The sequence below is a fragment of the Sphingomonas sanguinis genome, assembly GCF_019297835.1.
In the GTDB taxonomy this organism is placed as follows: Bacteria; Pseudomonadota; Alphaproteobacteria; order Sphingomonadales; family Sphingomonadaceae; genus Sphingomonas; species Sphingomonas sanguinis_D.
This window is the reverse complement of record NZ_CP079203.1, coordinates 57,672-115,342: the sequence shown is the minus strand read 5'-3', so window position 1 is coordinate 115,342 and position 57,671 is coordinate 57,672. Positions and strand designations below refer to the sequence as shown.

The following is a 57,671-nucleotide window of genomic DNA, read 5'->3' as shown; positions in this document are numbered from 1 at the left end:
GCAGCTTTGCTCAACCACTCGATGCCGCATCCTTGGCGACCGCCGCATGGCCACATGACGGGGCAGGCAAGCTCGTGCCCGGCGGACCCCATACCTACCCCGAGTTGGCCGCCGCTGGTCTGTGGACCACGCCAAGCGATTTACTTCGCTACGCAATCGCCGTGCGCGACAGTGCGCGCGGTGAGAAAGGCAGCATTCTTGAACCGACGCTAGCGGCCGGAATGCTGACACCTGGCAAAGGGGAATGGGGCCTCGGTCTAGAGGTCCACCCGACACCCACCGATCGCGCCTTTGCGCATGGCGGCAGCAACGAGGGATATGAGAACTTCCTGGTAGCTTATACCGGCTCGGGCGACGGGGTGGCCGTCATGACGAACGGCGCCCAAGGTGCCGAGCTTGCATCCGAGATCACCCGCAGCGTGGCCGCAACCTATGGTTGGCCTAGCTACCACAGTATCGAGCGCGCGAGCATACCGATCCCGACCGATATTCGCGCTCGCCTGATCGGGACCTACGCTGTTTCCGATCTCGGCACCTTCTCGATCACCGCGGATGGACCGGGCTTGGCTATCTCGCTCAAAGAGGGCGTCAGCGAACCGCTCTTTGCGTCGGCGCCGGACACCTACTTCGTGCTTTCAACCGACTTGGTCCTACGGGTGAATAATCGCGAACCAAAGGTAACAGGGCGGCTCGTCATGGGATCGTTCGACTGGCCGTTCGCGAGGGAGACAGATGCTAAGCCTTAGCTTCTGACACTCCGTATTGAGAGCGTGACGTGGGAAAGGGTACGCGCCGATCGTACCCCTAGACCTCCAGGGCCCCGCTTCTGAAAATCTGTTTCCGAATGCCTTTTCCCAAACGGCGCAGTGGAGACGGAAAGATCGCAAGCCGCGAGCCTCCCAAAGAGGCGGATATTGGGAAAGCGACGGGCGCCGGGAATGGCCGAGTTGGGTCATGCGGCCGTCGGCCGCTTCACGGCTGAGGAGACCCACAAGTGGACGTTGAGCTGACATTTCGCACTCCCCAACCTCAGACATCCATTCATGTTTGTCGGCCACCTCAACCATCGATGGCGGAAATAGTGAGGGCCATGATAAAACGGCCGATCGCTTTGGTGCCGGACGGCAAGTCCTGTAAAAAGCCGACATTTACTGTTTTCCCGACCGGCATCGTTGGACGATGAAACCTCTGCCGGTCACAGACGACTCTCTCGTCACGTCACTCATGCGCAGGCGTCCGATTTCGGCCTCGCCACATATTCCCGGTGGCCTCCGATGAATTGACAACCGACGGACCATCTGTACTATTTGTAGTAGTACGGAGATTCGAATATGAGCCGCATCACCCCTTTGGCTGTGTCCATCGCTCCCGGCGACGGTCGCCCGCTCGTGCGGCAGATCGTCGATGCGGTGCGGATGCAGATCACCACCGGAGAACTGGCCACCGCCGCGCGACTGCCCAGCGTACGCGGCCTCGCCGAGCAGTTAGGCATTAATCCTAACACCGTGGCCAAGGCCTATGGCCAGCTCACGACCGAGGGCTGGCTGTTGTCCCAGCCAGGACAGGGGCTGTTCGTCGCGCCCCAGCGTCAGCGGCTCGATCCGACCGAGCGGCAGCGCCGGTTCGACGACGCGCTGGAGGTGTTCGTCAGCGAGATCGTCGGTCTGCAATATCCGCCCAGAGAGGCGATCCGGCGTCTCGACGATGCACTGACCGCCCTCGACGCACGCAAGCGGGCCTAAGCGGTGCCCTCGCGTCCCTACGCCATCGAAACCCGCGCTTTGACCTATCGCCATGGGCAGAAGCTGGCGCTCGACACGCTCGACCTGATCCTGCCGGTCGGCGGTGTCCACGCCATTGTCGGTGCGAACGGAGCGGGCAAGTCGACACTCTTTCGCATCTTGTTGGGTGTTACGGCGCCTACCTCCGGCGACGCCTTCGCACTCGGTCGGGATTGCGCGAACCTGACCGCCGCAGATCGTGGTCGGATCGGTTTCGTCAACGAAGAGCATAGCCTGCCGCCCTGGATGACGGTGGCGGCGGTGATCGCGATGCAGCGCGCCCATTATGCCGCGCGGTGGGACGAACACCCGTTCGATGCCGTGCTGGCGAGCTTCGACCTGCTGCCCGGACAGCGGATTGCACAGCTGTCGCGCGGCGAGCGGGCCGGGCTGAACCTGGCGCTGGCCCTAGGACAAAACCCCGAGTTGCTGATCCTCGACGAACCGACATTGGGTTTGGACGTGGTTGCCAAGCGCCGCCTGCTCGACGCGCTGATCGACGGCGTCGCATCGGACGGGCGCACCATCATCTATTGCTCGCACCAGATCGAGGAGGTAGAGCGGCTGGCCGACAGCCTCATCATCATGGAACGCGGACGGTTGCGAAGCCAATCGGCACCGGACGAATTCTGCGCCCGGATCGATCACTGGATCGCCGACATGCCATCGGAGGGACCGGGACTGGCGGAAGTACCCGGCCTGCTGCGCCATCGCCGGATCGACACGCTGCATCACTACACCGTGATCGACCAGGGCGAGGCCTTTGCGGGCTTCCTGCACGCGCATGGCGCACGCCGCGTCCAGCGGCAGGACGTGCCCCTGGATCACGCCGTCGATGCCTTTCTGACCCGCCATCACGCCGGCCCGCAGGGCTGAAGCGAAAGGACCACCGATGTTCGCTTTGTGGATCGCGGAAATCCGCCGCTGTCGCTGGCTTGCACTCGCCGCAGCCCTGCTGCTGACCGGCACCCTGTTGTTCGTCGACCGACTGGCCGACGCCCTGCTGCAGCCGCTCTCGACCTATCGCCTGGCGGCGGCGGTCTGCGCGCTCATCGGGTTGGCGCTGGGGCTGTATCAGGCGTCGAGCTATCGACGGACCAGCCAGTGGATCACACTGATCCATCGTCCGATCGCGCCAGTCCGCATCCTGTCGGCACTGGGTCTGGCGGGCGGAGCCGCGCTGATGGTTGTCACCATCCTTCCCGTTTTGCTCATGCTGAGCGCGCATCAGGCGGGGAGCGGATCGGCTCCCGACAGCCGCCATTGGTTGCTGCCCGCTGCCGCCTGGCTGATCGGCATGATCGGTTATCTGGCGGGGCTATATCTGACGCTGGCGCCGCGCCGTTATGGCTGGCTGGCGATGGTCCCGGTCTTCCTGCCCGCCGTCAGCGGAGCGGCCGGGTGGCAGGCGCTCGCTGTCCAGGCGGCGGTCATGCTGGGGCTGGCCGCGATGGTCGCGACGGTCTTCAAGCCCGATCTGGACGGCCCACCTCGAACCGGCGTCGCCTTGGCGGCAACGGCCCTGGCCGTGGCGACAGGCGCCTGGGCGGTCGGCACGATCGTCGGCGACCTGGCGTTTCAGACCATCTGGATCGCGACCGGCACCGACCCACTGAACGGCGAGGCGCCGCGCGGTGGTATCGTCGAGGCCAGCCGGGCGGACGGACAGGCGCTGATCGCCGCCGCGGTCATGCCCAGCAAGGCGCCCGAGGCGCGATTGTGGCACGAGCAGGCGGCACTGTCCGAGGTCTATCGGATCGATCCGCTGGCGACGGACTGGCCGCAGCGTGGAGCCCTGACCAACATGGGCGCGATTCGTTTCACCGACCCAGATCGGCATGTCGAATGGACCTTCCGCCATGACGATATGCGCTTTCACGGCCGGGCAACGGCGACGAAGCGTCGGGGTGGCGTGTTAGGTCTCGGGGACGACAATAAGCCGCTCGGTCAGCCGCCGCTCGTCATCGACGATGGCCGGTTGCTGATGGCGTCGGGCATGGCTGCGTTCGACGAGGCAAGCGGTCGGATCGATCCGTTGCTGACCCTGCCACCTACCCATGTGATCGCGTCGCCGCCGGTGACGATCGGCGATGCGGTGGCGCTGCTGACCAATCGCGATCTCCGCCTCTATGACGCGCGGATGCTGGAGGATGGCGACCGGCTCTATCCGGTGCAGACCGTGCTGCCGATGCCCGGCCCGGTCGGCAGCCTGATGCGGATCGACGTGATCGAACTGCTCGACGGCTATCTGGCGGTGTTCACCTTTGGTCGTGACATCAACTCGCCCGATGCGACGTGGCAGGCGGTCTTGCGCATCGATGACCAACACCGCGTGACGCAGATCGCGGAGCGACGGCTGACACCGGATTATCCCGCGCTGTCGCGCTTTGCGAGCTGGTGGCTATCGCCCGCGCTGGCGACCGTGCGGGATGCGATCGTGGCGGCATCCGGCGATCGCCATCCTCTCACCGTTCGGCGAAACGATCCGCCACCTCGCATCATCTGGATACTGGCATTGGGCCTGGCGCTGGCATCCGCCGCTGCGGCCTGGTGGCGCATGCGGTCATGGCAGATGGCGCGCAGCCGGGTCGCCCTCTGGTCGATCGCGACGCTCCTGATCGGCCTGCCGATGCTGGTCGCACTGGTCCTGATCCGTCCGGCCCCGCGCCGCTAGGGAGAGCCTGTCCATGACGAACCCCTATTGGTGGCTGCGCGGGGTCGCAGCCGCGCTGATCACCTGCGCCTTCACGCCTTGCGCCAGCATGTCGCTCGACACGTATGTCGCCATGGAGCGCGGTCGCCCCGTGCCGCCTCCCATCACGCGCGATCGGTTCCTGGCCGAGCCTGCCGTAACCTCGGTCGAACTCTCGCCGAACGGGCGGCATGTCGCCTGGCTGCGCCGTCAGGGAAGTGACACGGGTCTGTGGCTGACCGCGACCGATCGCATCGCACCCCGGCGATGGCTGCGGCGGGTCGATGCCGAGCGGCTATACTGGTCGCATGACGGACGGTGGCTGTTCCTCGTCACGCCGAAATCGCTGCGTGCTATCCCCACCGACGGTGCATCCGGGGCGGGGATATTGGCGTCGTTCGATCGACCGCAGGACTGGCGGGTTATCGGTCCAGACCCGTGGCAACCCGCGGCGATGTTGCTGCTGGAGACCCGGCATCGCTTCGGTGTGCGGGAACCGATCGGTACGCGTCTGTGGCGCGTCAGGCCGGGCGGTCGCCGAACACTGGTGGCCTTTGCCCGCCGCCGCATCGTCGATGTCGCGGTTCATCCCGATGGCCATGTCGCCTTTGCCAAGCTGGTCGATGGCGACCGGCATCTCCTCACGGCACGTTCGGACGGCGGGCGTTACCATGTCATCGCCCGCTGCGAGCAATTGCGCCGCTGCGACCTACTCGGCACCGACCTGACGGGGCTCAAGCTCTTCCTACGCGGCGATCTCGTGGGCGATCTGCAAGCCGTCATGGAGATACGAGGCGATGGCCGGATCAAGCGGCTTCATGAGGACCCAGCGCATATCGCGGACCTCGATATGGTGGCTCTCGACCCGAAAAACGGGCGTCCGATCATCGCCGCCTATCGCGGCCCTGTCACTTCACTCGCCGGACTGACGCCAGAGGCAAGCGCAGCCTTGCAACAATTGCGCCGCGTCCTTCCCGGCAGCGAACATCGGGTCCAGCCGTCGAGCGGGCGTCTATGGCTGATCGAGGAACGTGACGCGCGGCTGCAAGGCGGCCGCTGGCATCTGTTCGACAGCGCGACCGGCCGTTTGCGATCGCTGATCGACGATCCCGGCATGAGCCCACGCATCGCGCCAGGCAATCTCGCGCGGGTGATACCGGTCGCTTTCCGTGCCAGCGACGGCATGACGATCCACGCCCTGCTGACCCTGCCGCCTGGCCGCGACGTGGCCCAGGCGCCGCTGGTGGTTTTCGTCCATGGCGGGCCCTGGTCCAGCGACACCACCGATTATAGCGCGCAGACCCAGTTGCTGGCTAACCGGGGCTATATCGTCTTCCGCCCGCAATATCGCGGATCTACCGGCTTTGGGCGTCGCTATCTGTTCGCGGCCCATAGCGACTTCGGCGATGGTCGCGTCCAGCGCGACATCGAGGATGGCACCCGCTGGCTGTTGGCCAACCGGATCGGCGATCCCAAGCGGGTTGCGATCGTCGGCGCCTCCTATGGCGGTTACGCGGTGTTGCAGGCGCTGTCGGACGGTTCGCGCCTTTATCGCGTCGGCGTAGCGGCGGTGCCTCCGGCCGATTTCGGACGAACGATCGCACGCATGGTCGCCCGAGGTGTGGGCGGCGACTATCAGGGCATCGATTTCGCGTCCCGCCTGCGGGCGCTTGACCTGGATCCCGCCAATCCGACGATCATGGGTCAGCTGTCGCACGAGGCGCCAGTCAAGCGGATCGCGCGACTGTCCGCGCCGCTGACGATCATTGCCGCCGAGCGGGACGACCGCATAGCGTTGCGCGACGTGCTCGATTACGCCGCCCGGGGCCGGCTATGGGGCAAGCCCATCGACATGATCGTCGCCAAGGGCCAGCCTCACGCACCCGACGAAATTCTGCCCCGCCGGGCCATGCTGTTCCTGACCGAGGATGCCTTGGCCCGCCACCTTGGATTGCATGGTGCAGAGCCGCCTATCCAGCCCGTGCGCAAGTGGATGACTGCTAATCTCAGACGTGCCGACAAGGGGTTTCCTTGAGTCCATCTATCCACTGCGCGAAGCCTTTGCCCGTTAACGATCTGAATTACGAATGGCTGGTTTTGACACGAGCCGACGTCACTCCTTCGCGTGGGAACGACCTCCATCGGTCGAAGCCCACCCCTAAGTGCCAGGCGCGCTGACCCAGAAACGGTCATTCGCGCGACTATCTGCGTGTCCAACTTCCGCCATTCGTTCATGTCGGCAAATGCCCAGTTTCGGGCATGCAAATTCGGCGGTTGAAAGGTGCGAACTCATGGAAACGCGGCGCGGCCGTCTCTCTGTTGACATGTTTCGGCAGACAAAGCTGCAAAACGGCTTGAAAAACGCTCCATAACCGGCACGCGCACATCGCCGCCCCTGCCCGACGCTGGAGGTCTTCCGGCCCTCTCGACCAAACGGTGCTGCCGTGCTGATCGCCGCTCGACGCGGCTATAAGCGGATCGAGATGGCGATCGAGGCGATGCCGGCCGCACGCTGGCTCATTGCCCATGGCATCACCGCCTAGTCGAACGTCCAGCGCTCCGTCGCGAGGTAGTTGACATGGGTGTCGAGGCGGATGTCGACGACGCGTTCATCTCGTCCATATAGACCCGGATTTCCTCCGGCTCGGCGGAGGCCGGCGCAACGACACACGTGACCAGCGCCGCGGCCGGGGACCGAAACATGCTAGGCGGTACGATCGACGGGTGGGACAGCGTTCAGAGGGCATAGAGGATTATCGGCGCGACCACGCCGGCGACCAGCACGATGACCGCCTCGCGCCGCGTTGTGCGCAGGTGAAGCGCGATCGCGCATCCCGAGAGCGCCGACACCGCCAGGGCGATCGCCATCAGGACGACGAACAGGCGCAACGCGGTGTGATCTCGCAGTGCCGGGGATGCCGGTCCGACTGATGCCGAAGCCGCAACCGCGGCGGGTGGCTTGGGCTTCGACAGCCGCTGGTGTTTATGCAGGCTCGCCGCAGCGGCCAGCCAGGCCGGAACCGGCCCATGCCTGACTTCGTGCAGCTCCAGCGTCTGGAGCGCGCCCGTCACCGCAAAGAACAGGATCGCGGGAGTAAAAAACAGGCCGATCAGCCGGTGACAGCGACGCAAGGCACGCGCCCACTGGCCGCGCGACCGGGGGGAAGAGGATGGAAAGGCCATGAGGTTCCTTGGAAAAATGGCCGGGACGGTCCGCACCGTCCCGGCCCGGTATCAGAAGCCCGCACCGAGCGTCAGGCGAAAGGTGCGCGGCGTGCCGGCGTACAGATGCGTCTCGCCACCCGTCGCCCAATAGGTCTTGTCGAGCAGATTGTCGGCCGTCACCCGGACGGTGATTGCATCGGCGTCGGCGCGGGTCACGCGATACGCGGCACCCAGGCTGACCGTCGCATAGCCGGGCAGGAAGACCCGGTCCTGCAAATCGTCGGAGCGACGCCCGGTATAATAGACCCCGCCGTTCAGTTCGGCCCCCTCCAGCCAATGCGGGCGATAGGCCAGGAAGGCCGATCCGGCGTAGCGCGGCGCGTTGATGACATGGCGTCCGTTCTGGGCCGCAACGCTGGTCTTCACCTGCACCGCGTCGAGAAACTGCCAGGAGGCCGCACCGGTCAGTTCGGGCAGTATCCGCCCCTGGAACGACGCCTCGACACCCCGGAACCGGGCGCGGCCGTCGCTGACGAAGATGTTGTTCGCGTCGATATAGGTGGAGGGCCGGTCGATGTCGAAATAGGCCAGGCTGGCGGTCGCCCCGCCCGCGTCCGCCTTGACCCCGACCTCCTTCTGGCGGCTGACCAGCGGCGGCAGGATCGCACCCGCATTGGCGGCGGTCAGCGGTGCGGTGCCTGCGCTCTCCAGACCTTCGACATAGGAGGCGTACAGGCTGGCCTGGGCGACCGGATGGACGATCACGGCGGCCATCGGCGACACCATGTCGAGCTGGAACGGCGTCGTGCCAACCTTCTCGACCCGGAAGCTCGACTGACGCGCCCCGCCGATTACGGTCAGCGCATCGCCGACATGCGCGGTGTCCATCAGGTAGAAGCCCTTGTCGTCGGTATACTGCTTGAAAGCCGCCGACTTCGGCTTGAACGTCAGGGCCGAGGTCGGGACGGCGGGCGGCGCGTAATAGTTGCTCGACCCCGTAAAGCTGCTGGTCGCGGCCGCCCCTTCCCACAGATGGTTGGCGGCATATCCCGCCAGGATCTCCTGACGCAGGATGCCGGTCGTGATGACGCCGTTGATCTCGGCGCGCATGCTGTTGTTGCCGAAATCCTCGCTCGGGCTGACATAGCCGATCAGGGTCGCCGCGCCGGTCGTATAGTCGGTCGGATTGATGTCGACGATCCAGCGGCTGCGATGCAGGCGCGCGATGCCGCCATCGACATGGACCGACCAATTTTCGTCGATCTTGTAGTTCAGCCGCGCCAGCCCGTTCGTCACCCGCCCGAAATAGGCCGCATCGGTCGGGGCGAAACGCAGATGCGGATTCGGATAGGGTGGCAAGGTGACGGTGCCGCCGATGCCCTTCACCGCGCCCACCGGATTGGGCAGCATGACGGCGCCCGGCTCGGCCATCTTGCGCTCATAATGTTCGATGTCGAACTGCAGCGACAGCCGGTCGGTCGGCCGCACGTCGAAGGCGCCGCTGGTCAGCCAGCGATAGCCATCCACGCCGTCGAACGGCGTCTCCAGATGTGCGGCATAGCCGTTCAGCCGCATGCCGAACTGCCCGTTGCTGCCGAACAGCCGCCCGACATCGGCGCCGATGCCGTACGTCCCCTCGACATCGGTATCCAGGCGGAAGTCGGTAACGGGATCGCGCCCTGCCCGCTTGGTCACCATGTTGACGATGACCGATGGGCTCGTGAAGCCGTAATAGAGCGCGGACACGCCCTTCAGCGCCTCGACCCGTTCCTTGTTCTCGATCGGGATCGGCAGATAGTTGATGATCGGCAGCGTGCCGTTCAGGCGGAAATTGGTACGAGGATTGGCGACGACCCCTCGCGCGGCATAGCTGTTCGCGGTCAGCGGGCTGTTGCCCTGCTGGGTGATGCCGCGACGTTGCGCAGCGCATCGTCCAGCCCGCGCGCGTCCTGCGCGTGGAGCAGGTTGCGGTCGATCACCGTCACGGTCAGCGGCGTGTCGAGCAGCGACTGGTTGCGGAATGCCCCGACCTGCGTCTCGGTCGGCGCGCCCTCCTTATCCCGGCGGCCGGTGACGGTGATGTCGCCGTCCTTCGCAAAGCCGGTCTGCGGGTCCGCATCGCCCGGCCCCGCCCAGGCCGCAGATGGTGCCGCGACCGTCAGGATCGAGGTCAAAAGAATAGCGTTGCGATACCGGCGGATTCGCCGGCCGCTCTGGCCGTTCGTCATGATGATTGCCCCTCAAGCTGTGTTGTCGGGGCCGCTAAGCCTACGTCATGTCAGTTGTGTTGCAGTGCGGAGAGGTTGGGAAATTGTATAGGAACCGTCGCTTACGTCAGGCGTGCGGCACGCCCTCGCCCCTGGGTTGAAGGACGACGCGCAGCCCCGGCCCGGCGTCCTCGAGCGTCAGGGACATACCATGGATTCCCGCAACCGCCGCGACCAGGCTGAGCCCCAGCCCATGCCCCGGCGTCGCCCGGCTGGCGTCGAGCCGGGTAAAGCGCTGGAGCACACGCGCCCGGTCGGCAGGGGCGATGCCGGGCCCATCGTCCTGCACCGACAGCATGATCCGATCCGCCACGCGGTCCAGCGTCACGGCGACGTCGGTTCCGAGAGGGGTGTGGGTTGCGGCATTCTCGATCAGATTGACGAGTCCCTGTGCCAGCAACTGCCGATCACCGACGATGGCGACGCCCCGCGCCACCACCCAATGCAACCGCCGCCCGCCATCGCGCAACGCCGGTTCGTAGCTTTCGCAGATCTCCTCGACCAGCGCCGACAGGTCGATCGGACCGAAGCCGCGCCGCCCAGCCCCCGCCTCGATCTCCGAGATGCGCAGCAGCGCAGCGAATATCTCCAGAACCTCGTCCGCCTGCGCGACGACCGACTCCAGCCGTGCGCGGCCTCCCTCCGCCCCATCCCACGCCCCCATCGCCCGCTCGGCCTCGGCGCGCAGCCGGGTCAGCGGGGTGCGAAGGTCGTGCGCGATGTCGCTCGATACCTGGCGTAAATTCCCGATCAATGCGCCGATCCGGTCGAGCATCGTGTTGAGGACGGTGCCCAGCCGGTCGAACTCGTCATCCCCCGTGATCGGCATCCGCTGTTCCAGCCGCCCTACCATGATCGCGCGCGCGGTGTCGGCCATCGCCTCCAAGCGTCGGCGCAGATAGGCGCTGAGCAGCAGTGCGCTGACGATGCCCAGCATGGCGATGGCCAGCCCCTGGAACACGAACAGCCGGGTGATCGGCGCGGCAGCCGCCCCGACCACATCGCTGGCGGAGGCGATGACGACGGTCGACCCGTCGCCCAACCGCGCGGAAAAGACCCGTGCCGGTATGGCGGCGACATGGCGGGGATGAAGCACGATCTCTCCCCAGCCCGGCGGCTGGACCGCAAGCACTGCCGCGCCCGCGATCCGACGGCCATCGCTTGCGAACACGCCGCGCAGCAGGTCGGGCATCATGTCCGCCCGCTGCGCCATCGCCTGCATCAACCCCCTGCGGCCGCCTTTGCGATAATGATGGACCAGACTGCGCGCGTCGTCGGTGATCCGCTGGTCGAGCTGTCGCTGGACCGTGACGTGAAAGGCATGGACTACCAGCCCGCCGAGCAACGCGGTGGCGAGCAGGATCGCAGCGGAATGGACCAGCGCGATCCGCAGCGTCGCGGAATGCCGCCATCGTAACAACAACCGGTCAGACGCCATCGCGCATTCGATAGCCGGCGCCGCGCACCGTTTCGATTGCCTCGCCGCATCCCGCATCCGCCAGGCGCGTGCGCAACCGGCTGAGATGCGTCTCGACGATATTGGTGCGGGGGTCAAAATGAAGTTTCCATACGCTTTCCAGCAGCATGGTGCGGGTCACCAGCTTCCCTTGCGCGCGCAGCAGTTCCTCCAGCAAACGGAACTCGCGCGGCTGCACAGGAATCGCCGCCCCCTGCCAGCGAACCTGGCGGTCGAGCAGATCGAGCGTCAACCCGCCCCAGCGCAACGAAACCTCGGGACCGTCCTCGTCCTTCTTCGCCGCCCATCTCCGCCTCAGCGCGTTGATCCGCGCGGTCAGCTCCGGCAGTGCGAAGGGCTTGACCAGATAATCGTCCGCCCCGGCCTCCAGCCCCTCGACCCGGTCCGCGATTGCACCGAGCGCGGTCAGCATCAGTACCGGCAGATGCCGGTCCCGTCGCCGGATAGCGGCCAACACGCTCATCCCGTCACCGCCCGGCATCAGCCGGTCCAGCACCGCCAGATCGAACGGCTCTGCCTCCAGCAGTGCCAGCGCATCACGGCCGGTCGACGCGATCCGGACATGGTGCCCCGCCGCGCCGAGTCCGGCGCCGATATTCTCCGCCGTGGTCGCATCATCCTCCGCCAGCAGAATCTTCATCAGCCGCGATGCTTCGTTGTCAGGATCGCGCGGAAGAGTGTGGCGAAAAACGGATGTGCTGGCGGCATGGTCGTGATGTCTACGAAACTGGGAGCCAAAATCCCGAAGCCTATTCGACGATCAGGGCAAGGACGTACGGTGCCCCTAGGAACCATTGATGACCGCGCCATTACGATGCCCGCAACCATCGTCGCCTGTTCGAGCCCATTGGCAACATCCTGCCTGCCACAGCCGAAAGCAATTTCATGCTGCGGTAGATACCATCGAAAAGGCGGCAGGGCTTACATTCTAAGCCTTCTACAAACCCGGCGCCAGCAGGCCGCTGCTGGCGCCGGTTCGATAGGATCATCCGATGTGCTCCCAACTGCCGTAAGGCCTTGAGTCCCCGGCACCGGGTCGAGCGCGACGGGCGTCGATGCCTATCGCGCGCCGAGGGCCGTCCGTGCCATAGGCGGCACCGGGCGGCCGCCGTTCAGGTCCGTGCCGTTATTGGCGTCGGTCGGAGTCGGCTGCATCATGGCGCGCATCTGCCACTGATATTTGTCGATCGCGTGCTGGACCTCCTGCAATAAGTTCGAGGTGGTGGGGTCGCGATCCTCGCTGGCCTTGATGCCCTGGCCGATCCCGTCGCTGACCACGCGGCAGTTGGTCGCGAACCAGCCGATCACCTGCGCATCGTCGATGAAGCCGCCCGGCATTTCCGGCACGCGGCTGGTGCGCACGATGGTATTGGCGCGGCCGTCCGCCGATGCGCCGATGGCGAGCAGCCGCTCGGCCACTTCGTCGGCATATTTGGCGACACCGTCATGATGATCCTGCAACAGCTCGTGCAGCGGGTAGAACAGCGTGCCCGACACGTTCCAATGCGCCTGCTTGGTCTGAAGCTGAAGCTGCTGGAGTTCGATCGGCGTCTGCTGAAGCGCCATGATCGAGGCACGCTGCGCCTCGCTCTGTGGGCCGCCATGCGGCTGGCTGGACAGGCTGTTCTACGGGAATCCATTGCCCGTCCGGGTGTCGCCGGTCTGGGCGAAAGCGGGCGCGGCAAAGAGGCACGCGACCAGCGCGAGCGAAGCGTAACGCATCGTTCCTATTCCTTCGATAAGGGGCTCAGCCGGGAGACATGGCGTTCGGCTCAGGCCGTGAGTCGGCGGACGGTGAACGCAACCATCGGCATAGGGTTCTATAAATTTATGTTTAATTTGCCACGCCGGGGCAGATGATCGAAACGGCACTGCCCTGGGCCGCAAAGACCAGAGCGAAGCCGTGGAGATCGGCGATCGTCTTGACCAGCGGCAGGCCCAGCCCCACCCCCGGCTGATCGACCCGCCCGCGATAGAAGCGTTGCAGCACCAGCGCCCGCTCCGCCGGGGGGACACCGATACCGTCATCGGCGACACTCAGCACGATGTCGCGCCCCTGCATCCCCAGGGTGACGCGCACCGCGCCGCCGGCCCGCCCAAACTTCATCGCATTGTCGATCAGGTTCGACACCGCCTCGATCAATAGACTCGCATCGCCATCGACCGGCGGCGCCGTTTCGGTGGCACAGGACAGGGTAATGCCGCGATCCTCGGCAGTTGGGTGGTGCAGGTCGCACGCATCCTCGACCAGCCGGGCCAGATCAACAGGCGCGAAACGGCTGCGGCGGGCATGGTCCTCCAGCTCGCGAATGCGCAGCAGCGCCGCGATGATGCCCAGCAGCTTGTCGACATCGGCCAGCGTCGCCTCGGCGGTTGCGGCAAAGGCGTCGCGGTCGCTATCGTCGCGCATCCCCCGCTCGACCCGTGCGCGCAGCCGCGTCAGCGGCGTGCGCAGCTGGTGCGCGATATCGTCGCCGATCCCGCGCATGTCGCCGACCAGCAGCTGGAGCCGGTCGAGCATCAGGTTGATGTCGGCGCACAGCAGCCCGAAACTGTCGGGATCGCCCGGCACCGGCAGCCGCCCGGACAGGTCGCCGCCCAAGATCCGCTCGGTCAGGCGGCGGACCGCATCGACCTGCCGCGCCGCGCGCCGCCCGGCGATCAGCCCGAAGACCAGCGCGATCAGGATGCCCGGCACCAGTCCGATCAGCAACGACTGGCCGACCAGCCGCATCGATGCGACGGAGTCGTCCAGATCGACGCCGACCAGCAGGCGCGTACCGTCCGGCATCGGGCAGAGCTGCACCCGCGCCTCGTCGCTGTGCTTGCCCGGCAATTCGGTGGGCACGACGGTGGCGACGAACGACCCGCCGCTGCGCGCACCCGGCGGCAGATGGGCGACATTGCCCGCGATCCGCCGTCCATTGGCATCGAACAGGGCCAGGAACAGGTCGCGGTGAATGTCGCGGTCCAGCTTCTCGCGCAGTTCCTCTGGCCGCTCCCCCGCCGGGGTCAGGCGGAAGAAGGTGCAGTCGTCGCTCAAGCGATGCTCGATCTCGCGCCGATGGGTGTCGCCCGCCAGCACCCAGAAGACCGCCGCCAGCGCCAGCGATTGCAGGACCAGCATCGCCGCCAGCGCGCTGCCCCATCGCCAGGTCGCCCGCGCGCGCGGATCAGTGGGGAAGATCGAAGACATAACCCTGCCCCCGCACGTTGCGGATCAGCTGCGCCTCGCCCTCGCCATCCACCTTGCGGCGCAGGCGGCCCATATGGACGTCGACGACATTGGTGTTGGGCTCGAAACTATAGCCCCAGACATCCTGAAGCAGCATCGAGCGAGTGATGATCCGTCCCGGCCGCCGGACCATATAATCGAGCAACTTCAGCTCGCGCGGCAACAGCTCGAGCGGACGCCCGGAGCGCGTCGCCTTACCCGCCAGCAGGTCGAGGTCGAGCGGCCCCGCGATCAGCCGCGTCTCGCGCGTGTCGTTGGGGCGGCGCAGCAGCGCCTCGACCCGCGCGATCAGTTCGACCAGCGCGAACGGCTTGGGCAGATAGTCGTCGCCCCCGGCACGCAGACCTCTTACGCGGTCGTCCAGGCTGCCGAGCGCGCTGAGCACCAAGGCGGGTGTGCGCTGCCCCCGCGCACGCAGATCGGACAGCAACGCAAGCCCCTCACCATCGGGGAGCTGCCGGTCGAGGATCAACAGGTCGAAATCCGCGCCTTCAACACGCATGGATGCAGCAGCCAGACTGGACGCATGGCAGACGTCATGCCCGGCGGCCCCCAGTTCGAGCATGATCTCGTTTGCCGTGCCCGCATCATCCTCGATCAACAATATCCGCGCCATGTCGTCGTGATCGCAACAGACGGGTCAGCCCGTCAATGAAATTACAGTTTAGTATTGATAGTCATTACCAACCGAACGATCCCCATCATTGCATTATCATGCTTTTTCCTAAATCGGTATTTAGTCGACGTGGGCCCAAGAAGCCGTCTAGCGGCACGGTATCGATTACCGCGCAGGGGACGACATGCGGATCACGACTTTGGCAGGACTGGCGGCGACGGTGATCGCCGCGCCCGCATCGGCGCAGCAACAGGCGATGACGCTCGACGCGCTGGTCCAGAACGTTGTCGCAAGCAATCCCGAGCGCCAATTCTACCAGCGCCAGATCGAGACGGCGGGCGTCGAGCGCGAGGCCGCGGGTCGCTGGGCCGACCCGGAAGCGGTGGTCGAGTTCGGCCAGCGCCACGCGCAAGACCCGACCAGCGGCGCGGTCACGGGCGAGGGAATGACCTATGCCGTGTCGGTCGTCCAGCCGATCGAGTTCGGCGGGCGCATCGCGCTGCGCCGTGCGATCGCCGATGGGCAGGTCGGGCTGGCGCGGATCGGGTTGCAGCAGTTCGACGCGACGCTGGCCGCGCGGGCCCGGTCGCTGGGTTATGGCCTGTTCGCCGCCGACGAGAAGGCGGCCGCTGCGCGCGAGGTTTCGGTGCGGATGCGCACGCTGTCTCGCGTGATCGTCGCCCGCGATCCGGCGGGCCCCTCGCCACAGCTTGAGGCCGCCTCGCTCCAGGCCAGCGCGATCAGCGCCGAACGGACGGCGGCGACGGCGGATGCCGAGGCCAATTCGATCCTCTACGAGCTCAACCAGCTGCGCGGTGCCCCCTTTGCCGCGCGCATCCGCATCGTGCGGCCCGACATGTCGCTGCCCGCCCTGCCCTCGGGCCAGCTGCTGGCCGACCGGGCAAGCGAGAATAATTTTGAGCTGAAGGCGCTGCGCGCGCAATTCGCCCAGCAGGGGCTTCGCGTCGATCTGGCGCGCAAGGCGCGCATCCCCACGGTCAGCGTCGGCCCCTATTACGACCGCGCCCGCTCCGACATTCGCGAGACCAATTACGGCATGCGCCTGTCCACCACCATTCCGCTGTGGAACCGGCAGGCAGGCGATGTCGCGGTCGAACAGGGCAAGCAGGCGCAGGCCAATGCGACGCTGATCAATGCCGAGCGCCGCATCCTGCGCGACGTGTTCGATCAGGCCGCGCAATATGAGGCCAAGCGCGAGGCCCTGGCCAAATGGGACGCAAACTCGCCGCAGCGTTTTGCGCAGGCCGCCGCCGATGCCGACCGCAACTATCGGCTCGGCGCGATCCCGCTGACCACCTATACCCAGATCCAGCAATCCTATGTCGAGGCGGTCAATGCCGTGCTCGACACACGGCGCGAGGCGCTGGAAGCGCTGCTCCAGCTGCGGGCGCTCAACGGCGGGGCGGCGCTGGCCCGATGAAGCGTTGGCTCGATCTCGTCACCCGCCACCGGCTGGGCGTCGCGCTGGTCGCGGCGCTGATCGCTGCGATCGGGCTGTGGTCCTTCGCCAATCTTCAGATCGATGCCATCCCCGACATCACCGGGGTCCAGGTGCAGATCAACACGACGGTGCCTGCCCTCGCGCCCGAGGAGATCGAACGGCTGGTGACCCTGCCCATCGAGCGGGCCATGGGGGGGCAGCCGGGGCTGGACCAGACGCGCTCGCTGACCAAGACTGGCCTGTCGCAGGTCACGCTTCTCTATAAAGACGGCACCGACCAGTTGAAGGCACGCCAGCTCGTCACCGAGCGGCTGGCGGCGGTGCGTGACCAGCTGCCGCCAGGCAGCACGCCGCAGCTGGCGCCGATCACCACCGGGCTGGGCGAGATCTTCTACTATACGCTCAAATGGCGAAAGCCGCCGCCGGGGCTGGACGCGCAGGGCCAGCTGATGGCCCTGTACGAGGCGCAGGAATATACCGTGCGGCCGATGCTCCGTGCCGTGGCGGGGGTCGCCGACGTCAACTCGAACGGCGGGCTGGAGGAGCAATATGTCGTCGAGCCCGATCCCGTCCGGCTGACGATGCACGGCGTCACCGCAGGCGAACTGGCCGCAGCGGTCGCCAAGAATGTCGAGAATGCGGGCGGCGGCATCATCCGGCGCGGGCCCGAACGTTTCACCGTGCGCACCGACGCCCGCGTGATGACCGCCGACCAAATCGCCGCCATCCCGGTCAAGTTCGCCGGCGGCGTCCTGCCGCTCCAAGTTCGCGACCTCGCGCGCGTTGTCACCGGCGCCGCCCCGCGTCAGGGCGCCGCGACCCAGAATGGCCGCGAGACGGTGCTGGGCACGGTCATGATGCTGGTCGGGCAGAACAGCCGTGAGACGGCGCTGCGCGTGCAGGATGCACTCCCCGAAATCTCCGCCGCGCTGCCCAAGGGTATGGTGATCGACCGGCAATATAGCCGCGCCGATCTGGTCGATCAGACCATCCATACCGTCGAGCGCAATCTGGGCGAAGGCGCGCTGCTGGTCGCGATCGTCCTGCTGTTGGTGATGGGCAACTGGCGCGCCGCGATGATCGTCGCGCTGGTCATCCCGCTTGCCTTTCTGGTGACGGTCAGCGGGATGCACGCCATCGGCCTGTCGGGCAACCTCATGAGCCTGGGCGCGCTCGACTTCGGGTTGATCGTCGATGGCTCCATCGTGGTGGTCGAGAACAGCCTGCGCCTGCTCGCCCTGCGCCGCGCTGAGAAGGGCGAGGACCTGACCGCCGACGAACGGCGCGACACGGTGGCCCATGCCGCCCGCATGGTCGCGCGGCCGACCTTTTTCGGCATCGCAATCATCGCGCTCGTCTATGTGCCGGTCCTCAGCCTGGGCGGGGTCGAGGGCAAGCTGTTCCAGCCGATGGCGCAGGCGGTGATGCTGGCGATCGTCGCGGGGCTGCTCTGGACCTTCACCATCGTGCCGATGCTCTCGGCTTTGCTCCTACGCGCGCCCGCCCGGGCGCATGGCGAGGCCGCGTCAAAAGGCTTCGTTGCGGTCGCCAAGCGGGTCTACACCCCGGTGCTGGAACGCTCGCTGCGTCACCCGGCAATCTTCGTCCTCGGCGCGCTGATGCTGCTGGCGGCGGCGTTCCTCGCCTTCAAGTCACTGGGCTCGCAATTCACGCCGCAGCTGGACGAGGGCGCGATCACCGCAATGGTCTATCGCCCGGTCGGTATGTCGCTGGAACAGAGCCTGGCCATCGAGCAGGCGACCGAGCGCGCCATCCGCCGCCAATTCCCGCAGGTCAGCCATACCTTCTCGCGCATCGGCACCAGCGAGGTCGCGACCGACCCGATGCCGCCCAACGAGAATGACCTCTACATCTTCTACAGGCCGGTCAAGGACTGGCCGACCGGCGACGGAATGCCCCGCACCAAGCAGGTACTGATCGCCGGGATCGAGAAGGTCGCACGCCAGGTCTATCAGGGCCAGAATTTCGAATTCGCCCAGCCGATCGAGATGCGCTTCAACGAGATGCTGGAGGGCGTGCGCGCCGACGTGTCGGTCAAGATCTATGGCGACGATTACGACGTGCTGGAACGCGCTGCCGGACAGGCCAAGGCGATCCTGGAGAAGTTGCCCGGCACCGAGGGCGTCGAGTTCGAGACAGCGGGACGCCCCAAGAGCATCGTGGTCGAGCTGGATCGCGCCGCGCTGATCCGCCTGAACCTGGGCGCACAGGCGGTCAACGACGCGATCCGCGACGCGCTGGCGGGGGCCGAGGTCGGCTTCATCCCGCATGGCCCCGCGCGCCATGCCATCGTGATCCGCATGCCGGACTCGCTGCGCGCCGATCCGGCGGCGATCCTGGCGCTGCCATTGCGTGTCGGCGACTATGGCATGGTGCCGCTGTCCCGCGTCGCCCGGCTGAAGGAAACCCGCATCGTCGAGCCGATCCTGCACGACGACACCAACCGCCGCGCCGCGCTGATGGTCAATCTGTCGACCAGCGACCTGGCGGGCTATGTCCAGCGCGCCCAGGCGGCGATCGACGGGCAGGTCAAGCTGCCGCCTGGCTATCGCATCGAATTCGGTGGGCAATATCACCAGTTGGAGGCCGCGCAGAAACGCCTGTCGATCGTCGTGCCCGCCGCGCTGATCCTGATCTTCGCTTTGGTCTATGCCGCACTGGGCAGCGTGCGCGAGGCGGCGATCGTCTATACCGGCATTCCGTTCGCGGTGACCGGCGGCGTGCTGGCGCTGTGGCTGCGCGGCATGCCCTTTTCGATCACGGCGGCGATCGGCTTCATCGCGCTGTCGGGCATCGCGATGCTCAATGGGCTGGTGCTGATCGACCATATCAACAGCTTGCGTGATGGCCGCGAGGGCGATCCGCTGCCCGCCGAGGACGCCGTGCGGCGCGGTGCGCACGACCGCTTGCGCCCGGTGCTGTCGACGGCACTGGTCGCCTCGGTCGGGTTCATCCCCATGGCGATCGCGACCGGCTCCGGCGCGGAGGTGCAGCGGCCGCTCGCCACCGTCGTGATCGGCGGGATCATCACCTCGACGATCCTAACCCTTGTGCTGCTGCCCAGCCTCTATGCCTGGATCGAACGCCGCCGCAGAACCGTTCATCCTAAAGGGGATGTCGCGTAAACCAGACCCGTGCCCGTGCCACGGGCGAACAGCATCTCGTCCACCAGGACTAGTCAATCGTTCATCTCCACGTATCGACCGCTCCGGGATCGGTCGACCTTACCGCTCATGGACGCAATGCTCCGATCAGCGCATCGCGGGCCAATGCGACCCGGGGGTGGCGCAGGGAGGATTTGGCCCAGACGAGATAGAACGCGTTGGTCGGCACGCGGACAGGTGCTGCAATTTCGACCAGCGTGCAAGCCGTACGCTCGGCGCTGGTGAGATAGCCGGGCAGCACCGTCCAACCCAGGCCGGCGCATAGGCCAGAGCGCAGGACGCGCAGATCCGGTGCGGTCAGGGCCGGAAGCCGCGCTACCTCGATCTGGTTCGCCTCCAGCCAGTTGCGCACCAAGGGCCGGTCGAGGTCATAAGCAAGGCAAGGCACCGTATTAAGCGCCTCACTGAGCGGCATGCGTCCCATGTCCTCGGCTATGGCGGGTGCGGCCACGGCTCGCAGGTCTTCCGAGCCGATCTCCTGATAGGCCAGCCGTGCGTCCTCCGGCCGAGATGCCGTGATGCCGAGGTGCACCTTGTCATCGAGCAGCATGGCATAAAGCGCATCGCGCCCACCGATATGCAGGCGCAAATCAAGCCCGGCGTCGAGCAGCGGCCCGAGCCTTGGCGTGATCATCTCGCCGAGAAGGTCGGATGGCGCGGCGATATGCACCGTCCCCGAAATGCGAACCGACCGCGCGCGGGCCGATGCCAATGCGGCTTCGGCCTTATCGAGGCTACCGCCAATCGAGGCGGCGAAATCGTCCGCGATCGCCGTAGGGCGGACGCCACGCGAATGGCGATCGAACAGCGGATGTCCGAGTTGCGCCTCCAGCGAGGCGATATGCTGGGACGCGGCCGGCTGCGTGATGCCGAGCGCACGCGCCGCGTCGCTCAGTGACCGACGGCGATAGACTTCGATGAAGGTGCGCATCTGTGGAAGAGACATCGTGGTTCCATAAATTGATTTATGGATGATGACCATTCCCGTTGGGTTTCATGATGAGCGATGCCGCCTATCTGATGGAGCATCGACAGGACAGACGGATAGCCGAGCCTGCATCTTGATATGCGTTGGTGCGAGCCATCGCCGCGATAGCATCGTCCCTCGCCCACCTCCGTGATCCGGCATGCAAAGGAGCCAAGCCTATGATACGCATTCTCATGATCGCCACGTCAGCCGACCGCATGACGCCTGGCACCGAGCCGACGGGCGTCTGGCTCGAAGAACTGACCACGCCTTACTACGCCTTCCGCGATGGGGGAGCTTATGTGACCCTGGCCTCGATCAAGGGCGGCGCGATCCCGGTCGACCAGCGCAGCGTCAACGCCGATGGCGAGAATGATGCGTCGGTCGAGCGCTATCTGAAGGACGAAGCGCTGAAGGCCGAAGTGGCCGATACGCCCGCTTTCACCAGCATCGACTCGTCGGATTACGATGCGGTCTTCCTGCCCGGCGGGCATGGCACAATGTTCGACTATCCCGGCAGCGAGGAGCTTGCGAGACTGGTCGAGCAGTTCGACCGCGAAGGCAAGATCGTGGCTGCCGTCTGCCACGGTCCCGCGGGGCTTGTTTCCGCGAAGAAGCCCGATGGCACGCCGTTCGTGGCGGGACGCCGGGTTGCCGCCTTCACCGACAGCGAGGAACGCGCCGTGGGCCTCGATCAGGCCGTGCCGTTCCTACTCGAAACCCGCATGAAGGAACTGGGCGCGCGCCATGAGGGCGGACCCGATTTCCAGCCCTTCGCCCTGCGCGACGGCAGCCTGGTGACCGGACAGAACCCCGCTTCGGCGACACGGACGGCGGAGCTGGTCATGGAAGCCCTTAAGGCAAAGGCCGACTGATCATGCGCTATCTCCACACTATGCTGCGGGTTGCCGATCCGCAGGCTACGCTTCGTTTCTTCGAACTGCTGGGCCTCAGGGAGACCAGGCGGATCGAAAACGAGCAGGGGCGATTCACCCTAATCTTCCTGGCCGCCGACGAGGATCATCGCGGCGAGGGCAAGCCCGGCCAGGCCGAGGTGGAATTGACCTATAACTGGCCGCCCGAGGATGGCAGCCCGGCCGAGACCTACACCGGTGGCCGCAACTTCGGCCACCTCGCCTACCGCGTCGAGGACATTTACGAGACCTGCGCAAGGCTGCAGGCCGGCGGCGTGACGATCAATCGCCCGCCGCGTGACGGATATATGGCGTTCGTCCGCTCGCCCGACGGCATCTCGATCGAACTACTCCAGCAGGGCGAACGCAAGGCCCCTGCCGAACCATGGGCGTCGATGCCCAATGTAGGAGAATGGTAATGGCCAAGCTTTTCGAACCCCTGGACGTGGGCGGGCTGTCGCTCGCCAACCGCATCGTGATCGCGCCCATGTGCCAATATTCGGCCGAAGACGGTGCGATGACCGACTGGCACCTGATCCATCTCGGACAGCTGGCCATGTCGGGCGCGGGCGCTCTGACGATCGAGGCGACGGCGGTCACGCCCGAGGGGCGGATCACCTATGGCGATGTCGGATTGTGGGACGATGCCACCGAAGCGGCGATGCAGCGCGTCGTCGATGGCGTGCGCCGCTGGTCCGACATGCCGCTGATGATCCAGCTGGCCCATGCCGGACGCAAGGCGAGCACGGCCAAGCCCTGGCACGGCGGAGCACAGATCGCACCCGATGCCGAACATGGCTGGCAGACGCTTGGCCCCAGCGCGCAGCCGTTCGAACCCGACGAGCATCCACCGCTCGCGCTCGATCGCGATGGCCTTGCGCGTATCCGCGATGCCTTTGCCGATGCGGCACGGCGCGCCGCCCGGATCGGTCTGGACGCGATCCAGATCCACGCCGCGCACGGCTATCTCCTGCACGAATTCCTCTCGCCCCTCTCCAATACGCGCGAGGATGAATATGGCGGCGATCTGGCCAACCGGATGCGCTTCCCGCTCGAAGTGTTCGACGTCGTGCGCGCGGCCTTCCCGGCCGACAAGCCGGTGACGGTTCGCGTCTCGGGCACGGACTGGGTCGAAGGTGGCTGGACGGTGGACGAGACTGCAATCTTTGCCGCAGAACTCGAAGCCCGCGGCTGTGCCGCGATCCACGTGTCCAGCGGGGGGCTCGACCCTCGCCAGAAAATCCCGGTCGGTCCGTCGTATCAGGTGCCGCTCGCGAAGGTGGTGAAACAGGCCGTGTCGATGCCGGTCATAGCGGTCGGCCTCATCACCGACCCGCATCAGGCCGAGGCCACCCTTCAGGATGGCGATGCGGACGCGATCGCGATTGCGCGCGGGGTGCTGTGGGACCCGCGCTGGCCTTGGCATGCGGCTGCGGCTCTCGGCGCATCGGTGGATGCACCACCACAATATCTGCGGTCCGAACCGCATGAGGCCGGGCGTGTCCTCAGGGAAATGAAACCATCAAGGTCTACACAACACTGCTGATCGCTTAGCACCAGGGTTCTCTCGCTCCGCTTGAATTCGTCGCGTTGATGGATGCGGAGTGAGGGAGCGTGCGGTAACTTCGCGGCGCGGGCAGCGCTATATCGAACGACCGCTAGGTGCCGGGGATCACCTCTACCGGTCCAAGTGCGGTATTGTCCGTGCGGATGCCCACTATTAGGCCGCTGGGGTGGCCAAGACGCACATCCGGTCATTCGTACGAATGCAGGAGTCCCTTGGAAGCGGCCCCTCGTTAATCGTCGTTGTTGTTGCCCCCTAAATGGCTGACAGGGCCTCGCGTGTTGTCGCGATGAACTCGCGGGGTGACCTGTAGCCGAGGGCGCGGTGTGGATGCACCTCATTATAGTGGTCGAGCCAAGCTGGCAGCTGCGCGATGACGGTCTGCGTCGGGCTTGGGGTTCACGCGGACGTAATCGCGCTTGAGGGTGCGGACGAACGCCTCGGCCATGCCGTTGGACTGCGGGCTGCTGACCGGGGTGGTGCGCGGCACCAGCCCGATGTCGCGAGCAAAGGTGCGGGTGTCGCGGGCGGTATAGCAGCTGCCGTTATCCGTCAGCCACTCGATTGGCTGGGGTACGCGGTTCACCCGACCGTAGCGGTGCTCGACGGTGGCGACCATCAGGTCCTGCACATCCTCGGCGGTGATGCCGCTCGTGGTTGCCACATGCCCCATTGCCTCGCGGTCGCAGCAGTCGAGCGCGAACGCGACGCGCACCTTCTCGCCGTTGTCACAGGCGATCTCCAGCCCGTCGGAGCACCAGCGAGTGTTGCGCTGGTCGACGGCGACACGGCCGTCGTGACGGCGCTCCTCGTGCCGTCCGCCGCCTCTTTGGAGCAGCAGTCCATGCACCTTCATGACGCGGTAGACGCGCTTGGGATTGGGAGCAGCGCGACCGGTCTGCTCGGCTTGGCGGCGCAGCAGGGCATGGACGCGGCGATAACCGTAGGTGGGCAGATCGGCGACAAGCGCCCGGATGTCGGCGACTAGGTCGGCATCCGGCAATGGTGGCCGTCCGCGCGGTCGTGGCGGTGGTCGGTTGCGCATCGCAGACAGATGCGGGCGGGCGACGCTGAGCGCATCGGCTACCGCGGTCACAGAATGTCCCCGGGCAGCGAGGTCGAGCGCAAGAGCAGTTTTTTTGGGCCTGCGGCCCGGGACACGGCCTCACGCAGCTGCTCGTTCTCCATGGCCTTCTTGCCGAGCAGCCGCTGCAGTTCGCGCACCTGCGCCTCCAGCGCCCGGTACTCGGACGCTGGCACCACCTCCTCGCCGGCTGCCGCGGCGGTCAGCGCCCCCTGGTTCATCAGGCGCCGCCAGGTGAAGACCTGGCTGCCGCTGATGCCGTGCTGGCGGGCGACGAGCGACACGCTCATTCCCGGAAGATACGTCTCCTCGACGATCCGGACCTTCTCCTCCGGTGTCCACCGCCTCCGGCGCTGGACACCGGAGAGGACCTCGCCGTCATTGTAACGCCTGGTCGTACCGTCAGTCATATGCCTCACTCTTATCCAAGAGCGAGGCCCTGTCAGGTCATTTGAGGGGCCACCTCAGTCGCCGATCGGCAAATCGACGCCGGATCCAAAGACCTTGGAATCAGTAGTCGATACTGCCTGTCGACAGGGCAGTTTTGTAAAAGCAGTCTGTTTCTATTTTGACGCGATCGCTCAATCGGGCCAAGATCGAATTCGCAGCGTCGGAAAACCCCGACATATCGTTGGCGATACGACTTTCGGTCCAATGATCCACGAAACCACTCCAATCGACCTTCAGCTGCAGAAGAGCGGCCTCACCCTCAACCCAGGTCTCTCGCCATGTATCGGGTAATATCTCCAGGCGAGTGTGCTGGATGACATCGGACTCTTCACGCAGGTGCTTGCGGATGACGATGGCCAGGGCATCGAGCTGGACAGAGATATCGTGGGGGGATGCGGTCTCCTCCTTCAAATCGTCCAACAAAGTCGAGATGCTCGACTCGATATGAACATGGTCTTCGACCAGCCGAGCGAATCCCACGCGCTGCAAATTGGAATATCGCTTAGAAAACATCGGGCATGTTTCCATGTGTCATGGTGATTTCCTTGCCTAGGGGAAGGGAAAATCTGCTGGGACATGGGCTTGCCGTCGCCATGCGTGGCAAGCCCAATGCCTATCGGATCACCCCGGAAAATGAATGCCGCAAAGCTTGTTGCCGTCCGGATCGCGAACATAGGCCAGTTCGATCGTTCCCATGGATGCCGTATGACGAGGTCCGGGCGGCGCTTCGATAGACATACCCCCGGCTGCCACGGCGACGTCGTGGAATTTCTTGACCTGCTCGGGCGAGTCGCACTGGAAGGCGACCGTGCCACCGTTCGAAGCGGTCGCCTGTTCATCATTGATCGGCTGCGTGACGATGAAGGCGGTTCCGCTCTCGCCCCGATAGATCAGGCGCGTGTGGCCGCTATCGGCCACGTTCCGCATCGGCTCCCCAATGCCGAGCGTTCCCAGTACGGCGTCGTAAAAGCGCTTCGACCGTTCAATGTCGTTCGAACCAATCATCGTGTGAAACAGCACTTATCGTCTCCTACCGGGGTGCCAATGGCCTGCGGTGAAAATGTTGGGCCATGCACGCAAGGTTGACCAGCATATTAACCCGCGCCGTCGTTCAAGCGCATAAGCGATGAGGGCTTACTCTCACCTCCGAATTGGCGCGACAGATTACCCCTGCGTCGCATGGATGGAGCGACCACCTGCCGCCCCATCCCATGTCATGATCCGCCGTCGTTTATGGCATCATCACCGTATCGATAACATGCACGACGCCATTCGACTGCATGACATCGGCGGTGGTGATACGGCCGGTATCGCCCTTGCCGTCCATGATGGCCCAGCCGCCCATCGCCTTCTTGAACATGATCGGCTCGCCCTGAACGGTGGTGTAGGTCGCCGTCCCGCCATTCGCCTTTGCCTTGGCGGCAATATCCCTGGCGGTAATCCGGCCGGGTATGACATGATAGGTGAGGATCGACGTCAACTTATCCTTGTTCTCGGGCTGTACCAGGGTGTCGACGGTGCCAGCGGGCAGTTTTGCGAACGCCGCATTGGTCGGCGCGAACACGGTGAACGGGCCCGGGCCGGAAAGCGTGTCGACAAGCCCGGCCGCCTTCACCGCGGCGACCAGGGTGGTATGGTCCTTCGACTGCGAGGCGTTCTCCACGATCGTCTTCGTGGGGTACATCGCCGCCCCGCCCACCATCGGGTTGCGCGGGGCAGCACCGGCAGCAGCGCCGACGGTGAGCGCGACAGCCATCATCGCACCACGGATCATCAGGGTCATCAGATCTCTCCAGCCGCATGGAGCGCGGCTTTCGGATTACGTCGCCAACAGCCCGTTGGACGCAGCGACGCGGCGCGACCCCTTAAATTTCGGCCAGCTTACCCGCAGCCACCACCGGCCCCGTCGGTGTCGACTTGGGCGATCCGCCTAGCGGCTCGATGGAAATCGCCAATGTGGTCCCGGGTATGACCGCGACCTGCGGAGCGATCTTCAGGGGAGCCTCGCCGCCATGACGGAGCAGACCTGCCGCGTGAGGAACCCCATCGCCCCCGATCGCCCATAGCTGTGCATCCTGCCCGCTCTTCACGGACGGCGCGTCACGCAGCTTCAACGTGCGGGTGGCAGGATCGAAGAAGGCCGTGATCGGCGCGGCCCGCTCGGGCGTGAGCACGGCGAAGAGCAAGCGAGTGGGCTTGACAGGACGCGGTGCAACGGCTGGCGTGTCGGGACGGGTTACTACGACCGTCAGCAGGATCGCGGCCGCCAGACTGGCCATACCGGCAATCGCTCGCCAAGGAGCGGTACGGTGATTGTCGTTGTCGCCGACCGCCAGGATCTTGCGTTCCAGATCGCCGCTTGGCGCGACCGGCGCAACCTCGATATACAGGGCCGCCAGATGCCGTCTCCACCGGGCGACGTCGCGCGCAAAGGCCGGATCGTCCAGCATACGGCGCATCGCAGCGCTCCGCTCGTCACCATCAAGGACGCCAAGCGCCAGTTCGGCGGCGGTCAGATCGGTCTCGTCAGATGTCATCGTCGAGACACTCCTTGAGCCGTTCGAGACCGCGCCGGATCCGGCTCTTCATGGTGCTCGTCGGGACCCCGCGGACATCGGCGAGCCCGGCATAGGTGATCCCTTCGAAAAAGGCCGTCCGGATGGCGTCGCGCTGCGTTTCGCTGAGGCGATCCATGCAGCCGTGAAGTTTGCGCTCCTCCTCGTCCAGCAGCATGCTTTCCAGCGCCAGGCGCTCCGAAGCGGCGGGCTCCGCGACATTGTCCAGCGGCGCGGTCGGGCGCCGGCCCAGGGCGCGGTGATAATCGATGGCGCGGTTGCGGGCTATCGTGGCCAGCCAGGCGAATGGACTGGTCTGCCCCGGCTCATAGGCACCGGCCCGCCGCCAGATGATAGCGTAGACCTCTTGCAGAACGTCCTCCGCCGCGTGTCGCTCGCGACATATACGAAGGCAGATGCCAAAAAGCTTCGCGGACGTGAGGGCATAAAGTTGGCGGAAGGCGACACGATCCTCACGCCCGGTGGCGACCAAGGCTTTGACAAGCTCCTGCCGAGCGTCAGGTTGGTTCATTGTCACCGCTGACGGGATACCGAAGCGCTCATCGCTACACAACGGGGTGGGTCGGAACGGGGATGCGGTTCGGAGTCCGATCGTGCGCGACGCCGTTCGCCTTTGTGCTGACGCCCGTCGACGCAAAACCAAAACGCCGCGCATTCCAGCCGGCCGGGTAGACCCAATTTCAGTCATGCACGGCCGCTGAACGACGTGCCTAAATCTGCCGTTCGTTCATCCCAATTTGACGAACTCGCAGCTCGATCAGCGCATCCCGTTACGATCTACTTTTTTGCCGCTGTTGTCAGGCGTTCCCAGTTCGCGAATGCGAGGCTACGGCGCGTCGCCTCATCGATAGCCACGGTTTCCAGAAAACGTCGCGGCTCGCCACCCTCGCGATATTGATATGGGAAGTCTGTCGAGAACAGCAGGCGCTCGGGACCGACAATATCTAGGCACTGCTGAAGATAGGTAGCACTCCACATACCGCTGCCGGTGACATAGAGGTTGCGGCGTGCATATTCGATCAGCGACTGATCGAGATCGAGAGCGCGCTCCATGACGGCGGATGTGCGCTCAAGGTAGAACAGCACCACCTCGCCCCAATGGCCAAGGATGATCTGCAGCTCCGGCAGTGCGTCGAAGACGCCGGCCGCCGCAAGGCGGATCCATTCCAGCCCCGCTTCATAATGCCAACCAAGGCCAAAGGCGGCGAGCGCGAGATCGGCCCGCTCGCCGATCCCCGCATACTGGGCCGCACGCACCGACGGTGCCGGTGTCTGGGGGTGGATGAAAAGCGGCACGCTGAGTTCCGCGGCCTTGGCGAGCATGGGCCGCAGCGCCGGATGGTCGAGGTGACGGTCCCGGGTGCGCCCACACAGCATAGCACCCTTGAGGCCGAGGTCATTCACCGCGCGCTCGAGCTCGCGCGGAGCGGCATCGGAATCAGCCGTCGGCAGGGCTGCAAAACCCTGGAAGCGGGTGGAATGGCGAGCGCACGCATCGGCAATTCGGTCGTTCACGCGCTGCGCCGTCTCGACAGCCGGTCCTGCCTCCAGATTGTGGAGACCGGGCGTGGTCAATGAAAGCACTTGGACGTCGACGCCCTGCTCATCCATCAAGGCGAGACGACCTTCACCAAAGTCGGCCAGACGTTCGCCAGTGACCCCGCCATCGGCGATGGCGGATACGGGATCATGTGGCGGAGGAGCCGAAGCCCAGGCGTCCCGGACAAACGGGGGCAGGACATGTTCTTCGATGGCGATCAGGCGCATGGACTACCCACATCAGCTATGGTGGCGAACATCGCGGTCGTGTCAGCTTCTCGGTAGCGCGTAGGCGAGCGTGTAATCGCCGTACCGGGTACCCAGAGCGCCGTGTCCGCCCGCGGTGATCACGACATATTGCCGCCCGTCGCGCCCGCGATAGGTCATCGGCGTCGCCTGCGCGCCCGCTGGCAGCCGCGCTTTCCAAACCACCTCGCCTGTGTTGAGGTCGTAAGCACGGAGATACTGGTCCGTCGTCGCCCCGATGAACGCTAGGCCACCCGCGGTGATGATCGACCCGCCGAGGTTCGGCACGCCGGTCTTGATCGGCACGCCAAGGTGGGATCCGAACAACCCGGTATCGCGCGCGGTGCCAAGCACCTTCTTCCACAAGATGCGGCGCGTGTTCAGATCGACTGCGGTCAGATGGCCCCAAGGCGGCGCTACGCAGGGCGCCCCGAAGATTCCCACCCATGCCTTTACTACCGCGACGTAGGGGGTGTTGTACTGGGTTTGCAGCTGCGCCTGCATGGCGTTCTCACCGCCCTGCTTCTGCTTCATCATCGGTGCCACGCGCGGATCGTCGCGGCGCATCAGCCACAGCTTGAACGGCATCTCCATGGTGTTGACGGTCATCACCCCGCGGACGGGATCGACCGCAGCGCCGCCCCAGTCGGTCACCCCGTCGAATGCCGGATGTCCGATGATCGGGTTCAGCCCCATCGGCTGGTAGATGCCGGTGCCCTGCGCGCGGCGGATGTCGATGCGGCAGAACAGCTGGTCGATCGGCGTCGCGCCCCAGGTCGCGGTTTCGGTCGGTGCCGCCGGGGTGAAGCTCGGCATGCCGGTCGAGAAGGGCTGGGTCGGTGAGACCCGCACGCCCGGGGTGGCACCGTCAGTGCGCACCGGCCGTTCGGTGATCGCAGCGAGCGGCGCGCCGGTCAGGCGGTTGAGGAAGAACACCTGCCCCATCTTGGTGGTCTGGATCAGCGCGGGGATGACCTGTCCGTTCGGAGCGCGGTAATCGAACAGTGAGGGCCCGATCGGCAGATCCATGTCCCACATGTCGCGGTGAACGAGCTGCCGCGTCCAGCGCAGCTTGCCGGTCGCGACGTCAAGCGCGACGATCGACGAGCCGAACCGGTCATCGAACGGCCGGCGATAGCCGATCCAGTAATCGGGCGAGGCATTGCCCGTCCCCAAATAGACGAGGCCGTTGGCGGCATCGGCGGTGATTGCTCCCCACACATTCGGCGTGCCGCGGGTATAGGTCTGTCCTGCCCGCAGCGGCGCGATCGCATCCTGCGAACGGCCGACGTCCCAGGCCCAGACCGGCGCGCCCGACACCGGATCATAGGCGCGCACGACGCCCGATGGGATATCGCGATTGACGTTGTCGATGATCCGCTCGCCGATGATCAGGCGATTGTTGACCACCACGGGGGGTGTCGTACCGATCTGATCCGACGGCTTCGAGGTCCCCATGTTGGTGCGCAGGTCGATCGCACCGCCATTGGCGAAGCTCGGGCACGGCCGTCCGGTATCGGCATCGAGCGCGACCAACCTTGCGTTGAATGTGGGCGCGAAGATGCGGCGCGGGCACGGCGTTCCCATCGGCGCTTCGAAATAGGTGACCCCGCGGCAGACCAGATAGTTGTTGCCAGCGATGGCTGCGTCCTCGTGCCAGCTCCACTTCGTCTTGCCGGTGGTCGCGTCGATCGCCTGGACGAAGGAGTGCGGCGTGCAGGTATAGAGCGTGTCGCCGATGTGGATCGGCGTCGCCTCGGAATGATACTCTCGCTTATGTTCCTGGGTCTCAGCCGCCATCGGCAGGTCGCCGGTGCGCTGCGTCCAGGCTAGCTGCAGCCGCCCGACATTCTGAGGCGTGATATCGGCCAGCGCGGAGTAGCGGCGCCCTGACAACGTGCCGCCGTAATCGCGCCAGTCGCCGTCGGCTTCGCCGATCGGCGCCGGCGCGATCGAGGGTACGGCTGGTGCGTTCTGCGCTTCCACGCCGTCACCATGCAACACCAGCCCAGCTAGGCCTGCCACGACCAGCGCCGCTGCGACCGCGGGCACGGCATGCGCGCGTGATCGCCAGGACCGCGCTCGCCAGCCCGTCAGCAGCACAAGAATCAGCAGCACCGTCGGCGCGACTACGCGAGGCACCAGCTGTAGCCCGTCGAGCCCGACCTCCCACAGCGCCCAGACCAGCGTCGCGACCCAGATGGCGATGAATAGCCAGCGCCCCAGCGGGCTGCCCCGCCCAAGCAGCGCACCGCTTGCCACCATCGCGATGCCGACGATGAGGTAATAGGGCGACCCGCCGATCGATGCGAGGACGGCGCCCGCCACCGCAAAGAAACCGCCGAGCAGGGCGATCACCCATGCCAGCACCACCCGATAGACCCGCGCCATCTTCTTCCCCTTCACGTCGTCTTGGCTGAACGCGTAGAACGGGCGGAAGTCTCAGAGGGAGAGCCCCGGCACGTGGCCATCCTTGCTCATTGTGCGGCTCCCGGCTCCATGATCCAGCTTCAGTATCTGCGCTGGATCGAGCGATGGCGTTGGCGATCGTGAACCTACGAACGCAACCGGCTAGATGACCCAGAAACGGCCGCTTAAGGCTGCCAAGCCGCTTCCCGCTTTCTGCCATTTGTTCATCTCGCGATAGCCGATCACTCACATCAAGGCTGGATGCTTGAATGTCCTCAAATGTTAAGAGCGGGCAGTTCACCTGCGGGTACGCAGATGGCGCTAGCCGATGTCGCGGCGGACCGCCTTTGCCAAAAACCATGGTTGAGCGGGAAGCCGCTAGGCTTCCCGAAACCTCCCCTGGCAGGGGAAATGGGAAGGGTAGACGTGTTTCAGTGTGGGGCGACTGTCCTACATCGAATGAACAGCTAGGCTATCTGCTGGAGCCTCGATACGATCGAGCATCCCGTAATCGCGGACGACGCTGGCGACCCGCAGCCGATAGTTCGTGAAGATGCCTGCTCGCCCTTGCGCCTGCGTGGCACGGTGCGCGAACGTGTTTCGCCACTGTTGAACAGCCTGCTCGTCCCGAAAGAACGAGAGCGACACCATCCTGTTTGGCGTGGACATACTTTGAAAGCGCTCGACTGACAGGAAGCCGTCGATCGTTTCCAACTCGCCGCGCAATGCAGCGGCGAGCGCAAGATACTGGTCCGTTCGCCCCTCGGCCAAATCGACCTCGAAGATGACAGCGATCATGGTTTTACCAGCGGCGCATGGGGCGTCGAGGCAAGTCTGAGGAACATCCGATCCTCGTGCAGGATGAAGCGTTCCCGCTTCGCGAACTCGTAGTTGCTTCGGCCAAGGGGATCATCGCGCAGTCGCGCACGGTAACCCTCGTAGGCGGCGAGGTTTTCGATGTTGTAGAGGCCATAGGCTGTGGTCGCCGACCCCTCATGAGGGGCGAAATAGCCGATCAGATCGGCCCCGCAACGCGGGATTGCTTGCCCCCAGTTGCAGGCATATTCCTCGAACGCATCGACACGAAAGGGGTCGATTTCATAGCGGATAAAACACGTAATCATGAATGGCCTTCCGGTGTTGCCGTGACCGGGCCTTCATAGATCGCGGGCTTTGGGCGATGCTTCGATCGGCATCGAACCATTACGGAAGCCGCATATGCGAGGACGTGTGCAACGAAACCCGCTTCGGGTGAGAGATAAATGCTGACTACGACCGGAATTGCCGAAATCGCCGCCCTGATCGGCGATCCTGCCCGAAGCGCGATGCTGGTGACGCTGATGGACGGGCGCGCGCTGACGGCGACCGAGCTGGCCGACGTTGCGGGGATCACCCCCCAGACGGCGAGCAGTCACTTGGGGCGGATGACGGAGGCGGGGCTGCTGGCGGTCGAACGGCAGGGACGCCACCGGTATCATCGGCTCGCCTCGGTGACCGTCGCCACCATGATCGAAAGCATCATGGCGGTCGCGGCCGAACCCGCGAACCTTGCAAACCGCAAAGTAAGGACAGGCCCTCGCGATGCCGCAATGCGACGCGCCCGCTCCTGCTACGACCATCTAGCTGGCAGCATCGCCGTAGCTGTCGCTGATCGCATGGGTGAGCGAGGCTACATCACCGATCTGGCTGATGGAGGCGAGCTATCCGCCGAAGGAATCATGTTCTTCCGATCGATCGGTGTTGATATCGATACGGCACTGAACCGCACGACGGCGCGCAGGCTGTTTTGCCGCCCCTGCCTCGATTGGAGCGAACGCCGCCCGCACATCGCCGGGACGGTCGGTGCAGCCCTCCTGAATGCGTGCATCGAACAGGGCTGGATGCGACGCAACGATCGCTCGCGGATTATCTCGATCACGAGGGCCGGAGCGCTGGCGCTCAACGTCAACTTCGGTATCAAACTAACCGAACAATAACCGGCTGTGTCGTTCCCGTTTGGGAACGACCAACAAGACGGCCTGCGCCGTCTCGTTTGGGATGGTTTTTCGAAAATGCAGAGGCAATGGAATATGTGGGCGCCGCCTGTCGGCTGGCGCAGCATTCTGATGTTGCAAAGGAGCTTTTGCGAATGCGCGTTGAGCCGGTCCACCCCTCTGATCCGATGGCGCTACAGCTACTCGATCAACTTTCGGTCACGCTGGCTGGTATAACCGGAGATAGCGGGAGATCGTCATTCGACCCCTACGATGTAGAGGGAGCCGGGGCCTCGTTTGTACTGGCGTATGACGCACAGGGTAACGCTCTGGGGTGCGGGGCATATCGACCGCTTCAGAAGGGCGTGGCGGAGTTAAAGCGGATGTTCGCCATTCCGGCAAGTAAAGGGGTGGGATCAGCTATTCTAAACGATCTTGAAAGGAGAGCAGAAGCCGATGGCTATCGCGAGTTGTGGCTGGAAACACGATTGGTAAACAGCCGCGCCGTTAAGTTCTACGAGAGGAACGGCTACCATCGCATTCCCAACTTTGGCAAATATGTTGGACGGCCTGAGGCAGTCTGCTTTTCGAAGACCTTGGGACGGGAAAGCGTTATGACGGCATAAAGCGCCAACTGGACACATCCTATGGTGATGCCATGCCGATCGTCACTCTCGACTGGGAACCCGTGACGGGAATCCCGCAGCGCCGATCGGGCTGACGGCCGCCTGCGGGGCCCACTTTCCCGAAATCTATTCGAATGCATTTTCCCGAAACTATAGGGCGAAGGCGGAGTAACGGGAAAGCCGCTCCCCATCCCAAGCAGTGCGTTTCGAGAACGCAATCGACGCGGTGAGCGACCAAGATCGTCCATGTCGCGATCACTCGCTCAACCGCTGTGAAGACCCAGAAGCGGTCATTCCGGGCGGAATTGACGCTTCCCGATTTCTGCCATTCGTTCATCTCCCGACTGCAGGGAGCATGCACAGCCGAGCCGACCGACCGGTCTCTGGCATGGTAGTTGGCGCACGACTCGTTCAGCGGCGGTTAGTGCCCCAAGGTCGATCAAGACCCCCGCTCATGAGAGGTGGCGATGATATTCGATACCGACCGTAGAAGCTTGATCAAAGCCGCTGGAGGGCTGCTCGGTGGTCTTGTCATCGCTGGCGCGTGGCGAGGCACTGCGGCAGCCAGTCCTTCGGAGCGCCGTTCGATTTGGCCTGGCGACGCACCGGGCGGTGGTGGCCCCTCCGGCCCGATCGTCATCGACGCAAAGGGCGCGGTTTCGAACGTCGCCAGCCCGACGCTGGAGGTTTTTCGGCCCTCTCGGCCGAACGGTGCTGCCGTACTGATCGCCGCTGGAGGTGGCTATAAGCGGATCGAGATGGCGACCGAGGCGATGCCGGCCGCACGCTGGCTCACGGCCCATGGCATCACCGCCTATGTCTTGACCTATCGTCTGCCCGGCGAGGGCTGGCGCGATGGCCCGCTCGCTCCGCTCCAGGACGCGCAGCGCGCCATCCGGATGATCAGAGCGGAAACGAAAGGACCTGTAGGCGTGCTCGGCTTTTCAGCGGGTGGGCATCTGCTCGGGCTTGCCGCGACACGGTCTGCTTTCGCATCCTATCGCCCCCTTGATGCACTCGATGCGCAACCGGCCTCCGTAGACGAGGCGGCCCTCATCTACCCTGTCGTGACGCTCGAGCCGCCCTTCGATCATACATCGACCCGCGTCCAACTGATCGGGCGACATCCGTCGCTCGCCGACGCTGCGGAGTGGTCGGTGCAGACGCACGTCCGTGATCACTGCCCTCCGATGTTTCTGGTTCAGGCCGAAGACGATCCGATCTCAAACATCGCCAACACCGCGATGTTGGCGGACGCTTGCCGTGCTGCTGCCGTACCGGTCGAGCGCCATGTGCTGCCGAGCGGTGGTCATGGCTTCGGCATGGGCCATCCGGGCACCCCGACCGCCGCCTGGCCTGGCTGGTACGCCGACTGGCTACGAACACGGGGCGTTCCCGCGTGACGGCCCAAGAGCCAGCCATTCGTCCGCCCCTCAGTGGCAACCAAGATTAGACACTGATTCCGTTGCCTCAATAGGGCGGAACCCGTCGCGCACAGGACTGCCTCAGTTCGCGGATTTGAGTTCGACAAACCAGCGATATATACAGTTATGCTGTATATATCCTCAGAGGAGGCACTATGTCTATCGATGGTGCGAAAGCAGTGGTTCTCCGTTTCAATCGAGACGTCATCGAGCGGGGCGATCGTGATGCGTTCGAAGCGTTGATGGCGCCAACGTTCATCAATCGATCGGCGCCACCTGGCGCTCCTTCGGATGGCGAAAGTATGTGGAGCACCTTCGATCGGGTTCTGCGCCCTGCGATCGCGGGCCTCACCGTCACCATCCACGATCAGATCGCAGAAGGGGACAAGGTCACCACTCGCAAAACCATATCGGGAACCCATGATGCCCCCCTCCTTGGCGTAGCGCCCACCGGGAAACCCATTCGGATCGACGTCATCGACATCGTGCGGGTCAAGGACGGCCGTTATGCTGAACACTGGGGCATCAACAACCTTTCTACCGTGCTCGCCGATCTGCAACGGGGCGGACCGTCAGATGAGTGAGGCCGGCGAAGCGCCGGACGATGTGGCTGAACTGGCCGAGGATCTCCGGCAAAGCGTAAGCGCGTTCGTCCGTGCCGTGCGACAGCGAACGGGCACGCCGAAGTCGGCACAGTCCGAGACACTCGATCTTCTCGAAAGCCTCGGCTCCATGAACGTTGCCGCTTTGGCTGACCGACGCGGCGTCACTCACCAGACGATGCGCCTCGTGGTCGCAGGCCTCGACGCGGACGGATTGGTGCGACAGCTCGCTGATCCCGCCGACCGCCGAAGCAGACTCGTGTCGATCACATCCGACGGGCAACTCGCACTGTCGCACGCACGAACAACTCGCGCCGTCCATATTGCGGATGCGATTCACAGCTTGTTGTCGCCTGAGGAGCGCAAACAACTGAAGAACGCGATACCGATCCTCAATCGGCTGTCAGATGAAGCAAAATGACGCCCCCGCCTGACACCATTTCAGCTGGAGATGGAAAAGGTTCGCAGCAAAAGCTGAAACGACTAAACCTTGGACATCCATTCACAAAGTATTTTAGGTGGATCGCAAATATTTCCCTGGGCCTATGTCGAGGATACACCTGCCGCAGCTCGTCCTTTCGCTGCTTGGCCGACATGAACCACGACTGCGGCGCTCGCAACGGTAAGAACGGCTAGAGGAAGAAGGGCCAGGACGTAACTATCGGTCGCGTCGTGGATTAGCCCATAGACGTTGACCATAAGTCCGCCTCCGATGAGGTTAGACGTGGCATTGATCGCAGCGATGCCTGCTGCCGCAGTACTGGCCGACAGCCAGCTTGACGCCATGCTCCAGAACGGGCCCTTGAAACAATAGGCTCCGGCAAGCACGAAGGTCAGCAGCAGTACGGTCGGTATCAGCCCGGTCAGCGCGAAGGTTCCAACGGCGCCAACAGCGATGAGAAGCAGGGGCAGCGCGGTATGCCAGCGCCGTTCTCCCGTCGCATCCGAATGACGGCCCCACAGAACCATGGCGACGGCCGCGATCCCATAAGGGACCGAATTGACGAACCCCGTCTGAAGATCCGTCAGCCCGAACGACTTCAAGAGTTGCGGCTGCCAGACGCCAAGGACGCTGCCGGCCGCTGACGCCCCCGAGCACGCGATTACCATTGCCCAGAATGCTGGTGTCCGTACCAACCGCCAGGCAGACCCATCGACGAGCGGCTTCGATCCAGACGCCGGGGCGAGCTCATGCGCAAGCCAGGCGCGCTCGTCATCGTCGAGCCAGGCGGCATCGGCGGGTCGGTCCGTCAGCACCCGAAGACAGGCCAGTCCAAGAAGAATGGTCGGAATGCCTTCGCAGATGAACAACCACTGCCACCCTCGCAGCCCTCCGAGTCCGTCCAGCGCGAGCAGCAGTCCCGACAGGGGTGAGCCGATAAAGCTCGACACCGGTATGGCGATGGCGAACAGCGCCAGCATCCGTCCGCGATACCGGGGCGGCATCCAATAGGTGAGATACAGGATCACGCCCGGAAAGAAGCCCGCTTCCGCGGCGCCGAGCAGGAAGCGCATCACGTAGAAGGACTCGGCGTTCCAGACAAAGGCCATGCCCGTGGACACCATCCCCCAGGTGACCATGATGCGGGCGATCCAGTAGCGGGCACCGATTTTCTGAAGCATGAGGTTGCTGGGTACCTCCATCAGAAAATAGGCGACGAAGAACAGGCTGGCCCCGAACCCGAAGATGCGGGCGGACAGGCCCAGATCGGCATTCATCTGCAGCGACGCCATGCCGACATTCGCCCGGTCGATGAACGCCATAAGGTAGCAGAGCATCAAGAAGGGCAGCAGGCGCCAGGTCACCTTGCGCATGGTGCGCATTTCGAGCGTCGTCTCGGCGTCCATTTCACTCTCCTGGAAAGTCGCGCGTCTTCGCGTCGGCACCGTTTCAGTCAGCCGGAGGGTCAGACGGTGGCCAGCACCGCCTTGTTGATGTGATTGCGGGGGTCAAGCGCGCCGCGCTCGAGATAATCGGCGATCTGCTCGATACAGCGGACCCCGACGCGCGCACGCGCCTCATGGGTGTTTGCGCCGACATGTGGGCTGACCACGACATTGTCGAGGGTGAGGAGCGGGTGATCCGCCGCGATCGGTTCGTTGGCGAAGGTGTCGAGGCCCGCTCCCCCGAGCCGCCCTTCGCGGAGCGCCGCGACCAGTGCGGGCTCGTCGATCAATTCCCCACGCGCCGTATTCAGCAGGATTGCCCCCGGCCGCATCCGCGCGATCGCCGCCGCGTCGATCAGCCCCCTGTTTTCGTCGGTGAGGGGGCAATGCAGGCTGAGAATATCGCTCGACCTGAACAGCGTGCCGACATCCTCGACCAGCTCCACGCCTTCGGGCACCAGATGGGCGGGCAGATAGGGGTCATATACACTTGCGGTCACGCCGAACGGACGCAGCAACGTCAGAAAGGCACGCCCGATTGCCCCCAGACCAATGAGACCAACCGCCTTGCCCGCCAATTCGGTGCCCGCATAGGTCGACTTGTCCCAATGACCGTCACGAATACGGCGGTCGAGCCATGCCGTCGAGCGTGCAACACCCAGGAGCAACGCGAGCCCCTGCTCCGCGACCGACTGCGCATTGGCACCCCCGGCCACCACAACCGGAATCCCGCGTTCAGATGCGGCGTCCACATCAATGCCGTCGATCCCAACACCATGTTTGGCGATGATCCGAACGGTTTGCATGCGCGTGATGGCGTCACGGGGAATTCGCCCCAGTCGCAGGATGAGCGCGTGGGCCTCGGCTTCATTAGCGGCCCCGGCCAGTTCATCCGCATCGGGATAGGGCTTGCAAACGGACATCGTGATCCCGCGCTCCCGCGCCTGGTCCTGCGCGGCCGGAGCCACGGCCCCGCCAACCACAAGGATCGAAAGATTCTGCGTCATCAAGGCTCCTCGTCCCACGAGTCTCTTTGCTCGTTACGAACCAGATTAAACGCGTCGCATATTTTTGCAACGTCATTTCGAAATGGTGTTGCAACAAGTATCATTTTGTATAGGAATGACGTCACGATCCGAAAAACGGACGCCTTCAGGAGAGGTTTTCATGCGCTTCCATGCTTGTCCGCCCGTGCCCATTCGCGCCCTGCTACTTGCGAGCGCGGCTTCGACGCTGCTGATCGCGACGCCCGCCCACGCCCAGGCGGTCGCCACGGAGCGCGCCGACCCGGCCGCCTCTGATGCATCCGGCGTTCAGGCGGCTCCGCAGACGGTGCCAGAGGCTGTCCAGACTCAGGAGGGGCAGACCGCCGAAGTCGCACCGGACAACACCGCAACGCCGCAGGCTGACAAGGAAATCATCGTGACCGGATCGCGGATCGGTCGCAGTGGCTTTACCACGCCCACCCCGGTCACGGTCCTGAGTTCCGATCAGCTGGTCAAGGCATCGCCCTCGACCATCGCGGACTCGCTGCGCACCATTCCCGCCCTTACCGCAACCAGTGGGCCGCAGCGGGCGAGCGGCACCCAGGGTGGCGGCCAAGCCTTTCTGAACCTCCGTAATCTTGGCGCGGTTCGCACGCTGACGCTGCTCGACGGACGTCGTTTCGTGGCGGCCAGCCAGTTCGGCACCGTCGACGTCAACCTGCTGCCCTCCGGCCTGATCCAGCGCGTCGACATCGTCACCGGCGGTGCATCGGCCGCTTATGGCTCCGACGCGGTCGCGGGCGTCGTCAATTTCGTGCTCGATACGAAGTTCGAAGGCCTGAAGGGCGAGGTCAACAAGGGCATCTCAACCGAAGGTGACAATGCCGAGACGCGTGCGGTCCTGACCGGCGGGGTCAGCCTCTTAAGTGATCGCCTACACCTGGTCGGCAGCGCGGAATATTACAAGAACGACGGCATCCTCGAAGGCGCACGCGCCTGGGCACGCCGGGGGTCGAACCTGATCAACGGCCCGGCCGGTGGCCCTACCCTAATCTCTGCCGAGGACGTGCGCGTCATCGGTACTTACGGTGGGATGCTGACCGGCGGCACAGGCGGCACCGCGGCGCAGAACGCGCAGTTCCGCGGCCTGCAATTCGGTCCAGGGGGCACCGTCTCGCCCTACAGCTTCGGCTCCTACCTCACCTCGACGCAGCAGATCGGCGGTGACGGCGTCAACTCTGAGCTCTTCCAGGAAATCAACCGCCCGCTGGAGCGTGCGGCGTTTTTCGGGCGCGCCGAATATGACCTGACGGAGAATTTCTCGGTGTTCGGGGAGGCGTCCTATGGAACGACCAGCACCCGCTATTCGACGTCGGTCAACCGCCACCAAGTCACGAACCCGATCACAATCCGGCGCGACAATGCCTTCCTGCCCGCCCAAGTGCGTGCGCTCTTCGCCGCCAATCCGTCGGTCACGAGCGCGTCCATGCTGCGCTACTCTGTCGAGGGCGGGTTCACCGACGTGGACATCAAGACCGATACCGACCGCTACGTCGCCGGCTTCAAGGGCGAGATCGGCGGCCTGAAGATCAACGGCTATTACCAGCATGGCCGCACCAAGCAGCGCACCGACGTGCTGAACAACGAGATCACGGCCAACTTCACCCGCGCGGTCGATGCCGTGGTCAATCCTGCGACCGGGCAGATCGTGTGCCGATCGACGCTGACCGATCCTAACAACGGCTGCTCGCCTTTCAACGTGTTCGGCGTGGGTTCGCCCTCGGCCGCCGCGCTGGCCTATACACGCGGAACGAGCCGCACCAATTCGACCTTCAAGGAGGATGTGGCCGCGATCAACCTGTCGGGCACCGCCTTTGAAGGCTGGGCAGGACCGATCTCCTTTGCGACCGGCTTCGAATATCGCAAGGAACAGGCCGAACTGACGGTTGATGCGCTCTCGCGCGCGGGTGCGTTCCTGTTCGCCAATCCACAGCCTTGGTCGGGTCAGTATGACGTCAAGGAAGGCTATGTGGAAACCGTCATTCCGCTCCTCCGCGACGTCACCCTGTTCCGCAATCTCGAGTTCAATGGCGCGGTGCGGTACACTGACTATTCGACCAGCGGCGGTGTGACGACCTGGAAGGCCGGACTGAGCTGGACGCCCGTCGAATCGCTGCGACTGCGCGGCACGCGCTCGCGCGACATCCGCGCACCAAATCTGTCGGAACTGTTCACCAGCGGGCGTACCAACACCGTCACCGTGACCGATCCGTTCCGCAACAACGTCCGCCTGTCCGGCATCTTCGTCACCAACAGCGGCAACACCACGCTGCAGCCCGAAAAGGCGGACACGCTCACCTTGGGCGCGGTCTATACGCCGACCTTCGTATCGGGCCTAAGCCTCTCGGTCGATTATTACGATATCAAGATCAAGGACGCGATCGGCACGCTGACCGGGCAGCAGACGCTCGACCAGGCGTTCGCCGGTAACGCGATCGCACAGTCGCTGATCCAGCGCGATACGGCAGGCAATCTGACGGGACTGTTGGCCTATCCGATCAACCTGTCGGAGTTGCAGACCAATGGCGTCGACATCGAGGCCAGCTACCGTGTGCCGCTCGCCTCGATGCTCGAGACCGATGCCACCCTGTCGTTGCGCACCGTGGTATCCTATGTCGGCAAGCTGGCGACCACGACGCCGGGCTCGCCGTCGATCGACCGCGCGGGTGAAGTCGGCATCAGCGCCAACCCGCATTGGCGGTTCAACGCGCAGGCCGATTTCAACAAGGGCGGCTTTAACTTCTTCAATCAGGTCCGCTTCATCGGCCGGGGTCGTTACGACAACACCCGGGGCCCCACCGCCGTCGACATCCAGACGATCAAGGCGCAGGCCTATTGGGACAGCCAGATCGGCTATCGTTTCGACGACTTCGGCAAAGGCGCCGAGATGTTCCTCAATGTGTCCAACGTGCTGAACCAGGCACCGCCGTTCGCCCCCGGCGATGGCTCGATCCCGGTCGCCACCAACACCGCGCTCTACGACACCTTCGGCCGACTGTTCCGCGTCGGCTTCCGCTTCTCCTTCTGAGCTTTTCGGAGTTTTCCCATGGCGATAGGTTTTCGCATCCTGCCAGTCGAACAGCGTATCGACGCCGAACTGGTGTCACGTTTCGCCGCCCTTCCCGTCGCCAATGTCAGCGACGCGATGAGCCGCATGACGGCGGGCGGCGCCTCGCTGCGCCCCATGCATGCCGGTGGCGTGCTGGCAGGACCAGCCGTCACGGTGAAGGCGCGGCCGGGCGACAATCTGATGCTGCACAAGGCTTTAGACATTGCCGAGCCGGGTGACGTCGTGGTCGTCGATGCGGGCGGAGACCTTACCAACGCGCTCATTGGCGAACTGATGACTGCCTATGCCGAAAGCCGTGGTATCGCCGGGATCGTGATCTGGGGCGCGATCCGCGACGCCGCGACGATCCGGGCCAATGCCTTTCCGGTCTTCGCAGCGGGCGTGACCCATCGCGGCCCCTACAAGGACGGCCCGGGCGAGGTGAACGTGCCCATCGCGATCGAAGGCATGGTGATCCGTCCCGGCGACCTGCTGCTCGGCGATGACGACGGGCTGGTCTGCGTGCCCATCGCGGATGCCGAGCAGGTCCTCAAGACCGCATCGGCCAAGCATGCGGCGGAGACAGCACAGATGGAAAAGATCCGACGCGGCGAGAATCCCCGCGCCTGGGTGGATGAGACACTCAAGCGACTCGGCTGCGAACGCGTGTGATGACGCGGGCGTCCTTCCGGCGCTATACGACGCCTGAGATACGGCAGGATATGATGGCGACGGTAATGAAGGACAGGCCCGCTTCCGAAGGCGTGGCGGCGCTCGAGCGCGGATTAACGCTGCTGACAGCGTTCCGGCAGGGCGACGGCGCACTCGGTCTTGTTGAATTGTCCGAGCGCACTGGGCTCGTGAAAAGCACGATCATGCGCCTGGCCGTCTCACTCGAGCGTTACGGTCTGCTCGTGCGTATGCCGGACGGCCAGTATCAGCTTGGCAGCGAGGTGGTCCGTCTCAACACCATTTATCAGGAAGGTAACGACCTCGAACGGCATATCATGCCGGTGCTTGCTAAGCTCGCGGCGTCGACGGGGGAGACGGCGACCTTCTATGTCCGCCATGGCGAGGTCAGGCTGTGCCTGTTCCGGGTCAATTCGCCCAGCAGTCTTCGCCTCGATGTCCAACCGGGTACGCAGCGGCCGATGGACGCCTCGGCTTCCGCGCAATTGCTTAGGCTCTTCGAACAATGGCCTGAACACCGCCCCGCCCTGCCGCCAATCCCGCTCTACACCGTGGGCGTAACTACGCCGCATGTCGCCTCCATGTCGGTACCGATCATCGGCCACGGCGATCGTTTGGTCGGCGCCTTGAGTTTGGCAGGCCCCGATGCACGGTTGAGTAAGCAGCATGCGATCGAACTAGCACTCCCGCTATTGAAGGCAGGATTGGACTTGTGTCGCGCACTGGGGGGGCAGGCGGACGATGTCTACCGTGTGCCCATCGCCCTCGCGACTTAAACTTTAACGGTGAACAGACCCAGGATCAGACATTCGCGATCCCTTTTCCCCTGCCCAACTTCGGCCGCTTGTTCATCACCGCGTTGTGGCCGCTGTAGGAAGCAGGTTGTGCAAATCGGGCTTCATGCCCGATAAGGTGCGGACGGCTTTGGCTGGTTATGGTACGCGTTGAACTGCCACGCCATGTCGAGCCGTAGATGCCGAACCGGGCTCCTCGTAATACAGAACAAGGATGGTCGCTAACGGTGCGGCGGTAAGGATTAACAGAAAAAGGCCGATCAGCCAGTCGTTGGTGTCTAGCGGCTGCGAGAAGCTACCGCTGGGCGGCATGGAAGAGTTAGGTCGCATAGGGCGCCTGCTGGCTTTCCTTGGATGAACCGGGCGATCTGCACTAGTTTGATGAGCGGACGGCGTGAAATATAAGCGGTCGTAGGCGGCGCGCGCTTCCTTCTTGCCTAAAACGGCATATGCCTCATTGATCTCCTTCGCGCGGGCGGAAACGTCCACACCATGATTGGCATCGGGATGATATTGACGGAGCAGCGCCTTCCACGCGGAGTGTATAGTGTCGCGACTTGCCGTCGAGGGCACCCCGAGAACGGCATAATAGTCGGGTGATAGAGCCATCCGGTTGTCACCTGTCGCTAAAACGCAAAACGAACTTCCACCTAGCGGGCGATCACAATCGGACCTTTTCGGCGATCCGAAGAGCGACTTTGGCATCAACCGTCAGATGGCTACCATTTCCATACGCAAGTTCGGTGCTTCAACAAAACCACAATCGCCTCCGATGCCAATTTTCGGAAGTGACATAGGCCAGCGCCTTTGCGGCCAACATTATCGGACGATCCTTAATGTGTCTGGATGACAGAGCATCCATCACGTTTCCAAACCGCGCATTTACGGCGGCCGATTATGATGTTGGCACCGACTCGGCGCAATGGAGAAAAGCGATGGGTCACTCGGCAATGGATCCCGCCTTCCACGAACTTCGCCCTTGGAATGAGGGCCGATTGGTTGGTGCCAAGCGGGCGCTTAAACAGCAGCAAGTTTGGGCCATTCGCTTTTGGCTTGATCAACACCGGCGATTACGTGATCGAGCGCTGTTCGACCTTGCTATCGATAGCAAATTACGCGGCTGCGATGTGGTCAAAGTCCGCATCGGCGATCTGGTTTCTGGCGGGCGTGTGCGGGATCGCGCCATCATCGTACAACAGAAGACAAAGCGTCCTGTTCAGTTTGAACTTATGGATACGGCCCGTAAAACAATACGCGCATGGCTTGAACGGCGTGGTGGTACGCTCAATGATTTCGTCTTCCCGAGCCGCAACGATTACATGGCCCACATGAGCACACGCCAATATGCCCGTCTTGTACGGGAATGGGTGATCGGCATCGGCCTACCCCCGCAGGATTATGGGACGCACTCGCTTCGGCGAACGAAGGCCTCAATTATCTACAAGGCGACCGGCAATCTCCGCGCCGTTCAGATTCTCCTCGGTCATGCAAAGATTGATAGCACCATTCGCTATTTGGGCGTCGACGTGGAGGACGCTTTGGAGCTGGCTGAACGGACGGAAGTCTAACCAAATCTCATGCAGTCATTCAAATTCACTTTTTCCAACCCAACTTCAGATATCCGTTTATAATTCTTTTCCAACAACTATTGGAATTTCTTAGCAATTGGCGTTGCGGATGAGAAAGAGGCGCACAATCCACCAAGAAGATCGCTGGCGGTCATAGCCGATGCAGGTGACTGCGGCCCTTTCGAAATATAATGCCTCGGTGGTTAGGCTTCTTGCGATCCATCAGATCCGATCCGTGAATACACTATCGCTCGGTGTGCAAGCTTTGGGCACCCATGCACGGAATATTGCTGGTGAAGGACTAATCAAAGTCAACGTGCCGCCATGCGCCTGCATGACTTGGCGTGCCAAGCTGAGCCCGATCCCGCTTCCGCTGGGCTTGGAGGTGTAGAAGGGGCGGAAAATGCCATGCCTGCGATCCGGCGGGATGCCCGGTCCGTTGTCCCGTACCTCGATCGTGAGCACGTCATTGGCGATACTAGCCCAAATATCGACCTGACCACAAGAAACGCCACCGTGCTCAATCGCCTCGACGGCATTTTGCAACAATGCCCAACATGCCTGGTTCATCTGGTCACGATCGATCTCGACACACAGGCCAGGTTCAATGTCGATCGAAAGACCAACGCCTGGCCAGCGGCTTGCGAATAGCCGGGCAAGGTCATTGAGCATATCTTCAACTGACACGATCAGCCGCAAAGGCGGCGGCAGACGTGCTAGTTCGCGATAGGCCTCGGTGAAACGCCGCAGCCCCTCGGCGCGTCGCGCAAGCGTCGTCAGAATTTCCGCGAGCAGGGCCGGATCCTCGTCACGGGCCTCGGCCGCAGCGATCCCGCACTCAGCCAGCGATACGATCGGGACGAGTCCGTTCAGCATTTCGTGGCCCAGTACCTGAATCATCTCGGCGCTTGCGCGCGCCTCTGCGGTGCGTTCTTCGCTTTCGATATCAATCAGTGCCACCACCGACCGGTTACCGACCTCCACCCTGTCGGCACGCCAGTTCCGGCCGGCGTGGCGCAGATGCGTGGCATCCCGGTCGAACAGCGTCGTCGGGGGCGGCAATATCCGATCGTCGGTCGCGAAGAGACGGCGCGCCGCCCGGTTCATCGTCCGCACCGTCCTTCCGGCAACCAGCACCAGCGGCGTTGGCGAAGCATCAAGCAGCAGGTGATGCGCGATCTGCGCTTCGTCGGGCGCGCCGGGCGTCGCGGCCGGGACGACTAGGTGCTGCTTCGCCAAAAGCAGATTGGCCGCGAGCAGCCATACCAGCAGCAGGAGCGCGCCGGACAATGCCAGCCATAGACCATGCGTCCCCGCCATCCCGGCCGCCATACCGGACAGCCCCAGTCCCGATCCAACCAGCAAGGCATGACCTTCTCGTCTAGAGACCATATTGCGCCATCCGGCGATAAAGGGTGCCACGGCTTAGGCCTAATGCCGCCGCCGCCCGCGATACGTTGTGGCGATACTCCTTCAATGCGGCCTCGATCATCAGCTTCTCGGCATCCTGCACGCGGAATACCGGTACGGTCTCGGCCGCCGAAGCGGCGAGCGGCATGATCGGCCGGATCGCAGCGACGTCGATCAGGCCATCGTCCGACAGCACGACCGCACGTTCGATCGCCATCGCCAGCCCGCGTACCTCGTCCGGCCAGTCGGTGATAGCGACAAACGCCTCTGCCGCAGGCGTTAGTCGCGGCGCGGCATGGCCGTAGGTTTCGGCAGCGATGCTTGCGAAGTGCCGACCGAGCAGCACCGCGTCCTCTCGACGTTCCGAGAGCGGCGGCACCGCGATCTCGACGGTACAGAGCCGCCGACGCAGTGCCGGGGACAGTAGAGCGACATGGTCGACGATGGTAATGCAACGTAGGCCCGGCACCAGCCGGTCGAGCAGCCGGGCCTGCGCGTGTGCAGCCAGCTGATCGGCGTGTCGCAGTATGATCGTGCCGATGGCCTGGTCCAGAGCGGGCCATTGGTCGGGATCGCTCAGGTCGACCCGTGTCGGCTTGGTCTCGGCGGTGGAGGACGATGCGTGAAGCGCCTCGGCGACCAGCGAGCGTCCGGTGCCGGATGCTCCGGTGACACACACGGAGGCGATCGTCGGTCCGACCCTCCGGACAAGCGCACGGACGCGTTCGATCGCGGCCGATGCCCCAAGCAGAGCGCGGCCTGCCGACGGACCGATAGCCGCAGACTGCTGGACCGCGCTGTTGCCCGCGTTTCGCCTGATCGCGGAGTCGACCTTGCCGAGCAGATCGTCCTTGCGCCACGGTTTGATGATGAAGTCGCGAGCGCCCGCCTGCATGGCCGTCACAGCGATGCGGATGCCGCTATGGGCGGTGATGACCACGACGCACGCACGGGGATCGTCCGCGACGATCCGGGCGAGACAGGCCAGCCCCTCTTGACCATCCGAGCGGCCCGCCGTGAAATTCATATCGAGCAGGATCGCGTCATAGCGACGACGCGCGAGCATCGAATAGGCGCTGTCGGGGTCGGTAGCGATCTCAACCCGATATCCCGCCAGCCGAAACAGGATCTCCGTGGTACGACCGACGACCTTATCGTCCTCGATTATCAGGATTTCGTCGGGTATTGACGTGTGGTCGGAGTGTCCGGCCGCGGACATAGTGTTCGCCGACGACGGATCGCCTGTTCGCGATGGTGAGCAAAATTGTTCATTCATAGCGACTTAGCTTTTTGGATCATGGGCAGTGACATCATGTCCATGATGACCGAACCACCCACATACGCAACACCAGCGCCAAGCCGCTATGGACAGGCGGATCGACGGTGCACGCCGCCATGCGGGTTGAGCCGGAAGGCGGGCGAAAGATCTGACTTCAGGTGCAACCGACTTGGCCGGGTGGCCCGGGTAGCTCAGACCGCGCTGCACCGCCTACGCGGGAAATCCCCGCACCTCGCCTGCTGCTAATTCTACTCCTGTCCGGATATATGCGATGAACCGTTTCGCGCTCACTTCGCTCTATCGCTCGCTGACCCGCCACAAGCTTTATACCGCGCTGAACATCGGCGGGTTGGCAGTGGGGATCGCCGTGTTCCTGGTTCTGGGCCTTTATGTCCGGTTCGAGACGAGCTTCGAGCGGTGGCTGCCGCATCATGACGAACTCTATGTCGTACAGACCCAACTCCAAATCCCCGGCAGCCCCTTTAATGGAGCCTATCCGGTGACGATGCCGGGGCTGCTAGAAGAGATGCGCCAGGATTTCCCCAGCCTGGTTGGCACGCGCATCCGTGGCGGCAAGCAGGGAGGCAGCGTCATCCGCGAAAACGACGCGATCGGGACCGACGTGGCGCAGGTTGATCCGTCCTTTTTCGACGTCTTTGATATCCCCATGGTTCGCGGAGACGGGCGACGAGCCCTCGCCGATCCGTCGGGTGCGCTGCTCAGCCGGACAGAGGCGCAACGGCTGTTCGGCGATGCCGACCCCATCGGCCAGAGCATTACGATCGCCGTCGATGCGCCGGAGGTCTACCGCGTCTCCGGAGTCTTCGAAGACCTGCCCAAAACCACCGACCTTCAGGCGAACATCTTGATCCCGATGCCCCGCACGCCGCCGCCGCCGGTGCAATGGTCTTGGTACCGATGGGGCATGGTGGATGGCGCGACCTATCTGCGTTTTCCCGACGCGGCGGCGGCGCACGCGTTCGCTGCGAAAATGCCGGCTTTCGTCCGACGCCACGCCGGGCACGATCTGGGCCCCGATCCGGCCAAGATCGTCGCGCTCTCGCTGCTGCCGCTCACGCGCCTCCATTTGCAACCGCCCGGCGGGGCGGAAAGCAGCGGACGTAGACTGACGATCGTGACGCTGGGGCTGGTCGGTGTGCTCACCTTGCTGATCGCGATCATCAATTATGTGAACCTCGCGACTGCCCAGTCGAGCCTGCGCGCCCGCGAAGTGGCGATGCGCAAGGTCCTGGGCGCGGATCGGGGGAGGCTGATCCGCCAGTTTCTCGGCGAGGCGGCCGCAATGGCGGCGGTAGCCAGTTTGCTTGGCATGATCCTGGCGGAGGTTAGCCTGCCCATCGTGAACGCGGCGGGCGGCCTTTCGCTGAACTTTCCCTATGCCTTGGCCCTGCCCTTGCTGGTGGCGCTCGTCCTGGTCATCGCATTGGCGGCGGGTTTCTATCCGGCGGTCCTCCTGTCCCGCTTTCCGGCCGCTGCCGTGCTGGCCTCGGCACGGGCGCCAGGGGGTGGGCGCAGCGGCGCGCGGTTTCGCGAGATGCTGGTCGTGATCCAGTTCGGTCTGGCGATCGCCTTCATGATCGGCACGGTCGTGCTCGTGGCGCAGACGGCGCATGTCCGACGATCCGATCTAGGTTTTCGACGCGAGGGGTTGTTGGTCATACCCTCCCTGGCAGACAAGCGGATCTTTCCCACCCAGGCTCGACCGATCCTCGACGCGCTGCGTCGCTTGCCCGGTGTAATTTCGGTCGGATCGAGCAGTTCGGCCCCTGGCATGGTCAATGCCAGCCTCGACATGATCGAGCAACCAAGCGGGCCGGGCGTAACGGTCAACAACATCCCCGTCGGGCCAGATTTCTTTCGCGCCTATGCACCCCGGCTGCTTGCCGGGCGGGTCTTCGACGATGCGCATAGTGGCGACGATTCGAGCGACTGGACCAAGTGGAAAAATGGCCGCAACGTCGTCATCAATCGCAAGGCGCTTGAGCAGCTCGGCTTCCGCACACCCAAAGAAGCGGTCGGCAAGACCGTTGGGCGTGGTGCTCCGCGCACGATCATTGGCGTGATCGACCAGCTCCGTTTCGCTTCGCCACGCACGGCCGAAACCGCTACCCTGTATCAATATGCCCGGGATGTACCAACGTCCGCCGTTGCTGCCATCCGCTACACGGGCGACACCGCCACGATGCTGGCCCGCATCCGGTCGACCTGGCGCCGCCTGTCACCGCAGGTGCCGTTGGTCGTCGGCACCGCAGATCAGCGGCTGGTGGACTTCTATAAAGCCGATGAGCAGGCCACGCGTCTATTCGGGGTCGGCGCGGGGGTAGCAGCGCTGATCGCTTGCGTCGGTCTATGGGGGCTGGCATCGTTCAACACCGCGCGCCGGGTGAAGGAAATTGGCATCCGCAAAACGCTGGGCGCGTCATCGGCCGATATCGTCAAATTGCTGGTGGGGCAGTTCCTGCGGCCTGTACTCCTCGCCAATATCTTGGCCTGGCCCTTAGCCTATGTCGCGATGCGAATTTGGCTGGCTGGGTTCGATGACCGGATCACCCTTTCGCCGCTCTTCTTTGCCAGTGCCACCCTGCTGGCGCTCGCGATCGCCGTGCTGACCGTACTAGGCCAGGCGCTGCGCGCCAGCCGTGCGACTCCCGCATGGGCATTGCGCCATGACTGAAATCGCTTTGTCCAACGGCACCCTCTTGCAGGCTGCGGCCCAAACTTAGAGGCGTGGCGGGAGACGGCAGCGCAGGCATTGAGCTCTACCCCACCATCACGGTAGCGGTCGTTTGGGCGCGCGATCGCTTACTAGCAGGCCGCTAGGGCGGCCGAGACCCATTTGCGGTCATTCGAGGCTTGTTTTTTTAGCTTCCCATGTTCTGCCGTCCGTTCATGTTGCCAACGGGTAGCCTCATGCGCGGGAGATGAACGTTCGAGCCAATCACTCGCGCGACTGATCAGGCCGCAACAACGCCGCCTGGCGAGAAGGCTACCAACCCATATCGCCTGCGGCGATCTCTCGGTTACGCTCGGCAAGCTCATCCTCGTCCGCCGGACACATGGTCGACATGCCGTCGCTGGCCGCCCGCTCCTGTATCTGCTCGACGAACGGACGCAACCCGTCCTCATAGTGACGGAACGCAGATGCATGATCGTCGCGATAGCGCTCCAATGCGGCCGCCAGGCGACCGGCGCCGATGATGGCCATCGAGCCGCCGAGGCCGGCGAGCGGCGAGACGCAATACCCAGCATCCCCTACCAGCACGACCCGTCCGCGAGACCAGCACGGCATTCGGATCTGACTGATCCTGTCGAAATAGAAGTCGTCGTCTCCAGCAACGGCCGCGAGCATGGCCGGCACCTTCCAGCCGAGATCGCCGACCTGGTCCTCGATCAACCGCCGCTGCTGCGCCCGATCGCGATAATCATAGGCGATCTCGTTCTCCGTCCGGAAACCGAAGCCGATGTCCGTACGATCATCGTAGCCGTTGAGCATCGCCATCCGCCCGGGTGTCCGGAAAACCTCCGTCGTATCGGCGGGAAGCAACCCGGTCTCCGGCACGACTTTCAGAAAGAAATACCCGCCCATGAAATGGGTGAACTGATCGCCACCGCCGAATACCAGCCGCCGCGTATTCGACCGGTTGCCGTCGCACCCGACGACCAAGGCGACGTCACGCCGCTCGCCGTTGTCTAGGGTCACCGCTACCCCGTCCGCGCGCTCGACGAGCCCCGTGATCGACCGGCCGAACAGCAGCTCGACATCGTCCGCCACCGCATTGAACAAGATGTCCAGCAGGTCATCGCGATGGATTTCGTACCTTACCTCCGAGGCTTGATCGCCTCCAACTCCCATCGAACCCAGAGTGGAATCATCCGCATTCTTGAACGCAAACCGGCGAGACGGCAGCGCCTTGGCCCTGACATGGTCGATGAGGCCCATCCTCTTCAAGATATCGATCGTCTCACCTTCGATGTCGACGGGTGTGCCACCACGTCGCAACCCCGGTGCCGCCTCAATGATGATGACCCGATAGCCAAGCCGCCTCAACCCATAGGCGGTGGCTAAACCGGCAAAGCTTGCACCGCTGATGAGGACGGCACCGTGGTCAGAACGAGAGTTAAGCGCGTCGCGGGTTGACGGAACCATGAGGGCATCTCCAAAATGGATATGACATCAATATATACCGGGTACAATTTAATGAGCAATACAGCAAAGGATGCTCGGATGGATCGACGGACCCGGAAGCGCCTTGCGACCCGCCAAGCCATATCCGACGTTGCGACCCGCCTCTTCATGGATCGTGGGTTCGATCAGGTGACGATCGACGAGATCGCGAACGCTGCCGATGTCGGACGCATGACGGTGTTCAATCACTTTCCGCGCAAGGAGGACATGTTCTTCGACCGAGAAGAGGAAGCGCGCAATCTGGCGTTCGACACAATCCGTTCGCGCCCGTCAGGAACCTCGCCGATCGAAGCGCTGGGCGCACTGGCCCACCAGATGATCGAACAGCCGTCCGAGGCCTTTCCGTTGTTTGAACATACGCAGGCCTTCGTCGAGACGGCCCTGGCCAGCGAGACGTTGAAGGCGCGCGGACGCCAGATGCGCGACCATTTCGTTCAAGATCTGGCCGCCCTCTTCCAGGAAGAGCATCATGACGGGGACGATAATGCCCTCGCACATTTGGCCGCTGGGCTGATCGCCTCGGCGTGGAGCACGGCGTTCCTTCGCGCGCACGCCGAGCTCAGCCGTACGGGCGACGTTCAGGCCGCGAAGCGTGTATTCTTGGTCATCATCGACCGAGGCGTTACCGGCACGCTTGCCGCGCTTGAAGGCACACCACTGATAGGTACGGCCTGACCCAACTGCGGCCGTTCAGGCCACCCTGCCTACTTCCCGAAACCTATCATTCGTTCAGGTTTTGGCGCAAGTCTGCAGGCTTCGGCCACTCCAGGTATAAAAAGCGTCTAAATCTGGGAAAAAGACGCCGTCCCGATGCCAAAATTGATAATCAGTTATGGGTGGCACCCAACGTTTAGGATTGATCCATGCAGTGTAGTGGAGCATTTGTTACTCCGCTAATTCGCAGTATTAATACCAAACAAAGACGACGGGCTACGCAGTAATTATTTGCGTTGAGGTAGTCTACCTAACCTAAAAAACTCAACCTCACAAACCAGTATTATTGACTATGGCTCATAAGGCAATGACGACTGGTGAAGAATAATGCGCACCTTGCCGTCCTCGCATTCCTTAAATACGAAGCTCTTGTTCACAAAAATGTGGCTGTCGTCCTGACCGATGAAATGCACATTGCATTGCACGATCGCGAGATCGCCATGCAGGATGAAGTCCTCCTTGCTGTACCAAACCTTCGCCCAGGGTTTCAGCTTGAAACCCTTATCCTCGGGGAATTTGTCGCTCCCGCCCACGAAATAGGCCAGTGCACCCTCCTTCGTCGGCCGGAAGGTCCGGGTGCCGAAAGTCAGGGTCGGCTTGAACAGTACCTTGCCAGCGTCATAGTCGTAGTGGTCGGTCAGCACCTGCGCCGCGACGGCTCGCGGATCGCCGCCGTCGGAATGGGCCTTGCCGACCGCGACGACATTGTCGCACCAGGTTTGCAAGGCTTTGTGGACCATCTCTCCGGTGAACATGGCTATTGATCCTTCTTTCTAGAGGGTTCACCCGCGTTCAGCGGGACGGAAATGTCATGAATTTGGGCAGTGCTCTACCGGCGCACCATCGGCGCAAGTCCCGCACAGGCCACCCGCCTCTACCGGGGCCGCGGCCAGTCGGAACCGCCGACCGGTCGCATCGGTATGGATCACGCGCAGCGCTGGGTTCTCAACCAACTGTACGCCGTGGCATTCCAGACAGACGAGGCACAGGTCCGCCGATGCCGGTCGTGGGACATAGGCGCCCAGCATCTCGATCCGCAGCACACGCCCCTGACGCACCAATCGCGCGAGCGTGCGATACACTTGCGCGGGAACGACCCGCCGCCCGTCCTGGCTGGCCTGGCCGGCAATGTCATAGGCACTGAGCGGACGAGCCTGCCCGGTGAGAATGGTGCAGATCAGTTCGTCGATCTCGCCGGCGCGACGACGGGGAACGGCAGCGGCGTGGTGGATCATGCCGGAAGGTCCGCCGCGACCCGCTCGACCAGTCCCTGCAACTGCACGTCGCTCAGCCCCATCGTCATCAGCGCCAGCGTGCCACGCAGTTCTTCGGGATCGATGCGGCGAGTGATGAACACCATCCGCGTGCGCCGGTCCTCTGATGGCCAACGCTCCAGCTCGACCGGCGGATGGAAGATATGCTGCACGCCGTGGACGATCACGGGTGCGTGATGCCCCGCCAGGTTCACGATCCCCTTCACCCGCAGCAAGTCGGCGCCCCTGAACATCGTGAGCAGCCCCAACCACCGCTCGAACGCCAGCGGGTCGAGCGGCGTGTCGAGGGTCAGGCAGGTCGCGCGGATACCGTCGTCATGCCGGTTCACATCGTGATGATGGTGATGGTGGCCGGCGTGATGCGCTTCCTCCGCCAGCCAGCGGCGTACATCGTCGCTCTTGCTGGCGGGGTCCCATAACCCGACATCGAACAGCAGCGACGGGTCGACCGCCCCGTCGGTTACGGCGATGACCGGCGCACCGGGGTTGAGCGCCGCCAATCGGCCCCGGATCGCGCCCTGCCCCGCCTCGTCGACCAGGTCGGTCTTGGTCAGCAGCAGCCGGTCGGCGACCGCCGCCTGCTTCACCGCCTCCGGCTGCGCGTCGAGCGTCACCATCCCGGTCGCAGCGTCCACCGTCGCGATCACCGCGTCGAGACGGTAGAGCGCCTCCAGCCGCGGATCAGTCATAAGGGTGTGGAGGATCGGCGCCGGATCGGCCAGCCCGGTCGTCTCGATCACCACTCGATCGAACCAGCACTGCCCGTCCCGCGCGAACCGCCACGGCGCGTCGCGCAGCGTCCGCGACAGGTCGCCGCGAATGGTGCAGCACAGGCATCCCCCCAACATTTCGACCACCAGATCGTCGTTCGAGCGGGCGACCAGATCATGATCGAGCCCGACCGCCCCGAATTCGTTGATGATCACCAGCGCCCGCGCCATCCCCGGCGAGCGGACGAGATGGTTGAGAACCGTCGTCTTGCCGCTGCCGAGAAACCCGGTCAGCACCGAGACCGGAATACGCGCGCCCGCGCCCGCCATGATGCCGCTCATGCCTGCTCCTCCATCGGGCAGACGGGGCGGCGATCGCCTGAGATCGGAGAGCTACTGGACATCAGCGGAAACTCATGATTATGTAATGTTGTAACGTATCTCATTGGACGACAGATATGGCAAGTCATTCCTTTCACGACACTCGTTTGCCCGTGACGGTATTGTCCGGCTTCCTGGGGGCCGGAAAGACAACGCTGCTCAATCACATCCTGGCCAATCGCGAGGGGCGCCGGGTGGCGGTGATCGTCAACGACATGTCGGAGGTGAACATCGACGCCGACCTCGTCCGTGGCGGCGAGGCGGCGCTGTCGCGGTCGGAAGAGGCGCTGGTCGAGATGACCAATGGCTGCATCTGCTGCACGCTACGCGACGACCTGCTAGAGGAGGTGCGCACGCTAGCCGAGGCAAGACGGTTCGATTATCTGGTGATCGAGAGCACCGGCATCTCCGAGCCCCTGCCCGTCGCCACGACCTTTTCGTTCCGCGACGAGGACGGCGTGTCGCTGGGCGACGTCGCGCGGCTCGACACGATGGTGACGGTGGTCGACGCGGTGAACCTGCTCGCCGACTATTCCAGCCAGGATTTCCTCGCCGATCGCGGCGAAACCATGGGCGAGGACGATACGCGCAGCCTCGTCGGCCTGCTGGTCGAGCAGATCGAGTTTGCCGATGTGGTGATCGTCAACAAGGCGTCGTCGGTGTCGGCCGAGCAACTGGCGGTGGTGAAGAAGCTGGTCGCCAGCCTGAACGCCGATGCGGTGATCGTGGCCGCCGACCATAGCCGCGTCGATCTCGATCTCGTCCTCGCCACCGGGCTGTTCGATGAGGAGAAGGCCTCGCGCCATCCGCTCTGGGCCAAGGAGCTGTACGGCTATGCGCATCACCAGCCCGAGACCGAGGAATATGGTATCGAGAGCTTCGTCTATCGCGCGCGAGCGCCCTTCGACCCGGCGAAGTTCCATGCCTTCCTAACCAATGGCGGCCTCGACCATGTCGTGCGGGCCAAGGGGCATTTCTGGCTGGCGACCCGCCCCGACTGGGTCGGCGAACTGGCGGTGGCGGGCAGCCAGACCGAGACCGCCCGCATGGGCCGCTGGTGGGCGTCGATCCCGAAGAACCAATGGCCCGATGACGGCCAGTTCGAGGAGTTCGTCGCCAGGCACTGGGATACGGTCTGGGGCGACCGGCGGCAGGAGTTGGTGTTTATCGGGATCGGCATGGGCGAGGCAAAGATCCGCACGCGGCTCGATGCCTGCCTCGTGCCCGCCGTCGCCTTCACCCCCACGCTGTGGACCGGCTTGCGCGACCCTTTCCCGACTTGGGGCGAGCGCCAGATGGAGGCCGTAAAATGAGCCTAGCCATGCTCGATGACATCGTCGCGTTCGGCCATGATCGCGCCTCGCTCGATGCCATTGCGCGTCCCGATGCCGCCCTGGCCATCTGGTGGCGGTCGCTGCCCGATACGCTACGCGCCGCACTGGCATCCCTCGACCTAAACACGGTCGACGATGTGTCGCTCGACCTCACCGCCGACGACGCGATCCATGGCGTGCTTGTCGACGCGGGCTTTGCCAATCCGGTCGCCATGCCACTTGCTAAGGATATCGAACTGTTGGTGCAGCGCCACGCCGCGCTAAGCGGCGAGGATCGGTTGCGGCTGCGATTGGAGGTGGTCGAAACCGACGCCTGCCGCCGCTTCCATGCCGACTTCGTCACGCTGCAATTGCTGTGCACCTATGTGGGGCCGGGTACCCAGTGGTGCCGGATCGATGCCGCCGATGCGATCTGCGAGGTGCCAACCGGCGCGGTGGGCGTGTTCAAGGGGCGGTTGCTACTCGACCCGCCCACCATTCTCCACCGCTCACCGCCAATCAGCGCGACCGGCGAACGCCGTCTCGTACTGACCATAGATCCGCTTGCCGGTCGGCCCATCGCGTAATGAACAGACATTGCCCTACCGTCGACGATTACTGCTCACGGCAAAGGACGTTCAAGAGACCCAGTTCCGGTCACCCACGGCCGGTTTTCACGTTCCCGACGTTTGCCATTCGTTCATGTCGGCGCATGGCGCGGTGACCGGAAGGTCGCAGTTGCTGTCGGTGTGGCACTGGCCGGCTCGTTTGATGGTGCCCGACCTCAAGCCGGCTGGAGAACTTCGTCAAATCTGCGCCAGGCCGCCGTCGGTAAACAGCTCGCTGCCCGTCATGAAGCTGCTGTCCGATGATGCCAGGAAGGCAGCAGCGGCCGCGACTTCTGACGGCTCGCCGACATGTCCGATTGGCGTCGTCGCCCCCATCTCGATCATGGCATCACGGCCAACGACCTCGGCGGCAAGCTCGGTCAAAGTCGGGCCCGGCGACAGGACGTTGACCCGGATACCCGTACCCCGCAAATCCTGCGCCCAGCTGCGCGCCAGGTTGCGGACCGCCGCCTTGGAGGCGCTATAG

51 protein-coding genes and 1 pseudogene (2 of these 52 cut by a window edge) are annotated in these 57,671 nt (G+C 64.1%); 23 read left to right on the top strand and 29 right to left on the bottom strand.

The window, feature by feature from the left end; genetic code table 11:
* From KV697_RS00515 to KV697_RS00495, 5 genes are all read left to right on the top strand, one after another.
* A protein-coding gene (locus tag KV697_RS00515; protein ID WP_219019664.1) for a serine hydrolase domain-containing protein crosses the window boundary here: on the top strand, positions 1–746 show its 3' portion. It extends 676 nt beyond the left edge of the window; only the last 746 of its 1,422 coding nucleotides appear in the window; the start codon falls outside the window, past its left edge; the stop codon is at positions 744–746.
* Between the two features lie 585 nt (positions 747–1,331).
* On the top strand, positions 1,332–1,742 hold the full coding sequence (locus KV697_RS00510) for a GntR family transcriptional regulator (protein ID WP_219019663.1): 411 nt from the start codon (positions 1,332–1,334) through the stop codon (positions 1,740–1,742).
* 3 nt (positions 1,743–1,745) lie between these two features.
* Positions 1,746–2,657 (top strand): ABC transporter ATP-binding protein, encoded by a 912-nt coding sequence (locus KV697_RS00505; RefSeq protein WP_219019662.1) that lies wholly within the window; start codon positions 1,746–1,748, stop codon positions 2,655–2,657.
* A gap of 16 nt (positions 2,658–2,673) precedes the next feature.
* Positions 2,674–4,455 (top strand): hypothetical protein, encoded by a 1,782-nt coding sequence (locus KV697_RS00500; RefSeq protein ID WP_219019661.1) that lies wholly within the window; start codon positions 2,674–2,676, stop codon positions 4,453–4,455.
* 13 nt (positions 4,456–4,468) lie between these two features.
* On the top strand, positions 4,469–6,508 hold the full coding sequence (locus KV697_RS00495) for a S9 family peptidase (protein WP_219019660.1): 2,040 nt from the start codon (positions 4,469–4,471) through the stop codon (positions 6,506–6,508).
* Positions 6,509–7,209: 701 nt separating this feature from the next.
* Here KV697_RS00495 and KV697_RS00490 read toward each other — a convergent pair.
* The 8 genes from KV697_RS00490 to KV697_RS00460 all read right to left on the bottom strand — a co-directional run bounded on the left by KV697_RS00490 (position 7,210) and on the right by KV697_RS00460 (position 15,233).
* Positions 7,210–7,656 (bottom strand): hypothetical protein, encoded by a 447-nt coding sequence (locus tag KV697_RS00490; protein ID WP_219019659.1) that lies wholly within the window; start codon positions 7,654–7,656, stop codon positions 7,210–7,212.
* 51 nt (positions 7,657–7,707) lie between these two features.
* Positions 7,708–9,522, bottom strand: a complete 1,815-nt coding sequence (locus KV697_RS00485; RefSeq protein ID WP_257575901.1) for a TonB-dependent receptor — start codon at positions 9,520–9,522, stop codon at positions 7,708–7,710.
* Positions 9,519–9,866, bottom strand: a complete 348-nt coding sequence (locus KV697_RS20025; RefSeq protein ID WP_257575472.1) for a hypothetical protein — start codon at positions 9,864–9,866, stop codon at positions 9,519–9,521. Before KV697_RS20025 ends, KV697_RS00485 begins: the two co-directional genes overlap by 4 nt.
* A gap of 106 nt (positions 9,867–9,972) precedes the next feature.
* The gene (locus KV697_RS00480) at positions 9,973–11,343 is read right to left on the bottom strand and encodes a sensor histidine kinase (protein ID WP_219019658.1); all 1,371 of its coding nucleotides are present in this window, start codon (positions 11,341–11,343) and stop codon (positions 9,973–9,975) included.
* A complete protein-coding gene (locus KV697_RS00475) occupies positions 11,333–12,022 on the bottom strand; it encodes a response regulator transcription factor (RefSeq protein WP_219019657.1) in 690 nt (229 codons plus the stop codon). Before KV697_RS00475 ends, KV697_RS00480 begins: the two co-directional genes overlap by 11 nt.
* A gap of 419 nt (positions 12,023–12,441) precedes the next feature.
* On the bottom strand, positions 12,442–12,948 hold the full coding sequence (locus KV697_RS00470) for a Dps family protein (RefSeq protein WP_257575471.1): 507 nt from the start codon (positions 12,946–12,948) through the stop codon (positions 12,442–12,444).
* Between the two features lie 268 nt (positions 12,949–13,216).
* Complete coding sequence (locus tag KV697_RS00465) at positions 13,217–14,578, bottom strand: sensor histidine kinase (RefSeq protein ID WP_219019656.1); 1,362 nt, start codon at positions 14,576–14,578, stop codon at positions 13,217–13,219.
* Positions 14,556–15,233, bottom strand: a complete 678-nt coding sequence (locus KV697_RS00460) for a response regulator transcription factor (protein WP_219019655.1) — start codon at positions 15,231–15,233, stop codon at positions 14,556–14,558. Before KV697_RS00460 ends, KV697_RS00465 begins: the two co-directional genes overlap by 23 nt.
* 184 nt (positions 15,234–15,417) lie before the next feature.
* On the opposite strand from KV697_RS00460, the gene KV697_RS00455 reads away from it, so the two are divergent.
* A complete protein-coding gene (locus tag KV697_RS00455) occupies positions 15,418–16,674 on the top strand; it encodes a TolC family protein (protein ID WP_219019654.1) in 1,257 nt (418 codons plus the stop codon).
* Positions 16,671–19,841 carry an efflux RND transporter permease subunit gene (locus KV697_RS00450; RefSeq protein WP_219019653.1) on the top strand — a complete coding sequence of 1,057 codons (3,171 nt, stop codon included), beginning with the start codon at positions 16,671–16,673 and terminating at the stop codon, positions 19,839–19,841. Before KV697_RS00455 ends, KV697_RS00450 begins: the two co-directional genes overlap by 4 nt.
* A 106-nt stretch (positions 19,842–19,947) precedes the next feature.
* Here the strand turns inward: KV697_RS00450 and KV697_RS00445 are convergent, their stop codons facing one another.
* On the bottom strand, positions 19,948–20,811 hold the full coding sequence (locus tag KV697_RS00445; RefSeq protein ID WP_257575470.1) for a LysR family transcriptional regulator: 864 nt from the start codon (positions 20,809–20,811) through the stop codon (positions 19,948–19,950).
* 215 nt (positions 20,812–21,026) lie between these two features.
* Here KV697_RS00445 and KV697_RS00440 point away from each other — a divergent pair, with 215 nt between their 5' ends.
* Genes KV697_RS00440 through KV697_RS00430 form a run of 3 tightly spaced genes read left to right on the top strand, consistent with a single transcriptional unit; the run spans position 21,027 to position 23,307 of the window.
* Positions 21,027–21,722, top strand: a complete 696-nt coding sequence (locus KV697_RS00440) for a type 1 glutamine amidotransferase domain-containing protein (RefSeq protein WP_219019652.1) — start codon at positions 21,027–21,029, stop codon at positions 21,720–21,722.
* 2 nt (positions 21,723–21,724) lie between these two features.
* Entirely contained in the window at positions 21,725–22,180 is a 456-nt protein-coding gene (locus KV697_RS00435; protein ID WP_219019651.1) for a VOC family protein, read from the top strand.
* Positions 22,180–23,307, top strand: coding sequence for an NADH:flavin oxidoreductase/NADH oxidase (locus KV697_RS00430; protein ID WP_219019650.1), 1,128 nt, complete (start codon positions 22,180–22,182; stop codon positions 23,305–23,307). The genes KV697_RS00435 and KV697_RS00430 overlap by 1 nt, the downstream gene beginning before the upstream one ends.
* Positions 23,308–23,580: 273 nt before the next feature.
* On the opposite strand, the pseudogene KV697_RS00425 reads toward KV697_RS00430, so the two are convergent.
* The 10 genes and pseudogenes from KV697_RS00425 to KV697_RS00380 form a co-directional block, all read right to left on the bottom strand.
* Positions 23,581–24,819 (bottom strand): annotated as a pseudogene (locus KV697_RS00425) (IS3 family transposase).
* A gap of 100 nt (positions 24,820–24,919) precedes the next feature.
* Positions 24,920–25,372, bottom strand: coding sequence for a hypothetical protein (locus KV697_RS00420; RefSeq protein ID WP_219019649.1), 453 nt, complete (start codon positions 25,370–25,372; stop codon positions 24,920–24,922).
* Between the two features lie 108 nt (positions 25,373–25,480).
* Positions 25,481–25,879 (bottom strand): VOC family protein, encoded by a 399-nt coding sequence (locus KV697_RS00415; protein WP_257575469.1) that lies wholly within the window; start codon positions 25,877–25,879, stop codon positions 25,481–25,483.
* Between the two features lie 211 nt (positions 25,880–26,090).
* Positions 26,091–26,642, bottom strand: coding sequence for a fasciclin domain-containing protein (locus KV697_RS00410; RefSeq protein ID WP_219019648.1), 552 nt, complete (start codon positions 26,640–26,642; stop codon positions 26,091–26,093).
* An 82-nt stretch (positions 26,643–26,724) separates the two neighbouring features.
* Positions 26,725–27,396: an anti-sigma factor gene (locus KV697_RS00405; RefSeq protein ID WP_219019647.1), complete on the bottom strand. Its 672-nt coding sequence runs from the start codon at positions 27,394–27,396 to the stop codon at positions 26,725–26,727.
* Entirely contained in the window at positions 27,386–27,907 is a 522-nt protein-coding gene (locus tag KV697_RS00400; protein ID WP_257575468.1) for a sigma-70 family RNA polymerase sigma factor, read from the bottom strand. The genes KV697_RS00405 and KV697_RS00400 overlap by 11 nt, the downstream gene beginning before the upstream one ends.
* 305 nt (positions 27,908–28,212) lie before the next feature.
* On the bottom strand, positions 28,213–29,202 hold the full coding sequence (locus KV697_RS00395) for an amidohydrolase family protein (protein WP_219019645.1): 990 nt from the start codon (positions 29,200–29,202) through the stop codon (positions 28,213–28,215).
* Positions 29,203–29,244: 42 nt separating this feature from the next.
* Positions 29,245–31,611, bottom strand: coding sequence for a membrane-bound PQQ-dependent dehydrogenase, glucose/quinate/shikimate family (locus KV697_RS00390; RefSeq protein ID WP_219019581.1), 2,367 nt, complete (start codon positions 31,609–31,611; stop codon positions 29,245–29,247).
* A 468-nt stretch (positions 31,612–32,079) separates the two neighbouring features.
* Positions 32,080–32,427 carry an antibiotic biosynthesis monooxygenase family protein gene (locus tag KV697_RS00385; RefSeq protein ID WP_219019580.1) on the bottom strand — a complete coding sequence of 116 codons (348 nt, stop codon included), beginning with the start codon at positions 32,425–32,427 and terminating at the stop codon, positions 32,080–32,082.
* Positions 32,424–32,753 (bottom strand): NIPSNAP family protein, encoded by a 330-nt coding sequence (locus KV697_RS00380; protein ID WP_219019579.1) that lies wholly within the window; start codon positions 32,751–32,753, stop codon positions 32,424–32,426. The genes KV697_RS00385 and KV697_RS00380 overlap by 4 nt, the downstream gene beginning before the upstream one ends.
* A 138-nt stretch (positions 32,754–32,891) precedes the next feature.
* Here KV697_RS00380 and KV697_RS00375 point away from each other — a divergent pair, with 138 nt between their 5' ends.
* The 5 genes from KV697_RS00375 to KV697_RS00355 all read left to right on the top strand — a co-directional run bounded on the left by KV697_RS00375 (position 32,892) and on the right by KV697_RS00355 (position 36,675).
* The gene (locus KV697_RS00375; protein ID WP_219019578.1) at positions 32,892–33,605 is read left to right on the top strand and encodes an ArsR/SmtB family transcription factor; all 714 of its coding nucleotides are present in this window, start codon (positions 32,892–32,894) and stop codon (positions 33,603–33,605) included.
* A gap of 86 nt (positions 33,606–33,691) precedes the next feature.
* Complete coding sequence (locus tag KV697_RS00370; RefSeq protein ID WP_219019644.1) at positions 33,692–34,228, top strand: GNAT family N-acetyltransferase; 537 nt, start codon at positions 33,692–33,694, stop codon at positions 34,226–34,228.
* Between the two features lie 467 nt (positions 34,229–34,695).
* Positions 34,696–35,631, top strand: a complete 936-nt coding sequence (locus KV697_RS00365; RefSeq protein ID WP_219019643.1) for an alpha/beta hydrolase — start codon at positions 34,696–34,698, stop codon at positions 35,629–35,631.
* Positions 35,632–35,807: 176 nt separating this feature from the next.
* Entirely contained in the window at positions 35,808–36,236 is a 429-nt protein-coding gene (locus tag KV697_RS00360) for an ester cyclase (protein ID WP_219019642.1), read from the top strand.
* Positions 36,229–36,675 (top strand): MarR family winged helix-turn-helix transcriptional regulator, encoded by a 447-nt coding sequence (locus KV697_RS00355; protein WP_219019641.1) that lies wholly within the window; start codon positions 36,229–36,231, stop codon positions 36,673–36,675. Before KV697_RS00360 ends, KV697_RS00355 begins: the two co-directional genes overlap by 8 nt.
* Before the next feature lie 122 nt (positions 36,676–36,797).
* Here KV697_RS00355 and KV697_RS00350 read toward each other — a convergent pair whose 3' ends face one another.
* Positions 36,798–38,102: an MFS transporter gene (locus KV697_RS00350; protein ID WP_219019640.1), complete on the bottom strand. Its 1,305-nt coding sequence runs from the start codon at positions 38,100–38,102 to the stop codon at positions 36,798–36,800.
* 59 nt (positions 38,103–38,161) lie between these two features.
* On the bottom strand, positions 38,162–39,148 hold the full coding sequence (locus KV697_RS00345) for a hydroxyacid dehydrogenase (RefSeq protein ID WP_219019639.1): 987 nt from the start codon (positions 39,146–39,148) through the stop codon (positions 38,162–38,164).
* A 160-nt stretch (positions 39,149–39,308) separates the two neighbouring features.
* Between KV697_RS00345 and KV697_RS00340 the strand changes: the two genes are divergently transcribed.
* From KV697_RS00340 to KV697_RS00330, 3 genes are read left to right on the top strand one after another with little or no spacing between them, the layout of a single operon-like run.
* A complete protein-coding gene (locus KV697_RS00340; RefSeq protein ID WP_257575467.1) occupies positions 39,309–42,215 on the top strand; it encodes a TonB-dependent receptor plug domain-containing protein in 2,907 nt (968 codons plus the stop codon).
* 18 nt (positions 42,216–42,233) lie between these two features.
* On the top strand, positions 42,234–42,908 hold the full coding sequence (locus tag KV697_RS00335) for an RraA family protein (protein WP_219019638.1): 675 nt from the start codon (positions 42,234–42,236) through the stop codon (positions 42,906–42,908).
* Positions 42,908–43,702 (top strand): IclR family transcriptional regulator, encoded by a 795-nt coding sequence (locus KV697_RS00330; RefSeq protein WP_257575466.1) that lies wholly within the window; start codon positions 42,908–42,910, stop codon positions 43,700–43,702. Before KV697_RS00335 ends, KV697_RS00330 begins: the two co-directional genes overlap by 1 nt.
* Positions 43,703–43,858: 156 nt before the next feature.
* Here the strand turns inward: KV697_RS00330 and KV697_RS00325 are convergent, their stop codons facing one another.
* On the bottom strand, positions 43,859–44,329 hold the full coding sequence (locus tag KV697_RS00325) for a J domain-containing protein (protein WP_219019637.1): 471 nt from the start codon (positions 44,327–44,329) through the stop codon (positions 43,859–43,861).
* Between the two features lie 326 nt (positions 44,330–44,655).
* Between KV697_RS00325 and KV697_RS00320 the strand changes: the two genes are divergently transcribed.
* Positions 44,656–45,288: a tyrosine-type recombinase/integrase gene (locus tag KV697_RS00320; protein WP_219021131.1), complete on the top strand. Its 633-nt coding sequence runs from the start codon at positions 44,656–44,658 to the stop codon at positions 45,286–45,288.
* Positions 45,289–45,510: 222 nt separating this feature from the next.
* On the opposite strand, the gene KV697_RS00315 is transcribed toward KV697_RS00320, so the two are convergent.
* Together KV697_RS00315 and KV697_RS00310 are read right to left on the bottom strand one after the other, a co-directional pair.
* Entirely contained in the window at positions 45,511–46,710 is a 1,200-nt protein-coding gene (locus KV697_RS00315; RefSeq protein ID WP_257575465.1) for a sensor histidine kinase, read from the bottom strand.
* The gene (locus tag KV697_RS00310; RefSeq protein ID WP_219019636.1) at positions 46,670–47,917 is read right to left on the bottom strand and encodes a sigma-54-dependent transcriptional regulator; all 1,248 of its coding nucleotides are present in this window, start codon (positions 47,915–47,917) and stop codon (positions 46,670–46,672) included. Before KV697_RS00310 ends, KV697_RS00315 begins: the two co-directional genes overlap by 41 nt.
* A 331-nt stretch (positions 47,918–48,248) precedes the next feature.
* Between KV697_RS00310 and KV697_RS00305 the strand changes: the two genes are divergently transcribed.
* A complete protein-coding gene (locus KV697_RS00305; protein ID WP_219019635.1) occupies positions 48,249–50,672 on the top strand; it encodes an ABC transporter permease in 2,424 nt (807 codons plus the stop codon).
* A gap of 312 nt (positions 50,673–50,984) precedes the next feature.
* Here the strand turns inward: KV697_RS00305 and KV697_RS00300 are convergent, their stop codons facing one another.
* Complete coding sequence (locus KV697_RS00300; RefSeq protein ID WP_219019634.1) at positions 50,985–52,145, bottom strand: FAD-dependent monooxygenase; 1,161 nt, start codon at positions 52,143–52,145, stop codon at positions 50,985–50,987.
* 78 nt (positions 52,146–52,223) lie between these two features.
* On the opposite strand from KV697_RS00300, the gene KV697_RS00295 reads away from it, so the two are divergent.
* Positions 52,224–52,859 carry a TetR/AcrR family transcriptional regulator gene (locus KV697_RS00295; RefSeq protein ID WP_219019633.1) on the top strand — a complete coding sequence of 212 codons (636 nt, stop codon included), beginning with the start codon at positions 52,224–52,226 and terminating at the stop codon, positions 52,857–52,859.
* A 329-nt stretch (positions 52,860–53,188) separates the two neighbouring features.
* Here KV697_RS00295 and KV697_RS00290 read toward each other — a convergent pair whose 3' ends face one another.
* The 3 genes from KV697_RS00290 to KV697_RS00280 are packed head-to-tail and all read right to left on the bottom strand — an operon-like array spanning position 53,189 to position 55,224.
* The gene (locus tag KV697_RS00290) at positions 53,189–53,653 is read right to left on the bottom strand and encodes a hypothetical protein (RefSeq protein WP_219019632.1); all 465 of its coding nucleotides are present in this window, start codon (positions 53,651–53,653) and stop codon (positions 53,189–53,191) included.
* 54 nt (positions 53,654–53,707) lie between these two features.
* Positions 53,708–54,133 (bottom strand): transcriptional repressor, encoded by a 426-nt coding sequence (locus tag KV697_RS00285; RefSeq protein ID WP_219019631.1) that lies wholly within the window; start codon positions 54,131–54,133, stop codon positions 53,708–53,710.
* On the bottom strand, positions 54,130–55,224 hold the full coding sequence (locus KV697_RS00280) for a CobW family GTP-binding protein (RefSeq protein WP_219019630.1): 1,095 nt from the start codon (positions 55,222–55,224) through the stop codon (positions 54,130–54,132). Before KV697_RS00280 ends, KV697_RS00285 begins: the two co-directional genes overlap by 4 nt.
* Positions 55,225–55,376: 152 nt before the next feature.
* Here KV697_RS00280 and KV697_RS00275 point away from each other — a divergent pair, with 152 nt between their 5' ends.
* Together KV697_RS00275 and KV697_RS00270 are read left to right on the top strand one after the other, a co-directional pair.
* Positions 55,377–56,576, top strand: coding sequence for a GTP-binding protein (locus KV697_RS00275; protein ID WP_257575464.1), 1,200 nt, complete (start codon positions 55,377–55,379; stop codon positions 56,574–56,576).
* Positions 56,577–56,584: 8 nt separating this feature from the next.
* Entirely contained in the window at positions 56,585–57,163 is a 579-nt protein-coding gene (locus KV697_RS00270) for a DUF1826 domain-containing protein (protein WP_219019628.1), read from the top strand.
* Between the two features lie 219 nt (positions 57,164–57,382).
* On the opposite strand, the gene KV697_RS00265 is transcribed toward KV697_RS00270, so the two are convergent.
* Positions 57,383–57,671, bottom strand: partial view of an SDR family NAD(P)-dependent oxidoreductase gene (locus tag KV697_RS00265; RefSeq protein ID WP_219019627.1) — the final stretch only. It continues 446 nt past the right edge of the window; only the last 289 of its 735 coding nucleotides appear in the window; its start codon lies beyond the right edge, outside the window; it ends in the stop codon at positions 57,383–57,385.

Bases quoted from the DNA above. Each gene is read 5' to 3' on its own strand.
- KV697_RS00510 (WP_219019663.1), top strand. From the start codon at position 1,332: ATGAGCCGCATCACCCCTTTGGCTGTGTCCATCGCTCCCGGCGACGGT.
- KV697_RS00500 (WP_219019661.1), top strand. From the start codon at position 2,674: ATGTTCGCTTTGTGGATCGCGGAAATCCGCCGCTGTCGCTGGCTTGCA.
- KV697_RS00495 (WP_219019660.1), top strand. From the start codon at position 4,469: ATGACGAACCCCTATTGGTGGCTGCGCGGGGTCGCAGCCGCGCTGATC.
- KV697_RS00490 (WP_219019659.1), bottom strand. From the start codon at position 7,656: ATGGCCTTTCCATCCTCTTCCCCCCGGTCGCGCGGCCAGTGGGCGCGT.
- KV697_RS20025 (WP_257575472.1), bottom strand. From the start codon at position 9,866: ATGACGAACGGCCAGAGCGGCCGGCGAATCCGCCGGTATCGCAACGCT.
- KV697_RS00480 (WP_219019658.1), bottom strand. From the start codon at position 11,343: ATGGCGTCTGACCGGTTGTTGTTACGATGGCGGCATTCCGCGACGCTG.
- KV697_RS00475 (WP_219019657.1), bottom strand. From the start codon at position 12,022: ATGAAGATTCTGCTGGCGGAGGATGATGCGACCACGGCGGAGAATATC.
- KV697_RS00470 (WP_257575471.1), bottom strand. From the start codon at position 12,948: ATGGCGCTTCAGCAGACGCCGATCGAACTCCAGCAGCTTCAGCTTCAG.
- KV697_RS00465 (WP_219019656.1), bottom strand. From the start codon at position 14,578: ATGTCTTCGATCTTCCCCACTGATCCGCGCGCGCGGGCGACCTGGCGA.
- KV697_RS00460 (WP_219019655.1), bottom strand. From the start codon at position 15,233: ATGGCGCGGATATTGTTGATCGAGGATGATGCGGGCACGGCAAACGAG.
- KV697_RS00455 (WP_219019654.1), top strand. From the start codon at position 15,418: ATGCGGATCACGACTTTGGCAGGACTGGCGGCGACGGTGATCGCCGCG.
- KV697_RS00450 (WP_219019653.1), top strand. From the start codon at position 16,671: ATGAAGCGTTGGCTCGATCTCGTCACCCGCCACCGGCTGGGCGTCGCG.
- KV697_RS00445 (WP_257575470.1), bottom strand. From the start codon at position 20,811: ATGCGCACCTTCATCGAAGTCTATCGCCGTCGGTCACTGAGCGACGCG.
- KV697_RS00440 (WP_219019652.1), top strand. From the start codon at position 21,027: ATGATACGCATTCTCATGATCGCCACGTCAGCCGACCGCATGACGCCT.
- KV697_RS00435 (WP_219019651.1), top strand. From the start codon at position 21,725: ATGCGCTATCTCCACACTATGCTGCGGGTTGCCGATCCGCAGGCTACG.
- KV697_RS00430 (WP_219019650.1), top strand. From the start codon at position 22,180: ATGGCCAAGCTTTTCGAACCCCTGGACGTGGGCGGGCTGTCGCTCGCC.
- KV697_RS00420 (WP_219019649.1), bottom strand. From the start codon at position 25,372: ATGTTTTCTAAGCGATATTCCAATTTGCAGCGCGTGGGATTCGCTCGG.
- KV697_RS00410 (WP_219019648.1), bottom strand. From the start codon at position 26,642: ATGACCCTGATGATCCGTGGTGCGATGATGGCTGTCGCGCTCACCGTC.
- KV697_RS00405 (WP_219019647.1), bottom strand. From the start codon at position 27,396: ATGACATCTGACGAGACCGATCTGACCGCCGCCGAACTGGCGCTTGGC.
- KV697_RS00395 (WP_219019645.1), bottom strand. From the start codon at position 29,202: ATGCGCCTGATCGCCATCGAAGAACATGTCCTGCCCCCGTTTGTCCGG.
- KV697_RS00390 (WP_219019581.1), bottom strand. From the start codon at position 31,611: ATGGCGCGGGTCTATCGGGTGGTGCTGGCATGGGTGATCGCCCTGCTC.
- KV697_RS00385 (WP_219019580.1), bottom strand. From the start codon at position 32,427: ATGATCGCTGTCATCTTCGAGGTCGATTTGGCCGAGGGGCGAACGGAC.
- KV697_RS00380 (WP_219019579.1), bottom strand. From the start codon at position 32,753: ATGATTACGTGTTTTATCCGCTATGAAATCGACCCCTTTCGTGTCGAT.
- KV697_RS00375 (WP_219019578.1), top strand. From the start codon at position 32,892: ATGCTGACTACGACCGGAATTGCCGAAATCGCCGCCCTGATCGGCGAT.
- KV697_RS00370 (WP_219019644.1), top strand. From the start codon at position 33,692: ATGGAATATGTGGGCGCCGCCTGTCGGCTGGCGCAGCATTCTGATGTT.
- KV697_RS00365 (WP_219019643.1), top strand. From the start codon at position 34,696: ATGATATTCGATACCGACCGTAGAAGCTTGATCAAAGCCGCTGGAGGG.
- KV697_RS00360 (WP_219019642.1), top strand. From the start codon at position 35,808: ATGTCTATCGATGGTGCGAAAGCAGTGGTTCTCCGTTTCAATCGAGAC.
- KV697_RS00355 (WP_219019641.1), top strand. From the start codon at position 36,229: ATGAGTGAGGCCGGCGAAGCGCCGGACGATGTGGCTGAACTGGCCGAG.
- KV697_RS00350 (WP_219019640.1), bottom strand. From the start codon at position 38,102: ATGGACGCCGAGACGACGCTCGAAATGCGCACCATGCGCAAGGTGACC.
- KV697_RS00345 (WP_219019639.1), bottom strand. From the start codon at position 39,148: ATGACGCAGAATCTTTCGATCCTTGTGGTTGGCGGGGCCGTGGCTCCG.
- KV697_RS00340 (WP_257575467.1), top strand. From the start codon at position 39,309: ATGCGCTTCCATGCTTGTCCGCCCGTGCCCATTCGCGCCCTGCTACTT.
- KV697_RS00335 (WP_219019638.1), top strand. From the start codon at position 42,234: ATGGCGATAGGTTTTCGCATCCTGCCAGTCGAACAGCGTATCGACGCC.
- KV697_RS00330 (WP_257575466.1), top strand. From the start codon at position 42,908: ATGACGCGGGCGTCCTTCCGGCGCTATACGACGCCTGAGATACGGCAG.
- KV697_RS00325 (WP_219019637.1), bottom strand. From the start codon at position 44,329: ATGGCTCTATCACCCGACTATTATGCCGTTCTCGGGGTGCCCTCGACG.
- KV697_RS00320 (WP_219021131.1), top strand. From the start codon at position 44,656: ATGGGTCACTCGGCAATGGATCCCGCCTTCCACGAACTTCGCCCTTGG.
- KV697_RS00310 (WP_219019636.1), bottom strand. From the start codon at position 47,917: ATGTCCGCGGCCGGACACTCCGACCACACGTCAATACCCGACGAAATC.
- KV697_RS00305 (WP_219019635.1), top strand. From the start codon at position 48,249: ATGAACCGTTTCGCGCTCACTTCGCTCTATCGCTCGCTGACCCGCCAC.
- KV697_RS00300 (WP_219019634.1), bottom strand. From the start codon at position 52,145: ATGGTTCCGTCAACCCGCGACGCGCTTAACTCTCGTTCTGACCACGGT.
- KV697_RS00295 (WP_219019633.1), top strand. From the start codon at position 52,224: ATGGATCGACGGACCCGGAAGCGCCTTGCGACCCGCCAAGCCATATCC.
- KV697_RS00290 (WP_219019632.1), bottom strand. From the start codon at position 53,653: ATGTTCACCGGAGAGATGGTCCACAAAGCCTTGCAAACCTGGTGCGAC.
- KV697_RS00285 (WP_219019631.1), bottom strand. From the start codon at position 54,133: ATGATCCACCACGCCGCTGCCGTTCCCCGTCGTCGCGCCGGCGAGATC.
- KV697_RS00280 (WP_219019630.1), bottom strand. From the start codon at position 55,224: ATGAGCGGCATCATGGCGGGCGCGGGCGCGCGTATTCCGGTCTCGGTG.
- KV697_RS00270 (WP_219019628.1), top strand. From the start codon at position 56,585: ATGCTCGATGACATCGTCGCGTTCGGCCATGATCGCGCCTCGCTCGAT.